This window comes from Novilysobacter viscosus, assembly GCF_046600715.1.
Taxonomy (GTDB): Bacteria; Pseudomonadota; Gammaproteobacteria; order Xanthomonadales; family Xanthomonadaceae; genus Lysobacter_C; species Lysobacter_C viscosus.
The window spans coordinates 57,672-100,316 of the sequence record NZ_JBJMAV010000009.1 but is presented as its reverse complement, the minus strand read 5'-3'; the positions used below and the strand labels follow the sequence as shown (position 1 = coordinate 100,316).

37 protein-coding genes and 2 pseudogenes (1 of these 39 cut by a window edge) are annotated in these 42,645 nt (G+C 70.6%); 18 read left to right on the top strand and 21 right to left on the bottom strand.

All coding sequences use genetic code 11. The features are described 5' to 3' along the window. The 5 genes and pseudogenes from ACJQWL_RS12485 to ung form a co-directional block, all read left to right on the top strand. Nucleotides 1–254: pseudogene (locus tag ACJQWL_RS12485) on the top strand (hypothetical protein); the annotation flags it as partial. Nucleotides 255–383: 129 nt separating this feature from the next. Further along, entirely contained in the window at nt 384–1,070 is a 687-nt protein-coding gene (gene ftsE / locus ACJQWL_RS12480; RefSeq protein WP_330969695.1) for a cell division ATP-binding protein FtsE, read from the top strand. Next, on the top strand, nt 1,067–2,035 hold the full coding sequence (ftsX, locus tag ACJQWL_RS12475; protein WP_330969694.1) for a permease-like cell division protein FtsX: 969 nt from the start codon (nt 1,067–1,069) through the stop codon (nt 2,033–2,035). The genes ftsE and ftsX overlap by 4 nt, the downstream gene beginning before the upstream one ends. Before the next feature lie 62 nt (nt 2,036–2,097). Beyond that, the gene (locus ACJQWL_RS12470; RefSeq protein WP_330969698.1) at nt 2,098–2,871 is read left to right on the top strand and encodes a response regulator; all 774 of its coding nucleotides are present in this window, start codon (nt 2,098–2,100) and stop codon (nt 2,869–2,871) included. A 156-nt stretch (nt 2,872–3,027) separates the two neighbouring features. Next, nucleotides 3,028–3,738 (top strand): uracil-DNA glycosylase, encoded by a 711-nt coding sequence (ung, locus tag ACJQWL_RS12465; RefSeq protein ID WP_330969693.1) that lies wholly within the window; start codon nt 3,028–3,030, stop codon nt 3,736–3,738. Between the two features lie 114 nt (nt 3,739–3,852). Here ung and ACJQWL_RS12460 read toward each other — a convergent pair whose 3' ends face one another. Continuing rightward, nucleotides 3,853–4,836 (bottom strand): glutathione S-transferase family protein, encoded by a 984-nt coding sequence (locus ACJQWL_RS12460; protein ID WP_330969692.1) that lies wholly within the window; start codon nt 4,834–4,836, stop codon nt 3,853–3,855. Between the two features lie 190 nt (nt 4,837–5,026). Here ACJQWL_RS12460 and rpoH point away from each other — a divergent pair, with 190 nt between their 5' ends. Then, entirely contained in the window at nt 5,027–5,905 is an 879-nt protein-coding gene (gene rpoH, locus ACJQWL_RS12455) for an RNA polymerase sigma factor RpoH (protein ID WP_330969691.1), read from the top strand. 80 nt (nt 5,906–5,985) lie between these two features. Here the strand turns inward: rpoH and ACJQWL_RS12450 are convergent, their stop codons facing one another. From ACJQWL_RS12450 to ACJQWL_RS12440, 3 genes and pseudogenes are all read right to left on the bottom strand, one after another. Beyond that, nucleotides 5,986–7,002 carry a 3-oxoacyl-ACP synthase III gene (locus ACJQWL_RS12450; protein WP_330969690.1) on the bottom strand — a complete coding sequence of 339 codons (1,017 nt, stop codon included), beginning with the start codon at nt 7,000–7,002 and terminating at the stop codon, nt 5,986–5,988. A 215-nt stretch (nt 7,003–7,217) separates the two neighbouring features. After that, nucleotides 7,218–7,526 (bottom strand): annotated as a pseudogene (locus tag ACJQWL_RS12445) (DUF4156 domain-containing protein); the annotation flags it as partial. A gap of 298 nt (nt 7,527–7,824) precedes the next feature. Next, nucleotides 7,825–10,710 carry a M16 family metallopeptidase gene (locus ACJQWL_RS12440; RefSeq protein WP_330969689.1) on the bottom strand — a complete coding sequence of 962 codons (2,886 nt, stop codon included), beginning with the start codon at nt 10,708–10,710 and terminating at the stop codon, nt 7,825–7,827. Between the two features lie 363 nt (nt 10,711–11,073). Between ACJQWL_RS12440 and ACJQWL_RS12435 the strand changes: the two genes are divergently transcribed. From ACJQWL_RS12435 to ACJQWL_RS12425, 3 genes are all read left to right on the top strand, one after another. Beyond that, a complete protein-coding gene (locus ACJQWL_RS12435) occupies nt 11,074–11,805 on the top strand; it encodes an SDR family oxidoreductase (RefSeq protein WP_330969688.1) in 732 nt (243 codons plus the stop codon). A 29-nt stretch (nt 11,806–11,834) separates the two neighbouring features. After that, nucleotides 11,835–12,299: a tRNA (cytidine(34)-2'-O)-methyltransferase gene (locus ACJQWL_RS12430; RefSeq protein ID WP_330969687.1), complete on the top strand. Its 465-nt coding sequence runs from the start codon at nt 11,835–11,837 to the stop codon at nt 12,297–12,299. A 210-nt stretch (nt 12,300–12,509) separates the two neighbouring features. Beyond that, complete coding sequence (locus ACJQWL_RS12425) at nt 12,510–13,109, top strand: OmpO family porin (protein WP_411300931.1); 600 nt, start codon at nt 12,510–12,512, stop codon at nt 13,107–13,109. Between the two features lie 240 nt (nt 13,110–13,349). On the opposite strand, the gene ACJQWL_RS12420 is transcribed toward ACJQWL_RS12425, so the two are convergent. The 5 genes from ACJQWL_RS12420 to ACJQWL_RS12400 form a co-directional block, all read right to left on the bottom strand. Further along, nucleotides 13,350–14,375: an NAD(P)H-dependent glycerol-3-phosphate dehydrogenase gene (locus ACJQWL_RS12420; protein WP_330969696.1), complete on the bottom strand. Its 1,026-nt coding sequence runs from the start codon at nt 14,373–14,375 to the stop codon at nt 13,350–13,352. Nucleotides 14,376–14,412: 37 nt separating this feature from the next. Continuing rightward, nucleotides 14,413–14,943 carry a protein-export chaperone SecB gene (secB, locus tag ACJQWL_RS12415; protein WP_330969686.1) on the bottom strand — a complete coding sequence of 177 codons (531 nt, stop codon included), beginning with the start codon at nt 14,941–14,943 and terminating at the stop codon, nt 14,413–14,415. 125 nt (nt 14,944–15,068) lie between these two features. Then, nucleotides 15,069–15,464 (bottom strand): rhodanese-like domain-containing protein, encoded by a 396-nt coding sequence (locus ACJQWL_RS12410; RefSeq protein WP_411300933.1) that lies wholly within the window; start codon nt 15,462–15,464, stop codon nt 15,069–15,071. A 108-nt stretch (nt 15,465–15,572) separates the two neighbouring features. Then, nucleotides 15,573–15,992: a hypothetical protein gene (locus tag ACJQWL_RS12405; protein ID WP_330969684.1), complete on the bottom strand. Its 420-nt coding sequence runs from the start codon at nt 15,990–15,992 to the stop codon at nt 15,573–15,575. 105 nt (nt 15,993–16,097) lie between these two features. Beyond that, a complete protein-coding gene (locus ACJQWL_RS12400) occupies nt 16,098–16,556 on the bottom strand; it encodes a YiiD C-terminal domain-containing protein (RefSeq protein ID WP_330969683.1) in 459 nt (152 codons plus the stop codon). Between the two features lie 135 nt (nt 16,557–16,691). On the opposite strand from ACJQWL_RS12400, the gene ACJQWL_RS12395 reads away from it, so the two are divergent. Genes ACJQWL_RS12395 through ACJQWL_RS12385 form a run of 3 tightly spaced genes read left to right on the top strand, consistent with a single transcriptional unit; the run spans nt 16,692 to nt 19,718 of the window. Next, nucleotides 16,692–17,456, top strand: a complete 765-nt coding sequence (locus ACJQWL_RS12395; protein WP_411300930.1) for a uroporphyrinogen-III synthase — start codon at nt 16,692–16,694, stop codon at nt 17,454–17,456. A 25-nt stretch (nt 17,457–17,481) separates the two neighbouring features. After that, nucleotides 17,482–18,471, top strand: coding sequence for a uroporphyrinogen-III C-methyltransferase (locus ACJQWL_RS12390; protein WP_330968911.1), 990 nt, complete (start codon nt 17,482–17,484; stop codon nt 18,469–18,471). Next, nucleotides 18,468–19,718, top strand: coding sequence for a heme biosynthesis protein HemY (locus ACJQWL_RS12385; protein ID WP_330968912.1), 1,251 nt, complete (start codon nt 18,468–18,470; stop codon nt 19,716–19,718). The genes ACJQWL_RS12390 and ACJQWL_RS12385 overlap by 4 nt, the downstream gene beginning before the upstream one ends. Nucleotides 19,719–19,897: 179 nt before the next feature. Here the strand turns inward: ACJQWL_RS12385 and ACJQWL_RS12380 are convergent, their stop codons facing one another. After that, a complete protein-coding gene (locus ACJQWL_RS12380) occupies nt 19,898–21,175 on the bottom strand; it encodes an acetyl-CoA C-acetyltransferase (RefSeq protein WP_330968913.1) in 1,278 nt (425 codons plus the stop codon). Between the two features lie 147 nt (nt 21,176–21,322). On the opposite strand from ACJQWL_RS12380, the gene ACJQWL_RS12375 reads away from it, so the two are divergent. Continuing rightward, the gene (locus tag ACJQWL_RS12375) at nt 21,323–22,228 is read left to right on the top strand and encodes a hypothetical protein (protein ID WP_330968914.1); all 906 of its coding nucleotides are present in this window, start codon (nt 21,323–21,325) and stop codon (nt 22,226–22,228) included. A 54-nt stretch (nt 22,229–22,282) separates the two neighbouring features. Here the strand turns inward: ACJQWL_RS12375 and ACJQWL_RS12370 are convergent, their stop codons facing one another. The 4 genes from ACJQWL_RS12370 to ACJQWL_RS12355 all read right to left on the bottom strand — a co-directional run bounded on the left by ACJQWL_RS12370 (nt 22,283) and on the right by ACJQWL_RS12355 (nt 26,008). Next, nucleotides 22,283–22,783: a GNAT family N-acetyltransferase gene (locus tag ACJQWL_RS12370; protein ID WP_330968915.1), complete on the bottom strand. Its 501-nt coding sequence runs from the start codon at nt 22,781–22,783 to the stop codon at nt 22,283–22,285. Nucleotides 22,784–22,791: 8 nt separating this feature from the next. After that, a complete protein-coding gene (locus ACJQWL_RS12365; RefSeq protein ID WP_330968916.1) occupies nt 22,792–23,358 on the bottom strand; it encodes a superoxide dismutase family protein in 567 nt (188 codons plus the stop codon). A gap of 120 nt (nt 23,359–23,478) precedes the next feature. Further along, a complete protein-coding gene (gene ntrC / locus ACJQWL_RS12360; protein ID WP_330968917.1) occupies nt 23,479–24,897 on the bottom strand; it encodes a nitrogen regulation protein NR(I) in 1,419 nt (472 codons plus the stop codon). A gap of 52 nt (nt 24,898–24,949) precedes the next feature. After that, nucleotides 24,950–26,008, bottom strand: coding sequence for a two-component system sensor histidine kinase NtrB (locus ACJQWL_RS12355; RefSeq protein WP_330968918.1), 1,059 nt, complete (start codon nt 26,006–26,008; stop codon nt 24,950–24,952). A 49-nt stretch (nt 26,009–26,057) separates the two neighbouring features. On the opposite strand from ACJQWL_RS12355, the gene ACJQWL_RS12350 reads away from it, so the two are divergent. Further along, nucleotides 26,058–27,806, top strand: coding sequence for an O-linked N-acetylglucosamine transferase, SPINDLY family protein (locus ACJQWL_RS12350; RefSeq protein ID WP_330968919.1), 1,749 nt, complete (start codon nt 26,058–26,060; stop codon nt 27,804–27,806). A gap of 3 nt (nt 27,807–27,809) precedes the next feature. Here ACJQWL_RS12350 and ACJQWL_RS12345 read toward each other — a convergent pair whose 3' ends face one another. The 4 genes from ACJQWL_RS12345 to glnA all read right to left on the bottom strand — a co-directional run bounded on the left by ACJQWL_RS12345 (nt 27,810) and on the right by glnA (nt 31,376). Beyond that, a complete protein-coding gene (locus ACJQWL_RS12345) occupies nt 27,810–28,709 on the bottom strand; it encodes a DUF4097 family beta strand repeat-containing protein (protein ID WP_330968920.1) in 900 nt (299 codons plus the stop codon). A 19-nt stretch (nt 28,710–28,728) separates the two neighbouring features. Beyond that, nucleotides 28,729–29,256: a hypothetical protein gene (locus ACJQWL_RS12340; RefSeq protein WP_330968921.1), complete on the bottom strand. Its 528-nt coding sequence runs from the start codon at nt 29,254–29,256 to the stop codon at nt 28,729–28,731. Continuing rightward, on the bottom strand, nt 29,253–29,831 hold the full coding sequence (locus tag ACJQWL_RS12335; protein ID WP_330968922.1) for an RNA polymerase sigma factor: 579 nt from the start codon (nt 29,829–29,831) through the stop codon (nt 29,253–29,255). The genes ACJQWL_RS12340 and ACJQWL_RS12335 overlap by 4 nt, the downstream gene beginning before the upstream one ends. Before the next feature lie 135 nt (nt 29,832–29,966). Then, nucleotides 29,967–31,376 carry a type I glutamate--ammonia ligase gene (gene glnA / locus ACJQWL_RS12330; protein WP_330968923.1) on the bottom strand — a complete coding sequence of 470 codons (1,410 nt, stop codon included), beginning with the start codon at nt 31,374–31,376 and terminating at the stop codon, nt 29,967–29,969. A gap of 225 nt (nt 31,377–31,601) precedes the next feature. Here glnA and ACJQWL_RS12325 point away from each other — a divergent pair, with 225 nt between their 5' ends. After that, nucleotides 31,602–32,630: a LacI family DNA-binding transcriptional regulator gene (locus ACJQWL_RS12325; RefSeq protein ID WP_330968924.1), complete on the top strand. Its 1,029-nt coding sequence runs from the start codon at nt 31,602–31,604 to the stop codon at nt 32,628–32,630. A gap of 188 nt (nt 32,631–32,818) precedes the next feature. On the opposite strand, the gene ACJQWL_RS12320 is transcribed toward ACJQWL_RS12325, so the two are convergent. After that, nucleotides 32,819–34,558, bottom strand: a complete 1,740-nt coding sequence (locus ACJQWL_RS12320; protein WP_330968925.1) for an alpha-amylase family glycosyl hydrolase — start codon at nt 34,556–34,558, stop codon at nt 32,819–32,821. Between the two features lie 47 nt (nt 34,559–34,605). After that, a complete protein-coding gene (locus tag ACJQWL_RS12315) occupies nt 34,606–36,126 on the bottom strand; it encodes an MFS transporter (protein ID WP_330968926.1) in 1,521 nt (506 codons plus the stop codon). A 197-nt stretch (nt 36,127–36,323) separates the two neighbouring features. On the opposite strand from ACJQWL_RS12315, the gene ACJQWL_RS12310 reads away from it, so the two are divergent. After that, on the top strand, nt 36,324–37,937 hold the full coding sequence (locus ACJQWL_RS12310; RefSeq protein ID WP_330968956.1) for an alpha-glucosidase family protein: 1,614 nt from the start codon (nt 36,324–36,326) through the stop codon (nt 37,935–37,937). Nucleotides 37,938–37,963: 26 nt separating this feature from the next. Here the strand turns inward: ACJQWL_RS12310 and ACJQWL_RS12305 are convergent, their stop codons facing one another. Further along, on the bottom strand, nt 37,964–39,487 hold the full coding sequence (locus tag ACJQWL_RS12305; RefSeq protein WP_330968957.1) for a tryptophan halogenase family protein: 1,524 nt from the start codon (nt 39,485–39,487) through the stop codon (nt 37,964–37,966). A 106-nt stretch (nt 39,488–39,593) separates the two neighbouring features. On the opposite strand from ACJQWL_RS12305, the gene ACJQWL_RS12300 reads away from it, so the two are divergent. Together ACJQWL_RS12300 and ACJQWL_RS12295 are read left to right on the top strand one after the other, a co-directional pair. Further along, nucleotides 39,594–42,353 (top strand): alpha-1,6-glucosidase domain-containing protein, encoded by a 2,760-nt coding sequence (locus ACJQWL_RS12300; RefSeq protein ID WP_330968927.1) that lies wholly within the window; start codon nt 39,594–39,596, stop codon nt 42,351–42,353. A 24-nt stretch (nt 42,354–42,377) separates the two neighbouring features. Next, a protein-coding gene (locus tag ACJQWL_RS12295; RefSeq protein WP_330968928.1) for a glycoside hydrolase family 97 protein crosses the window boundary here: on the top strand, nt 42,378–42,645 show its 5' end (the start). Its footprint extends 1,754 nt past the window's final position; only the first 268 of its 2,022 coding nucleotides appear in the window; it begins with the start codon at nt 42,378–42,380; the stop codon falls past the right edge of the window.

Sequence of the window (42,645 nt, the reverse complement as noted above, 5' to 3'; positions counted from 1 at the left end):
GCCGGGGCGGCCGCAAGCTGGCCGAAGGCGAGACAGCGCCGGCCACGGACGCCGGCACGCCCACCAGCCCCGGGCAGCCTGCCGCTGCGCCCCCGGCCGCGCGTCGCGCCGGGCCCACCCAGGTCAACGCGCGCAAGGCCGGGGCCGCTGCCACTGCGGCGCAACCCGGGTCGTCCGACAAGCCGGGCCTGCTGGGCCGGATCGGTCGGGGCCTGAAGTCGCTGGTCACGCGGGCGCCCCGCTCGCAGCACTGACCGGGCACCCGCCACGGCGGGTCGCCGCGGCGGGTGCCACCACGTACGGCCGGGCGATGGCGTGCCCGGCCGTACGTGCGTTGGCATCTGCGATACTCCCCTTCCCCGACACCGGACCGACGCCTGTCCATGCCCGTCCTGCGTTTTGACAACGTCAGCAAGCACTACGCCGGCGGTCGCCAGGCCCTGGGCGAGGTGACGTTCGAGGTCGATGCCGGCGAGATGCTGTTCGTTACCGGGCACTCCGGGGCTGGCAAGAGCACCCTGCTCAAGCTGATCCACCTGTCCGAGCGCCCCAGCCGCGGCGCGGTGCTGTTCAACGAACGCAACCTGCGCAACGTGCGCGGCCGCCAGGTCGCGATGCACCGGCGCGAGGTCGGCGTGGTGTTCCAGGACCATCGCCTGCTGGCCGACCGCAGCGTCGCCGACAACGTCGGGCTGCCGTTGCTGCTGCGCGGGACCGCCCGCGCCGAGATCGGCAAGCGCGTGCGCGTGGCGCTGGAGAAAGTCGCGCTGGCCGGCCGCATCGATGCGCTGCCGACCCAGTTGTCGGCCGGCGAGCAGCAGCGCGTGGGCATCGCCCGGGCGCTGGTGAGCGAACCCCGGCTGCTGGTGGCCGACGAGCCCACGGGCAACCTCGACCCCACCCTGTCGGCCGAGATCATGGCGTTGCTGGAAGCCCTGCCCGAGCGCGGCACCAGCGTGCTGGTGGCCAGCCACGACCTCGCCCTGGTCAAGCGCATGCGCAAGCGCGTGCTGGTGCTGGGCGAGGGGCGGCTGCTGGACGACATCCGTCCCGAGGACCTGGCCGAATGACCGCGCAGGCCGCCAGCGCCGGGCCCGCGCCCAAGGCACGCTCCCGCGTGGGCGCGTGGCTCGACCACCACGCCTACAGCTTCGTGGCCAGCATTGGCCGCATGTTCGGCAAGCCCACCTCGACCCTGCTGACGGTGGGGGTGATGGCGGTCGCGCTGGCGCTGCCGCTCGGCCTGTGGGGCGCGTTGGCGAATGTCGAACGACTGGCCGGCGACGTGCGCCAGTCGCGGCAGGTCGGGCTGTTCCTCAAGCAGTCGGTCGACCCGGTCAGGGCCGCCGAACTGGCCGAGGCACTGCGCCGGGACCCCGACGTGGCCGCGGTGGAAATGCGCACGCCGGAGCAGGGATTGGCCGAGCTCCACGAACGCGACGGGGTGGGCGAGGCCGCCGATGCACTGGACGCGCTGGGCCTGGACGAAAACCCGCTGCCGCACCTCTTGCTGGTGACGCCTTCGGGCGACGAGCGGCTGCTCGCCGGTCGCCTGCAAGGGCTGCCCGAGGCCGATGTCGTCCAGCACGATGCCGCTTGGCGGGAACGCCTCGACGGCTGGTTGCGCTTCGGGCTGCGGCTGGCGGCGGTGCTGGCGGCGTTGCTCGGCGTGGGCGCGGCACTGGTGGTCGGCAATACCGTCCGGCTGGACATCCAGCAGCGTCGCGAAGAAATCGGCGTGCTGCAGTTGCTCGGCGCGACCGACGGCTTCATCCGCCGCCCGTTCCTTTACCTGGGGGCCTGCTACGGCCTGGCCGCGGGACTGCTGGCGCTGGCGGTGTTGACCGCGACACAGTTGGCGCTGCACGCGCCGCTGGCCGAGCTGGCCGCCAGCTACGGCAGCGACTTCGCCCTGCGCGGGTTCGCGCCGCTGCACCTGCTGGCCATCGTGCTGGGCGCGGCGACCCTGGGGTGGCTCGGCGCCGGCCTGGTGGCCGGCCACTACCTGCGCCAGACCCGGCCCACGGATACCTGAGAGCACTCGTGACCGACGACTCCTCCTCCCTGCGCCACGTCGCCGCACCCGCCCCGCGGGTGATGGTGGTGGACGGCAGCAAGCTGGTGCGAAAGCTGATCGGCGACGTGCTGCAGCGGGAAGTCACCGATGTCGAGGTGGTGTCCTGCGGCAGCATCCGCGAGGCGCGCGAGGCGCTGGCGGCCGGCCCGGTCGACCTGGTCACCACGTCGCTCTCGCTGCCCGACGGCGACGGCATCGCGCTGGCGCGAAGCGTCCGTGAGGACGCCGCGCAGCGCTACGTGCCGGTCATCGTCATATCCGCCGATGCCCAGGCCCACCTGGAGTCGCGCCGCTTCACCGAGGACGTGACCGATTACTTCGACAAGGCGCTGGGGCACACCGCGCTGGCCGCCTTCATCCGCGGCTACGTGCAGCCCCAGCCCATCCCCGGCGCACGCGTGCTGTACGTCGAGGACAGCCGGGTGGTGGCACTGGCGACCAAGCGCATGCTCGAGCGCCAGCAGCTCACCGTGCTGCACTTCGTCGGCGTCGAGGAAGCACTGGAGTACCTGGAGCAGCACCGGGGCCAGGACGACATCGGCACCGACCTGGTACTCACCGACGTCTACCTGAAGGGCAAGCTCGAAGGCAGCGACCTGCTCGACCGCCTGCGCAAGGATTTCGGTTACGGCAAGCGCCGGCTGCCGGTGCTGGTCATGACCGGCGATGCCAACCCCGACAACCAGTCAGCCCTGCTGCGCGCCGGTGCCAACGACCTGGTCCTCAAGCCGATCGAAGAGCGGCTGCTGGTGACCAAGACCCTGTTCCAGCTGCGGCTGTCCAAGCTGCCTTGAAGGCACTCCGCCCCGGAGTGCACGCCGGGCACGAGCGCGCGCGAGGACCCCGCATTGCCCGTTGCCGGCGTGCCGGGATGGGAAGGCGACGCGGCCCGCCGGGGATCGGCGCCTCTGGCGTTGGTTCCCCGTACCCGGCGCGCGGGCCCGCAGCCCATGCCTGACACGTCCCGGATCCAGCTGCACCCATCGTGGAAAGCCCGCATCGGCGGCTACCTGCAGCGCGATGACATGCAGGCCCTGGCCGCCTACCTGCGTGATCGCAAGGCGGCCGGTGCCTCCATCTTCCCGCCGGGGCCGGAAATCTTCGCCGCCTTCGATGCCACGCCGTTCGAAGCGGTGAAAGTGGTCGTGCTGGGCCAGGACCCGTACCACGGTCCCGGCCAGGCCCACGGGCTGTGCTTTTCGGTCCGCCCCGGCGTCGCCGTGCCGCCGTCGCTGCTCAACGTCTACAAGGAGCTCGAGCGCGACACCGGGTTCGTACGCCCGGACCACGGCTACCTGATGGATTGGGCGCGGCGCGGCGTGTTGCTGCTCAACAGCGTGCTGACGGTTGAATCGGGACATGCCGGCAGCCACCAGCGACGCGGATGGGAGGGGTTCACCGACCACGTCGTCGATACGCTCAACCGCGAGCGCGAAGGGCTGGTGTTCCTGCTGTGGGGCAGCTACGCGCAGAAGAAGGGCGCGGTCATCGATGCAAACCGCCATCGGGTGCTCAAGGCCCCGCACCCGTCGCCACTGTCGGCACATCGCGGGTTCCTGGGATGCGGGCATTTCTCCAGGACCAACGCCTACCTCGCACGGAGTGGGCAGGCACCGGTCGACTGGTCGTTGCCGCCGAGGAGTGCGCTCGCGGTTGAATGACGGCGGGAGTGGCGGGAGCGACGCAAGTCTCGATCGCGCCGTCCGCGGAGAGGTTGCTCGCGCCTCACGTCGCTCCCGCAACTGCGACGCACGCCGTCGTGCACCGCTTGGTGTTTACCCCTCGAACGCCTCGCGCCCATGCGGCGCATCCAGGTCCTGCACCGGCCCTGCCGGCACGATCCGGCTCGGGTTGATCCAGTCATGGCTGCGATAGTAGTGGTTCTTGATGTGTTCGAAGTCCACGGTTTCGCGCACCCCGGGGTGCTGGTAAAGGTCGCGCACGTAGGCATGCAGCACCGGGTATTCGGCCAGCTTGCGCAGGTTGCACTTGAAGTGGCCGTGGTAGACCGGGTCGAACCGCAGCAGGGTGGTGAAGAGCCGCCAGTCGGCTTCCGTCAGGCGCCCGCCGAAGAGGTAGCGGCGCGTGGACAGGTGCGACTCCAGCCAGTCCAGGGTGTCGAACAAGGCAGCCACCGCGTGCTCGTACTTGTCCTGGGCGCTGGCAAAACCGGCTTTGTAGACGCCGTTGTTGACGGTCTCGTAGATGCGCGCGTTGAGGCCATCGATCTCCCCGCGCAGCTTCCTCGGGTAATAGTCGCCGGGCGCCGCGCCGACACCGTCGAAGGCGCTGTTGAACATGCGGATGATGTCGGCCGACTCGTTGCTGACGATGGTCGCGCTTTGGCTATCCCACAGGACGGGTACCGTCACCCGGCCGGTCGCGTGGGGGTCGGCACGGGTGTAGACCTCGTGCAGGCAGCGCGCGCCATTGAGCGTGTCGGGGCGGGTGCCGGGCGAATCGGCGAAGGTCCAGCCCTCCGCACCCATGAACCAGTGCACCACCGACAGCCCGACCATGCCTTCCAGGCCCTTGATCCGCCTGAAGATCAGCGTGCGGTGCGCCCAGGGGCAGGCCAGCGACACGTAGAGGTGGTAGCGCCCCGGCTCGGCCTTGAACCCGCCCTCGCCGGTCGGGCCCGGCGCCCCGTCGGCCGTCACCCAGTGGCGGAAGCGGCTGGTCTCGCGCTGGAAGGCGCCTCCACTGGCCTCGGTGTCATAGCCCTGCTGGGTCCAGGTGCCGTCGTTCAGTCGCCCCATCGTTGTCCTCGATCGCTGGCGGCACGCGGCAGTGGTCGGCGCTGCCGGAACCTGAAGCTTGAACCCTGCCCGGACCAAACATGGTGATGGTTTCACGTCCCTCCAACCGGGCCTGCTGTCCCATGAATGCAACACTGCGAAGCCCCCGGTCTTTTAGCAGTCCCCCCTGCCCACTGCTAAACTCGACCCCATGACCCAGATCGCGCTCTCCCAATCCCTGGTCGCCAACAACCTGCCCGTCCCCAGCCCCTTGGGCTCCCTGGACGCCTATATCAACGCGGTGCACCAGATCCCGGTGCTGACCGCCGAGAACGAGCAGGCCTTGGCGCGCCGCTTCCACGCCGATGAAGACCTCGATGCCGCCCGTGAGCTGGTGCATTCGCACCTGCGCTTCGTGGTGCACGTCGCCCGCGGCTACAACGGCTACGGCCTGCCGTTGGGCGACCTGATCCAGGAAGGCAACATCGGCCTGATGAAGGCGGTCAAGCGCTTCGACCCGGACCAGGGCGTCCGCCTGGTCAGCTTCGCGGTTCACTGGATCCGCGCGGAGATGCACGAGTTCATCCTCAAGAACTGGCGCATCGTCAAGGTTGCAACCACCAAGGCGCAGCGCAAGCTGTTCTTCAACCTGCGCCGGAGCAAGAAGCGCCTGGGGTGGATGAATGCCGAGGAAGTCCGCACCGTTGCGCGCGACCTCAACGTGTCCGAGCGCGAAGTGATGGAAATGGAGTCGCGACTGTCGGGCCGTGACATCGGCTTCGACGCGCCCGCGGGCGAGGACGACGACCGCGCCCCGCCGTCGCCTGCCGCCTACCTGCGCGCCGACGGCGAGGATCCCTCGCAGACCTACGAGCGCGAGGACGAGGAAGACAGCAAGCTGGCGCTGCTGCGGCAGGGCATGGCCGGCCTGGACGAGCGCTCGCGCGACATTGTCATGCGCCGCTGGCTGGACGACGGCAACAAGATCACCCTGCAGGACCTGGCCGACGAGTACGGCGTGTCGGCCGAGCGCATCCGCCAGATCGAGGCCAATGCACTGAAGAAGATGCGGGCGCTGTTCGCGGCCTGAGTCGCGTCCGGCCCTGCTGCGCGCAAGAAAAAGGCCCGGGATTCCCGGGCCTTTTCATATGGGCGGTGCGGCGCGCCGGGTTACCAGACCACCTCGGCCATCGAGCAGTTCAGCCCCGAGCCGATGCCCAGCAACGCCACCCGGTCGCCCTTCTTCAGGCGGCCCATTTCGCGCAGCTTGCTGAGCACGATCGGCACCGAGGCCGGGCCGATGTTGCCGTGCTCGCTGAAGATGGTCAGCACCTTCTTCGGATCGATCCCGAACGCCTTGATGAAGGCCTGGGTGTGCACCTGGCTGACCTGGTGGATGACGAACTCGTCCAGCTCCTCCACGACCCAGCCCAAGGCCTGCTTGGCGGCGATGAAGGTCTTCTGCGCCAGCCTCAGACCTTCCACCAGCAGCAGCCGGGTATCGGTGACCATGCGGTCCAGGTTGCCCCGGCACAGGCCGTTCCACTGGGTGGCCGCGCGGGTCACGCCGCCGCGGTAGCGCGGGGCGGACGGCACCAGCTCGGCGCGCGCCATCACCATCGCCGCCGCGCCACAGCCCAGGGTCAGGGTGGCCAGTTCGTTGCGGAACTGCTCCTCGGTGGCATCGGGCGACGACAGGCGCTCGAGGGTCTTCTCGTAGGCCAGGTCGGCGGTCTCGCCGTCGACCACCAGCGCGTATTCGATCTCGCCGCGCTCGATCATCCGCGCGGCGATGTCCATGCCGTTGATGAAGGCCAGGCATGCGTTGGCAACGTCGAAGTTCTGGCAGTACTCGGTCAGGCCCAGGTTGCCGCTGACGATGCTGGCGGTGGACGGCTCAAGGTAGTCCCGGCTCACCGAGGTATTGACCAGCAGGCCGACCTTCGATCCGTCGATGCCGGCGTCGTCCAAGGCCTTGCGCGCGGCCATCGTGGCCGCGTCCGACGCCAGCATCGGGCCGTCCCACAACCGGCGGGCGTGGATGCCGGCGATGTCCTTGAGCACGTCGGTGCGGATGCCCAGGCGGTCCAGCGTCGGCTGGAGCCGTGCATTGATGTCGTCCGAGCTCAGGCGGCGCGGCGCGTCGATATGGGCCAGGCCGGCGATGGCGACATGTTGGAACAGCATGGGAAGGGCACCGAATGCGGAAAACAGGCAAGGGTACCGCGTTGGCGGCCCCAGCGCATTAGCCGGGGTTGCCTGCATGGCCCCGGCCGTTGGCCGACGTTCACCGCAACTTGACCCGGCTGGCGGGGTGCCGGGCGTCAGCCCTGGATCGGAAATGTCGCCGCACCCTGCCCGGGAGCGGGTCGGACCGGGGTCAGCAGCGCGCTGCCGGCCCCGCAGCGGTACCCGGTGAATCGCTGCTCGCCCTGCACGGGCGGGCCCAGCGGTTGGATGGTGTCGGCGCCCAAGCCGGGGCCCTCGTTGCGCGCCAGGGTTTCCAGCTCCTCGCGCACGCGCAGATTGTTGCGCTCGTAGAAGGCGACGCTGTCCTTGACCGAGACGGCGATCTCGCCGCGCTTCTCGCATCCGGCTGGCGCGCTTCCAGCGGGGATCACCCGCACCGCGCTGGCGCCGGGCGCCATGTGCACCCAGGTGCAGGCGCTGGCGAGGACCATCGTGGCGGTGGCGATAACAAGCGGACGGATCATGGCGGTGCCCCGGGAACTGGATGGGCGATTGTCGCCGCATCCCGGCGGCTTGGGGCGGACGAGGGTGAATCAGGAGTGACTCGTTGCGGATGTGCCCGCTCCCGCTCGTCCGCCAGGAACGGCTTCGGCCGCGGGTCCGGATTCCGGGCGCAATGCAGGAGCGACGCAAGTGGCGGCCACGACGGCTCACCGGAGACGGCGATCGCGACTTACGTCGCTCCTGCAAAGGACCCCGTATTCCGTGTTCCGGGTGGGGACATCCCGCCGGGCGGCACCCACCCGGCGGGTGCCGCCCTTACTCGGCGTCGGCGCCGCTGGCAGGCGCCTTGACGGACGCCTCGACCGGGAGGCCATCGGCGTCGAGCACCTGCACGGTGCCCAGCTCGAGCGCGCGCACCGGTGCTTCGATCTGGTCGAGGTCACCCACCACCACCCAGGTCAGCGCGTCCGGGCTGATGGTGGTCGCGGCATCTGCCACCTGGGCGGGGGTCAGCGACTCGATCTCGGCCAGTCGGCGCTGCACGTAGTCGTCGGGACGGCCGTACCGGACCATGCCGCTGATCGTGCTGCGAACGGCACTGGCGGTCTCGTAGGCCCCCGGCAGGCTGCGCATCTCGTTGGCGCGGACCTTGGCCACCTCGTCCTCGGTCGGCGGCGTGGTGCCGGCAGCGTACTCGCTGATCTCGCGCTTGAGCTCGGCCATCGACTCGGCGGTCTTGTCGATCTGCACCGGCGCGAACGCCAGCCACGGCCGCTGGCCAAGGGCATCGGGCGAGAAGCTGTATGAGCCGTACGCCCAGTGCTTGTCTTCGCGCAGGTTCATGTTGAGGCGCGAGCTGAACTGGCCGCCCAGCACGGTGTTGGCGAACTCGAACTCGGTGGCCTGGTCGGACAGGGTCGAGGGCACCAGCTGGCCGACGATGATGTTGGCCTGCACCGCACCGGGCTGGTCGATCAGGAACACGCGAGGCGCCGCGGGCAGCGCCACGTCGGCGACCTCGCCGGTCGCCGCCGGGGTGCCTTGGCCACTCCAGTCGCCCAGGTGCTCTTCGAGCATCGGCACGATCTGGGCCAGGGTGGTGTCGCCGACCACGACCAGGGTCGCGTTCTCCGGCCTCACCCAGTTGCGGTGGTACTCGACCAGGTCCTCGCGCGTCAGCGATGCGATCGACGCCTCGGTGCCCGAACCGCTGAACGGCATGGCGTAGGCATGGCCTTCGCCGTACAGCAGCGGCGGCATCACCCGCAGGGCGGCGGAGTTGGGACGCGCCTTCTCCTGCTTGATGCCGGCGATCCAGGTGGCCTTGACGCGGTCGATCTCCGCCGGCGCGAACGCCGGCCGGCGCAGCATGTCGGCGAACAGAGCCAGCGACGGATCAAGTTGATCCTTGAGCGCCGACAGGAACGCATTGCCGCCATCCAGCGAGGCGCCTGCCCCGAGTTCCGCCCCGAGTGCTTCGGCCCGGCCGGCGAACTCCAGTGCGCTGTACCCGGCCGCACCTTCGTCCAGCATGCTCATCGCAAAGCTCGACGTACCCAGCTTGTGCCCGCCCAGCGCGTCGGCCTTGTAGCCGCCGTCCAGCAGCAGGCTCATCTGCACCACGGGCACGGTTTGGCGCTCGGCCAGGATCACCTTGGTACCGTTGGACAGGGTCGCGCGCTGCAATTCCGGGAACTTGAGTTCCGGGAATGCCTCGGGCATCGGCGGACCGTCGCTGCGGTCCACGACCGACGCGGTCGTGGTGTAGTCGGGGTCGATGGGCGGCAGGGCCAGCGGCGCCGGATCCACGGCCGGTGACTCGGCCAGCGGGGTGCGCTCGCCCGGCATCACCACCAGGGTGTGGTCGCCGTCGCCCAGCCACTCGCGGCCTACAGCCTGCAATTGCGCCGGATTCACCGCAGCGACGTTGTCCAGGGTCTCGCGGAAGCAGCCCGGGTCGCCGGCGTAGATTTCGCAGGCGGCCAGCGCGTCGGCCTTGCCACCGAAGCCCCCGATGCGTTCGATGCCGCGGATGAAGCCGGCGCGGATCACCGTCTTGGCCTGGGCGACTTCCTCGGCGGTCGGGCCTTCCGCCAGCAGCTTGGCGAGCTCCTCGTCAACGATAGCCTCGACCCTGGCCGGCTCCACGCCGTCCTTGACCGTGGCCACGACCAGGAAATTGGAACCCAGCTGGGACTCGCTGACCGCGGCGCTGACGCTGTCGACCAGCTTGTCCCCGTGCACCAGGCGCTTTTCCAGGCGCGAGGTATCGCTGCCCCCCAGCACCCGTGCCAGCACGTGCAGGCGATCGACGTCGACGGTATCGGTCGGCGCGATGTTCCATGCTCGGTAGATGCGCGCCTGCGGGACGGCATCGTTCATCACCTCGCGCGTGTCCGCGCTGCGGCGCGCGACGTCCACCTCGGGCTGTGCCATGTCGGGGCCGGCCGGGATGTGGCCGAAGTACTGCGCGACCTTGTCCTTCGCGGTTGCCACATCGATGTCGCCGGCCAGTACCAGCACCGCGTTGTTCGGGCCATACCAGGCGCGGAACCAGTTCTTGACGTCCTCCAGCGAGGCCGCGTTGAGGTCGGCCATCGAGCCGATCACGCTGTGGTGGTAGGGGTGGCCTTCCGGGTACAGGGCCTGGTTGAGCTTGGTCCACACCTGACCGTAGGGCTGGTTCTCGCCCTGTCGCTTCTCGTTCTGGACCACGCCGCGCTGCTCGTCCAGGGTCTTCTGGTCGATCGCGCCCAGCAGGTGGCCCATGCGGTCGGACTCCATCCACAGGGCCAGGTCGAGCGCGGTGGTGGGCACGTTCTGGAAGTAGTTGGTGCGGTCGGTATTGGTGGTGCCGTTCATGTCGGTCGCGCCGACCAGTTCGAACGGCGTGAAGTACTCGCCGCGGTAGTTCTCGGTGCCGTTGAACATGAGGTGCTCGAACAGGTGCGCAAAGCCCGTGCGGCCGCGCGGCTCGTCCTTGCTGCCGACGTGGTACCAGAGGTTGACCGCCACCACCGGCGCCTTGCGATCGGTGTGGACGATCACCTTCAGCCCGTTGGGCAGGGTGAACTGCTCATAGGCGATGTCGACTTCGGCCTGCTGCGCTTGCGCTGCGGCGGGAGTGAATGCCAGCGCGCCGGTGGCAGCGGCAATGGCAAGGGCGAGGATGGCGGCGCGGGGACGGGCAACGGGTGACATGTTCACTCCTGTGGCGGAACGTGCCGGCCTGCCTGGCCGGCTGGGGCGGCCCGACTCGGGGCGCATGGCCGATCACGGTAGCCAGTCCCGGCCCACCGCGCATGGGCCACAAGTCCGGGCCACTGCATCCGGCCTGCGGCCCGGCGCGTAGCTGTGTCCGGTTCCCGCTGGCGGGATCCGTGTGCCGAAGCGTTCCTGCGTGCTCCCGCCGGTCCCGGGCGCCGCCCGCGCCCCCGCCCATTCGGCGCTGCGGCGTCCAGGCCGAGGCACGCGTCCCGCCAGCGGGCACCTTCTCGCGATGGGTCGGCACCGCTGGGTAGACTCGCGCTGCGCTTGAACCGGGCGCGCAAGGAGTCCCCGGCCATGCCCCAGACCCGCCACTGCCTGGTCACCGGCGCAAACCGCGGCCTCGGCCTGGAGTTCGTTCGCCAACTGCTGGCCCGCGGCCACCACGTGGTCGCCACCTGCCGCCAGCCCGGACGCGCCACCACCCTCAATATGCTTACCGGTGAACACCCGGGCCGGTTGCACGTGCTGCCGCTGGACCTGGCGGCCCCGAGATCACACGCCGAACTGGTGCGGGAACTGCCGCTGGTGCTGGGCGGTGGCGATGGTCGGCTGGACCTGCTGGTCAACAATGCCGGGGTGCTGCATTCGGGCGAGCGCTTCGGGCAGGTCGAACCGGCGCAGCTTGAGGACAGCCTGCGGACCAATGCCGCCGGCCCGTTCCTGCTGACCCAGGCACTGGCACCACTGCTTGCCGACCGTAGTCCCGACCGCGCCGGCGCCGTGGTCGTGAACCTGTCCTCGCGCCTGGGTTCGATCGCCGGGGTGGAGGGATTCAGCACGCCCACCTACGCGGTTTCCAAGGCGGCACTGAACATGGCCACCGTGCTGCTGGCCCGGGCCCTGTCCGAGCGGGGCATCACGGTGCTGGCGGTGAGCCCGGGATGGGTCCGCACGGACATGGGCGGTGAGGACGCACCCCTCGAGGCACCCGAATCGGTTGCCGGCCTGCTGGACCGGGTGGAGGTGGCGACGCCCGACGAAAGCGGGCGATTCATCGACTATCGCGGCGAGGCCATCGACTGGTAGGGTCGCCCGCCGCCTACCGTGCCCGCGCCATGTTCCACGTGATCCTGTACCAGCCCGAGATCCCACCCAACACCGGCAACGTGATCCGGCTGTGCGCCAACACCGGCGCCCGCCTGCACCTGGTGCGCCCGCTGGGGTTCGAACTGGAGGACCGCCAGCTGCGGCGCGCGGGCCTGGACTACCACGAGTACGCCACCCTGGTGGTGCACGAAACGCTGGACTCGGCGATGTCGTCGATCGCACCGGGTCGGCTGTTCGCCCTCAGTACCCGCGGCCAGGTGCGCCATGACGCCCCGTCGTACGCCCCCGGCGACGCTTTCCTGTTCGGGCCCGAGACCCGCGGCCTGCCAGGGGCGGTGCTCGATTCGGTCCCCGAGGCCCGGCGCCTGCGCCTGCCCATGCGCCCGGGCAACCGCAGCCTCAACCTGTCCAACGCGGTGGCCGTGGTGGCGTTCGAAGCCTGGCGCCAACAGGACTTCGATGGCGCCGCCTGACGTCCCCCGGACGGCCCGCACGTCGACTCGCACGGGGACCATGAATGGCAGGTGTAACTTAGTGAACTGCAAAGTTCAATATTAAGGCGTGGTTGAAATTCGCTGCGGATACTGGCGCGACCGGTCCAGCCTGCCTTTTCGGCCTGCTGGCGACAGGGTCCGAAGAAGGCCCGTCCACCGGCCCCGTACCGACCACAAGAGAGGCCCCACATGAAGCGTTCCACCGCCATGACCAAGCTTGCCGCCCTGACCCTGCTGGCCGCCCTTCCGCTGGCCGCGACCGCCGCCGATGGCGTGTCGTACAACTACGTTGAGGCCGGCTACGCCACCACCAACACCGACGATGGCGACGCCGACGGCTGGGCCGTCAACGGCTCGGGCGCAATCGCGCCGAACTTCCACGTCTTCGGTGGCTACAGCAACCAGGAGATCGACAACACCAACATCGACTTCGACCAGTGGCGGGTCGGGGTGGGCTACAACCGCGAGATCAGCCCGCGCGCCGATCTGGTGACCCGGGCGGCCTACGAGAAGTTCGACGCCGGCCGCGATTTCCTGGGCAATGACCTGGATGCCGACGGCTGGAGCGTGGAGGCCGGTGTGCGCGGCGCCCTGGCGCCGGCGCTGGAAGGCTATGCGATGGCCGGCTTCGAGGACGGTGAGTCCATCGGCGGCGGAGAGCGCGATGGCGAGTTCTACGGTCGCCTTGGCGCACAGGTGAAGTTCAACCCGATGTGGGGCGTCAGCGGCGACGTGAAGTTCATCGACGGCGATACCCAGATCTTCGTCGGGCCGCGAATCACGTTCTGACCCCTCCTGCACCGCACCACCACCATCGCGATCTCTCTCCAGATCCTCGCGATGCGAAGCCCGGCTCCGGCCGGGCTTCGTCTTTTGGGGCATGACCGCTCGTCGCGGGCAGGGGCGCATCGCCGGGAGGACGCGGTTGAGCGTGGCACGGGTTTGCACGGCAGTACCGGCATTCCGGGAGGCTGGCTCAACGATGTCAGGGGCGGCTAGATGCCGGATCCTTGCTCGAGGCGGCCCTTCCTAGCTGAAAAGCCCCTGCGGGTATTCCGCCTTCTGCTCCCGAGCCAGCAGTTGGCGCAAGCCGTCGGTCGGGGTGATATCGCCATGCAGCACCGCCTGCACGGCGCTGGAAATCGGCAGCTCGACGTCGTGGCGTTGCGCCAGCCGCATGACTTCGTCGGCGGTCTGTACCGACTCGACCACCTGGCCGATGGCGCGTACCGCCTCCCCGATCGACTGCCCGCGACCCAAGGCCAGGCCCAGCCGCCGGTTGCGGGAGAGGTCGCCGGTGCACGTCAGCACCAGGTCACCCACTCCTGCCAGGCCCATCACGGTCTCGGCCTTGCCACCGATCGCCTGGTTCAGGCGCAGCATCTCGTTGAGGCCGCGGGTGATCAGCCCGGCACGGGCGTTGAGGCCCAGCTCCATGCCGTCGGCGACGCCGGTCGCCACCGCCAGCACGTTCTTCATGGCACCGCCCAGCTCCGCTCCCCGCATGTCCTGCCCGGTGTAGGCACGGAACGCCGGCCCGTGCAGCACATCGGCCACCTTCTGGGCGAATGCCGGGCTGTCCGAATGCACGGTCAGCGCGGTCGGCAGGCCCGCGGCCACCTCCTTTGCGAAGGACGGGCCGGTGACCACCGCCAGCGGTACGCCATCGCCAAGCACTTCCGCGGCGACTTCGTGCAGGAAGCGTCCGCTGCCGGGCTCGAACCCTTTCGTCGCCCACGCCACGCCCGCACCCGGCTGCCTGTGCGGCGCGAGCGCGCGCAGGGTGTCGGCGAAGGCATGGGACGGCACCACCACCAGCACCAGCTCCGCATCGGCCAGCGCCAACGCCAGGTCGGTGGTGGCGCGCAGCGTTTCCGGCAACGGCAGGTCGGGCAGGTAACGGGGGTTGCAGTGGTCGCGCTCGATCGCCGCAACGCTCTGCGCGTCGCGGCCCCAGATCACGGTGGGACACCCGTGGCGGGCGATCAATGCCGCCAGCGCGGTGCCCCACGAACCGGCACCCAGCACCGCCACCCGCGGTGGCGCGGCCGAGATCGCCCGGGGCGCCGTCGCGTTGGGCACGCTGGCCAAATCAGGCGTTGCCGGCGGCTTCGGTATCGGCCAGGCCGTTTTCCTGCCCGGCCTGCTGGGCGGCGCGCTGGCGCAAGCCTTCCGCGTACAGCGCATCGAAATTGATCGGCTGCAGCAGGAACGGCGGGAACCCGCCCGACTGCACCAGGGTGCTCACCAGGTTGCGCGCGTAGGGGTACAGCACGTTCGGGCAATGGGTGCCGAGCATGCCGTCGAGCGTGGCGTCGTCGAAACCCGCCATGCCGAACACGCCCGCCTGCTTGACCTCCACAAGGTACAGCGGCTTGTCGTCGGCCTTGCACGTCAGGGTGATGCCCAGCACCACCTCGAAGGCGTTCTCGCCCAGGCGCTGGACGTTCTGGCTGAGATTCATCTGCAGCTGCGGCTGCGCGGTCTCGTTGAACACTGCCGGCGCACCGGGGACCTCGAAGGACACGTCCTTGACGTAGATCTTCTCGACCGTGAACGCCGGGCCGGTCGGGGCGGCGGTGTCTGCGGGCGCTGCGGCGCCGTTGGCGTTTTCTTCGGACATGGCTCGGAACTCCAGCAAAAAATCGTTAAGTGGTCGATTATGGCACGCGGCTGCCGCGCGCCCGGGGCTCAGGCTGGGGGCGCGGCCGGGCGATACAAGGCCCCGGCCGGGTCAGTCGCGCCGCTTCAGCCGCGACCCTTCACCAGCGGAAGGTCGGCCTGCTGCCAGGCCTGGATGCCACCATCGAGCCAGTAGACGTGCTCGAACCCGGCCTTCTTCAGGCGCTTGGCCGCGGCTGCCGACGCCTGGCCGCTGCGGCACACCATCACCACCGGAAGTGCCTTGGCGTTGGCCAGCAGCTTGCTCTCCGGGTCGAACTGGCTGGACTGGACGGAGCGGCTGCCGGCGATGTGGCCCTTCTGGAAGTCGTTGCTGGCCGACAGGTCGACCACCAGCGCGTTGTCGCGGTTGACCAGGCCGGTCAGCTCGGCCGGGCGCAGCGCCTTGTAGCCGCGGAACAGCCGCGCGATTTCGGTGAGGATGATCGCGACCGTCAGGCCCACCAGCGCCAGCGAGAGCATGTAGTGGCGTTCGGCGAAGGCGAGCAGTTGGTCGAGGGTCACGGCATCACGGCGGTGGCGAGGGGGCGGCGATTGTCGCCCAGCGCCGGTGGCGGCGCAAAAGACCTGCTATTCGCCGTCCCACAGGTCCGGCATCGGCGAGGTCAGCCACCAGGTCTTGCTCGGCTCGTCCCAACGCCACTGCTCGCGGTAGCGCACGGTGCGTTCGGTCATCGTATGGCGGTTGACCACCCCGATCTCGATGTCGCGGGTGGCCGTGCCCGCCTCCATGTCCTGGCTGGCCCCCAGGTCGCGGTAGTGCGAGATCTGCACCTGCTTGTAGCGCGCCAGCTCGACCTCGCTCAGGGCATGCTCTTCGCGCTTGAGCGGATCGATCAGGTTGGCCGCACCCTCGAAGTCCCCCCAGCGGATGGCCCCGGACCAGGCGTACTGGTTGCGGTGGAGCAGGTCCTGCTGGTTGGACATGCTGGCGCAGGCGGCCAGCAGCGCGAAAAGGACGAGCAGCAGCAGCGACTGGATCCAACGCATCGGACTCTCCTGGGTGCGGGCTTGGGCCGAGACGGTAGCAGGCCGCGACGGTAGCAGGCTGGGCCCTGGTGGGCGCGGCCGGATCCCGGGCTGATGGTGATGGGCCTAGGGGCGTCGCAGGATGGCCACGTAACGCGCGGTGAACTCTGTGGCGATCCCGCCATCGGGCAGCGCGGCCCACGCGCGCAGCCCGATCCGGGCGCGACCGCGCTGGCGCAGGGTCTCGATGAAGCCGTCCCAGTCGGCACCGGCGTCGGCTTCGGTCACCACGTCCAGGTCGGCGAACAGCGGCGCCAGGTAGCGCACCTGGCAGTCGGCGACGAACACGTCCGCATCCAGTCCCGCCCGCTCGGTTCTCAGCGTGGCCAGGCCCCACGAGGCCAGCGTCATCATCGAGCCCAGGCTGCCACCGAAGGCGCAGCCCTTGTCATTGACGTGGGCGGCCAGCGGCGCGTGCAGGCGCAGGCGCTCGCCATCGAAGCCGACGATGCGAAGCTGCATGGCGGCCACCGGGGGCATGGACTGGAGGTGTCGGTCGAGGCGGAGCAGGGCGTCTTCGGTCATGGGCGGGTCACCGGTGGGGGACGGGCATTCTGGCAGCCCACCGGGTCCGGAGAGCTCCGGCATGCCGGCGACCCGCCCGCAACGGCGGCGCAAGCGGACTGTTCGCACCGCGTGGCGCATGGCACGCTGCCGTCGATGCCGCTGCCCGATCCCGGATGGATGCTTGTCTCGCTGCGGCCGCGCGGCGGCCACGGTGCCCTGCGTCGCGCCGCGGCGCGGCACGGCGGCGGCCTGGTCGCGCTGTCGCCGTGGACCTTGCAGGACTTAGACGACCCCGCCACGCGCACAGCGCTGCAACAGGCGCTGGCGGCCGACGCGGTCGTGTTCACCAGCCCTGCCGCCGTGCGCGCGGCGGCACGACTCCAGCGGCTGGGCGACATCGCCGCCTGCGCGGTGGGCAGCGGCACCGCCGCCGCACTGCGCCGGGCGGGCGTCAATGATGTCCAACGGCCTCGACGCATGGATTCCGAGGGCCTGCTGGCCCTGCCCCGCCTGGCCGCCGCCGGCGCGCGCCGCATCGGGCTGGTCACCGCGCCGGGTGGCCGCGGCGCGCTTCAACCCGCACTGGAAGGGCGCGGCATCGTGGTCGTGCGTGCCGATGTCTACGCACGCGTGCCGGTGCCGCTTGCCTCGCGCTCGATCCAGGCCCTCGAGGGCGAGACGCGCCCCACCGTGCTGGCACTGACCAGCGGGGAGGCCCTGCAGCGCGTGCTGGGCCACCTCCCGGAGCGGGCGCGCGACGCCCTGCTGCGCGCCGAGGTGGTGGCTGCCAGCGCGCGCCTGGCAGCCGCCGCCAGGCAAGCCGGATTCAGCGCCATCCGGGTCGCCCGGAGCCCTCGCCCCGCCGACCTCGTGGCCGCGGCATGCGAACGGGGCGGCGACCGCATTCCGGTAGCATGAGCGGTCCTCCCATCGCGTCCTGACCGTGTCCGCCACGCCCCCCGCCGCGCCACCTCCTCCCTCCCCCCCACGCCGCTCCGGCTGGCCGTGGCTGCTGCTGCTTGCGCTGCTGGCGCTGGGCGCATGGCGCGCCATGGCCTGGTGGGAGGCCCGCGTTGCACCCGGCCCGGCGCCCGACAGCGACGTGCGCATCGAAGCACTCAATGACAGGATCAGTGCGTTGCGGGGCGACCTGCGTGCGCAGGCGCAACGCATCCAGCAGGCGGATGCGACCAACCGCGTGCTGCGCGACGAACTGCTGGGCATGGGCCAGCGCGCAGCGCTGATCGAGGACAGCATCGCGCGATTCTCGGACCCGGACCGGCATGGCGCGCAGGCGTTGCGGCTGGACGAGGCCGAACTGCTGCTGGGCATGGGCCAGCAACGGTTGCTGGTTGCAGGTGACCTCGATGGCGCCCAGCGTGCATACGCGCTGGCGGCTGGCGTACTGGCCGGGGTCGACGATCCCGCTTACATCGGGCTGCGCCAGGTGCTGGTGCAGGAGCGCACCGCGCTGGACGCGCTGGGCGACGATCCGCGCGTCAAGGCACTCGCGCAACTGCAGGCATTCACCGCGGCGCTTGAGTCACCGGTCGAAGCGGCTCCCGCCTCGGCGCCGGCCGCCGGCGCGCCATGGTGGCGCCGCGCGTTTTCCAATGTCTTTGACATCCAGCCTCGCCACCGCAGCCTGGCCGTACGCCCCGCCGACCGAGGCGACGCCATGGCGGGGCTGCAACTCGAGTTGACCCTGGCGCGCGCGGCCGCCGAGCGCCGGGACCGCGATGCCTGGCGCCAGGCGCTGGCCCGCGCCGATGCATGGCTGCAACGTTTGTGGGCGCCTTCGGCTGCACTGCAGTCGCGACGGGATGCGCTGAAGGCGCTCGCGGCGCTTCCGCTTTCACCGGAGCTTGCGACGCTGGGCAGCACACTCGAGCAACTACGTCAGTTGCGCAGCGTGCGCCCGGAGACCCGATGAACCTGTTCCGCAGCCTGTTGTTCTGGATCGTGCTGGCGCTGGTGGGCGCGCTGGTGGCGCAGCTCCTGGCGCAGGACCCCGGCCTGGTGGTGGTCAGCTACAACGACTGGACCTACGAGAAGTCGCTGGCCTACAGCCTGGTGCTGGCGGTGGCCGCCGTGCTGGTGGTGTGGCTGCTGTGGAAGCTGTTGACCGCACCGTTCGTGATGCTTCGTCGTCGACGCAAGAAGGCAGCGCGCGCCCGCCTGATCGAGGGCATGGAAGCGTCGCACCTGGGCCATTGGAGCCGCGCGGAGAAGTCGCTGGCGCAGACCGATGACGCCGAGGTCGGTTCGGTGGGCCATGTTGCCGCCGCGCAGGCAGCGGCCGCCCGCGGCGATGCCGCCTTGGCCCAGCAACACCTGGATGCGCTGGCGGTATCCCATCCCACGGCCCGCGCGGTCGCCCTGGCCGACCTTGCCTTGGACGACGATCGCCCGGCCGATGCGCTCAGCGCGCTGGACGCGCCCAACGCCCAACCGCTGCCGCCACGCGGGCTGGCCCTGCGGGCGGACGCACTGGCCAGGCTGGGCCGGGCCGGCGAGGCGTACGGATTGCTGGGCGCGTTGCGGCAGCAGGAAGCGATGCCGCAATCGCGCCTGGACAGCGCCGAAGCCACCTGGGCGGAAGCGGGCCTGCGCGAGTCGACCGATGCCAACGTGCTGGCCGACCGCTGGGAAGCGTTACCCACCCCGCTGCGTTCGCACCCGGCCACCGTCGCGGCCTACGCCGAACGCGCGGCCGCGCTGCGCTGGGAAGAGGCCGCCGCCAGCAGCATCGAGCATGCGCTGGACAAGAACTGGGACGAGGACCTGGCCGGGCTCTATGGCCGCCTGCCGATCGGACGGCTGGAATCGCGCCGCGAGCACGCCGAGCGCTGGTTGCAGTCGCATCCGGCCAGCCCCGGCCTGCTGGTGACGCTGGCGCGGCTGGCACGGGCCCAGGGCCAGTGGTCGCAAGCCGAAACGTACCTGCACCGCGCACTGGCGCAGGGCGCCAACAGCGACGCCTGGGAAGAACTGGGCCACGGCTTCGCCCAGCACGGCGACGAGGCCCTGGCGCGCCACAGCTACGCCAACGCGCTGCGCGCCACGCGCGGGGAGCCCATCACCGAACTCCCCGGCCGCGACGTGCGCGCGCGCATCTACGACGAGGCGGTGGTCGAGGAACGCGACGGCCACGGCGTTCCGCGGCTGCGCGATTCGTAACCGGTCGCAACCGGCGCGCTGGTTTGCTGGTTCGTATCGGTAATCGGCACCCGGGGCTGGAACCCCGGACCCGGGGTTCGAAACCCGCGTATCGGATTGGTATCGAGCCGCACCGGCGCCTCACGACCTCAAGGCAAGGCGCGCCAGAGGCCGGCCCCACGGAAGGTCGCGCCGGTCGCCTAGCGCTCGAGCATCGCCACCACGCCCATGCCGCCAGCGGTGCAGATCGACACCAGGCAGCGGCCACCCCCGCGGTCCTTCAGCGCCTTCGCGGCCGCGGCGACGATGCGCGCGCCGGTGGCTGCGAACGGGTGCCCGGTGGCCAGCGAGGAGCCGTTCGGATTGATCTTCGCCGGGTCGATGCGCCCCAGCGGGGCCGACAGGCCGAGCCGGTTGCGGCAGTACTCCTCGCTCTCCCAGGCGCGCAGGGTGCACAGCACCTGCGCGGCGAAGGCTTCGTGGATCTCGTAGATGTCGAAGTCCTGCAGGGTCAGTCCGTTGCGCGCCAGCATCTCCGGCACCGCAACGGTCGGCGCCATCAGCAGGCCCTCGCCATGGACGAAATCGACCGCCGCTACCTGCGCGTCGCGCAGGTAGCACAGCACTTCGTGGTCGTGTTTCTCCGCCCACTCCTTTGATGCCAGCAGGCAGGCCGAAGCGCCGTCCGTCAGTGGCGTCGAGTTGGCCGCGGTCAGGGTGCCGCGCCCCGAGGTCCGGTCGAACGCCGGCTTCAGCGAAGCCAGTTTTTCCAGGGTCGAATCCGGTCGCAGCACGTTGTCGCGCGCCACGCCGCGGAAGCTGACCACCAGGTCGTCGAGGAAGCCGCGCTCGTAGGCGGCGGCCAGCTTCTGGTGCGAGGCCAGTGCCCACTCGTCCTGGGAGTCGCGCGAGATGTTCCACTCCTTGGCCATGTCCTCGCAGTGCTGGCCCATGCTCTTGCCGGTGCGCGGCTCGGCCACGCCGGGGAACTCGGGCTTGAGCTCGCGCGGCGAAAACCCGCGGAACGCGCCCAGCCGGTCGCGCGTGGACTTGCCCGCCGCGGCCTGCAGCAACCGCCGTCGCAGCGACTGGCCGTAGACGATCGGCACGTCCGAGGTGCTGTCGCTGCCACCGCCGATGCCCGAGTCGATCTGGCCGACGGCGATCTTGTTGGCCACGGTGATGATCGAGTCCAGCGAGGTCCCGCAGGCACGCTGCAGGGTGATGCCCGGCGTCAGTGGCGACAGGCCCGACGACAACGCCGCCTCGCGCCCCAGGTTCCAGTCGCTGCTGTGCTTGATCACCGCGCCCATCGCGACTTCGCCCAGTTGCTGGCCGTGCAGTCCGAAGCGCTCGACCAGCGCGCCCAGCGTGCGTACCGACATGCCCAGGTTGCCGACGTCCGCGTAGGCGGTGTTCTGGCGGCAGAAGGGAATGCGAACGCCGCCAAGCACGGCGACGGGACGGGAAGGACGCATCGGATCACCTCGGGGGAGTGGGCGGGCAGCATGCCCGCAACCGCGTCGGGGCATAATGAGGACGAGTGTAGCGCTGGCCCCTTGCACGACCAAACGCCGGCGTATGCAACACCCCGCCGTACCCTCCTCGACCCCCGCCCCAGGCCGATGACCGCGACCCTTGCCGCTGCCAACGACACCGATGCCGTGCACGTGCTGGGTGCCCTTGCACTGGAGCTGCGCGGCGATGCGCAGGTCACGCGCGACACGCTGGCCTCCGGCGAGGTCGAATCCCTCGGCGCGCTGGTCGCCCGCGACCTGGCCTCGCTGGTTCCGGAAGCCGCGCAGCTCGACCTGGTGATGGTGGGCGCGCACTACGACCCGGTGGAACTGCTCCGCCCCGGTTGGCCGCTCCATCGCGAACTCGACCAGCTGTCGGCGCGCGCACCGGGCGTGGCCGGCGGGCGGGTGATCGCTTTCGGCGCGCACGAAGGCCGTTTGCCGGGCGTACTTTCACCGTCCCACGACCACGCCGGCGGCCCGCTGCGGCTGGTGCCTTTCATGCTGGGCGGGCAAGCCGCGCTGGCGGCAAGGGTGGGCCAGGCGTTCGAACTGCAGCTGCTTGAGCGGGGCATGGCAGCGGCCGACACCGCGCTGGCGGCGCAGGCGACCTTTGGCCTGCAGGTCGAGCATGCGCGCTACCTCACCGTGCACGACCTGGCGGCCATGACCGCCATGCAGTACGACCACGCGGGACTGGCGCCGTTGTGGCCGCTGCTGGAAGCCGCACTGCTGGAGCCGGCGTCGGAGGCGTGGCTGGACGCCCCGCCCGAGCCGCTGCTGCGTTACGTGGACGGCGAGGCGCGCATGGCGCTGTTCGCGCCGAATGCGTGGCAGGCGCGCTACGCGCCGCGTGAACCGTGCGATACCGACGACGCCCGCGCCCGCCTCCATCGCCGCCACCAGCATTTCGAGGCGCGCCAGCGGCAGATCGCCGCGGTGTTGCGGGCACACGCCGTGCCGGTGACGTTCGTGCATTGCGACCGCGACGCCGATTGCCGGCTGGCGCTGTAGGGCGCCGGCGCGGCTTCCGTTACGCCTACGCCGGTCCCATCACGTCCGTTCCGATCAGGTCCGTTCGAATGCCTCGGCCAGCAACCGGTAGCCGGCATCGTGCATCCCCAACGCGGCGTAGGTGCGCAGCGCCGCCTCGTTGTCCTGCTCCACGTACAGGCGCAGGCCCAACACGTCCGGCTCGGCCAGCGCCGCCTCGCGTACGTGCCGGTACAGCCCGCGGAAAACGCCTTGTCGGCGGTGGCCCGGATCGACATGCACGCTCTGTATCCACCACCACCAGCCGTTGCGCCAGTCGCTCCACTCGGTGGTCAGCATCAGCATGCCGACGGCCTGGCCGACCGTCTCGCGCCCACCCAGCACCGCTTCGCGCACGGCGACGAAATAGCGCGCCTTGAGCGGGTCGGCGATGCCCGCCGCGACCCCGCGCAGGACCGTGTCCGGATCCAGCCGCTTGTGTTCGGTTTCCCACGCCATGTCGGCGGCCCACCGGGCCAGCAGTGGCGCGTCGTCGGTCACCGCAGGCCGCACCCGCAGGGCACTGGCGTCGTTCACCGGCGGCCTCAGCCGGTGATATCGATGATGCCGCAGGCCACGCGGTCGCCGGCATTGCCGGACGGCTGGCTGCTGTAGTCGTCCGCGCGGGCGTGGACGACGACCGCGCGACCCCCCACGTCGTTGGCGGCGCCGCCGCCCAGCGTCACCCCGCGCGCCTCGACCCGGGCCTGGGCCACGCCCTGGCCGTTGGCCGCGATGTTGTCCATGTCGCCGCCGTGGTGGGTGGCCACGCCGACGCGCCCATGCGGGTGTCCGGCGGGGTTGAAGTGGCCACCGGCGCTGCTGGCGTCGGCGGCGGAGCAGTCGCCCCGCTCATGGATGTGGATGGCGTGGGTGCCGCCTGCGGTCAGGCCGCCAACTTCGCCGGCGATGCGCACGCCGTACGCGGTCGGCACCAGGTTGAGGGTGCCACTGACCAGGCTTCCCGACGCCGGCGTCAGCACCACGCGCGCGGATTTCGCGGTGGACACGGCGGGAGCCGGGGGCGGCGATACCCTGGACGAGGTGGAGGGGACGGCGGCGCAGCCGGCCATGGCAACGGTGCAGGCGGCGGCAAGCAGGGCGGTCTTCATGGCGACTCCGTCGTTCCAGGGTGGGCGGCGTACGCTAGCGGACGGCGGGTTCAGTGCCGGTGAATCCGACGCGACGCAACACCCGCCGTGCAAGCCGATGCAGCCGCTGCGGTGCTCCGGCTAATCGGACGTGCGTCGCCCGCGGCCGGCCGGCTTGAGTTTGCGCGTCAGCGTGTTGCGGCCCAGCCCGAGCCGCGCCGCGGCTTCGGCGCGACGGCCGCCGGTATGCGCCAGCGCCGCTTCCAGCAGGATGCGTTCGACGCGCCCGACCACGGTGCCGTGCAGGTCACCCGCGCCCTCCGACAGCTGCGACCGCACCCAGGCATCCAGCCCCGAGGCCCAGTCGCCAGTGGCCCGTGCTGGCGGCGCGGAACCCAGCGCGGCCTCCACGTCGTCGGCATCGAGCCGATCGCCCGGCGCCAGCGCGGCCATTCGCCAGCACAGGTTCTCCAACTCGCGCACGTTCCCCGGCCACGGGTGCGCGCGCAGCCGCGCGACGGCGTCGGGTCCAAGCTGCTTGGCCGGCGCGTCGAAGCGCCGCGCGGCCAGCGCCAGGAACCGCTCGGCAAGGCGCTGGATATCATCGCCGCGCTCGCGCAGCGGCGGCACGTGCAGACGCACCACGTCCAGCCGGTGCAGCAGGTCCTCGCGGAAGCGGCCGTCCGCCACGCGCACCTGCAGGTCCTGGTGGGTCGCGGCGATCACGCGCACGTCGACGCGTATCAATTCGCGCCCGCCGACCCGGAAGAACTCCCCTTCCGCGAGCACCCGCAGCAGCCGCGTCTGCAGCGGCAACGGCATGTCGCCGATCTCGTCCAGGAACAGCGTGCCGCCATCGGCCTGCTCGAAGCGGCCGACGTGGCGACGCTGGGCGCCGGTGAATGCACCGGCCTCGTGGCCGAACAGCTCCGACTCCAGCAGTTCGGCGGGGACCGCGGCGGTATTGAGCGCCACGAACGGGCGTTGCGCGCGCGGCGATTCGCGGTGCAATGCGCGCGCGACCAGTTCCTTGCCGGTGCCGGTCTCCCCGGTGACCAGCACCGACAACGGCGCCTGCGCCAGCCGGCCGATCGCGCGGAACAGCTGGCGCATCGCCGGCGTGTCCCCGACCAGGCGGTCGGCTTCGACGTCGCCGCCTTCGCTGCTGGCGGTGTCGGCCACCGCGTCCCCGGCGGGACGCTGCAACGTGCGCTCCGCCAGCGCCACCGCCTCGTCCAGGTCGAATGGCTTGGACAGGAATTCGTGCGCACCGCCACGGAACGCACCGGCGGTACTGGCGACATCGGTGTAGGCACTCATCACCACCACCGGCAACGCGGGCAGGCGCTGCTTGAGCTTGTCCAGCAGCACCAGTCCGTTGTCGCCCGGCATGCGGACATCGGTGAACAGCAACGCCGGCGCCCCGCGTGAATCCAACGCGTCGAGCGCATCGCCGGCACTCTCGAATGCTTCCACCGCGTAGCCGGCCTGGCGCAAGGCGGCGCTGAGCACGAAACGGATGCTGCGGTCGTCATCGACGATCCAGATGCACGGTGTCATTCGAGCGTCTCCTGGCGTGCACCGGGCGTGCTTGCGGCGAACGTCGTGCGGTTCATCCGGCCTGCCCCGGTGCCTGCATCGGCAGCAACAGCGTGAACACGGTGTGGCCCGGCCGCGATCGATAGGCCAGCGACCCGCGGTGCTCGCGTGCCACCTGTTGCGCCAGCGCCAGGCCCAGGCCGCTGCCCTCGGCGCGACCCGACACCAGCGGCAGGAACACCCGCTCGGCCAGCTCGTCGGGCACCCCGTGGCCGTCGTCGATGATGTCCAGGCGCAAGGCGACCGGGTGGGCGACGTCGCCGATGCGCAGGCCGTGCTCGGCGCGGGTGCGCAGGGTCACGGTGCCGGCGCCGGCCTCGATCGCGTTGCGCGCCAGGTTCCAGACCGCCTGCACCAGGCGGTCGGCGTCGCCGGTGAACTCCGGCAGGCTGGGGTCGTAGTCGCGCACCAGCCGCACCGCCCAGCCGGTGTCGTTCTCGGCCAGGCGCAGCACCCGCTCCAGCACCGCATGGATGTTCAGCGCGGCATGCGGCCGCGGCGGCGACGGCACCAGCAGCTGGTCCAGCAGGGCGCCCAGCCGCGCGACCTCCTCGTCGATCAGCGCCACCAGCTCGCGCGATTCGGCATCGTCGATCCGCCGGCCCAACAGCTGCGCCGCGCCCTTCAACCCGGCCAGCGGGTTGCGCAACTCATGCGCGAGCCCCTTGAGCGACGCCGACAGCGCGGCGGGCAGCAACAGCGCGGGGTCGTCGCCGGGGAACTCGTCCACGGGATGGGCTTCCAGCAGCCAGCCCTCCTGCGTCGCGGCCAGCCAGAGGTCGGCGAAGCGCTCGCCGGCATCGGGGTACTGCAACCGCACGCGGCGGATGCGCACGGGTGCGCTGTCGATGCCGGTCCTCGCCAGTGCCGTCACCAGCCGCGCATCACCGCCGCCCAGTTCGGCCAGCGGCCAGCCCGCCAGCCGCCGCGCACTCACGCCCAGCCAACGGGAGAACGCCTGGTTGCCCCCCGCGAGGCGCCCGTCCAGCCCGGCCCAGGCCAGCGGCGTGGCCAGGCCATCCAGGTCCGGTGCGGACGGGGCGGCTGCGGGCGGGGCGGGGTCAGGCGGCATTGCACCATGTTAGTGCAGCCGGCCGCGGCCGCATTGCTAGACTTTTCCGATGGACCAGACCCTGCTTGCGCGCGCCCGGCAATTCCTCCCACGCGGGCGCATCGACCTGGCCCTGCAGGCGCTGGCGCCCGCCCTCCAGGCGGTGCCGGTGCCCGCCGAATCGCTGAAGCTGCTGGCCCGTCTGGCCCTGCACCAGCAGCTCATGCCGCTGGCCAAGCAAGCCCTGCAGCGCGCCATGGCCGAACTGCCCGACGACCCCGAGACCCATGCGCTGGTCGCCGCGGCGGCGCGCATCCAGGGGCAACCCGACGCGCTGGAGGCCGCCGCCCGCCGCGCGCTGGCGCTGGACCCGGGCCACCCCGTCGCCGCCGCGCTGCTGAGCGAACACCTGCGCGATCGCCTGCGCCTGGGGGAGGCCCGTGAGGTCACCGACGCATGCCTGGCCGTCCGCCCGGATGACTACGGAACCCGCCTGGCGCGCGCCGGCCTGCAGATGTTCTCTGGTGACGCCGCTGCCGCGATGGCCGATGCCGATGTCGCCCGCCAGCAATCGCCCTCGCTCCAGGCGCGGCAGGTGGCGTGCATGGCATCGCTTTATGTCGACCGCCTCGACGCGCGGCAGGTGATGGCGCGGCACCTCGAGGTGGGCGCCTCGATCCCGCCGCTCACGCTCCCCCTCGCGCCGCGGCGCCCGTATGCGCCGGGGCACCGCCCATTGAGGATCGGACTGCTTTCGCCCGACCTGCGCCGGCATCCGGTGGGCAGTTTCATCGCGCCGCTGCTCGCCGGTCTGCCGCGCCCGCGCACGCACGCGATCTGCTTCAGCGATGCCGCCCCCGACGATGCCAGCCGCCGCCTGCAGGGCTTTGCGGATACGTGGCACGACACCCGCGCGCTGGACGACACGCGCGTGTTCCGGTTGATCCAGTCCGAAGCGATCGACGTGCTGGTCGACCTGGCCGGCCACACCCATGGAAGCCGTCCCGCGCTGCTGGCCAGCCGCACCGCGCCGCTGCAGGTGGTCTACCTGGGCTACCTGCACGACACCGGCATGGCCGGTTGCGATGGCGTGGTCGGGGACGCGCTGACGCTGCCTTCCGGCACGGCCAGCGCGCGCGCGCCGCTCCGGCTGCCGGGTTGCTTCCTGTGCTTCGAACCCGCGCCGGACGCGCCCCCGGTTTGCGAGCGGCCCGCGGCCGGGGAGGTGGTGTTCGGCAGTTTCAACCACCTGGCCAAGCTCTCGCCCGACACGGTGTCGCTGTGGTCGGCGCTGGTGCAACGAGTGCCCGGGTCCCGCCTGGTGCTGTGCGCGCTGGGCCTGCAGGACGAGAGCGTCCGGCGCGGGGTGCGGGCGCGCTTTGCCGCCCACGGCGTCGGCGACGGGCGGCTGGAGCTGCGGGCGCCGGTGACGGACCCCGCCGCGTTCCTGCGCCAGTACGACGACATCGACATCGCGCTGGACCCGCTGCCATTCAACGGTGGCACCACCACGCTCCAGGCCTTGTGGCAGGGCGTTCCGGTGCTGAGCTGCCCGCGGGACACGATGGCCTCGCGCAGCGGCGCCTCGATCCTGCATGCGGCCGGCCTCGGCGACTGGGTGGCAAGTGGCGGCGCGGATTTCATCGCCCGTGGGGAACGCCTCGCCTCGGACGCCGGCCTGCGCGCCACCCTGCGCGCCACCCTGCGCGCGAGCATGCGCGAGCGGATCCAGGCGGCCGGCCTGACCGATGGCCCCCGGTTCGCGCAGGGCTTCGTGGCGCTGCTGGAGTCGACACTGCTGGCCCGCAACGCGGGTTGAGCATCACTCCATGCGCAAGGTCGCATCGCCCGAGAACGTCTCGATCTCGATGCTCGCATCGCCGCTGCCGTAGCGGTGGCGCAGGCTGGACCCGGGGCCGTGGCGCGGGCGCTCCACGTTCGCGCCGGGCGCATCGATCGAGCCGCTGAAACTCTCGGCGCTGACGCGGGCCGAGGTGTCGCGCGGCAGGCGCAGTTCCAGGTCGCCGCTGACGCTTTCCATCCTGACCTCGGCGCCTGTGGCCAGTGCCGTGGAGACCTGGACGTCGCCTGACACGGTGGCGCCGGAGAACTCCCGCAGGCGGCTTTCGAGCACGTCCACCCGGGCATCGCCGGACACGGTCTCCACGTCGACTTCGCCGTCCATCCGGCCGGCCAGCCGGATGTCGCCGCTGACGGTGTCGAGCGCGACATCGGGGCTGTTGAGGGTGAGCTGCTGGTCGCCGCTGACGGTCTCGATGCCGGCCTTGCGCGGCGCGCCCACCACCGTGACATCGCCGCTGACGCTGTCGATGGACAACTCGCGCGAGGCCACGCCCCGGACGTCGATGCGCGCGGCGACGCCGTCGATGTCCAGCGCTGCCTGCAGCGGCACCATCAGGCGCAGCTCGGTGGGTTCGCTGCGGTCACGCCCGCCCCACCCGCCGACCCGGTTGGGGTACTTGACCCGCACCTGCAGCGAACGGCGGTCGCCGTCGATCGAAAGCCGCTCCGCGCCCGCGCCGAGCTGCCCCTGGATCCGCACCTCCGGGCGGTCCCAGGCGCGCACTTCGATCAGGCCCTTGAGGTTGTCCACCTGCAGCCGGCCGTCGGCATCCAGCGGGCGGGTTTCGTCGATGGGGGTGGCGGCCAGCGCCGGCCATGCGGCCACCAGGGCCAGAGAGAACAATGCGGTGCGGATCATGGAGGAATCTCCGGTCAGGTCAGGTCAGGGCGGCGCGCCGTGACAGCGCGAGGCGGCGTGCGTAGGTGCGGCGCAACTGCTGCAGCAGCAGTGCCGAGTCGGGGTCGCGCTGCAGGGCGGCCAAGATCTGCGCGGCGTTGCGATCCAGCTCGGCCAGCCCGGGTTGCAGCGCGGGGGTGACGCGCGCGCCACCCACTTCCGACAGCGCGGCCCGGTACTCGCGGACCAGGCCCCCGGCCTGCATCCGCACATCCCCCGGCGTACTCGCGCCCGCGGTGGTCTCGGGCGCCGGGGGGGGCGCGAGCACCTGCCAGACGCCAATCGCGAGCACGCCGGCCAGGGACGCGGCCAGCGCCAGTGGCAGCATCCAGCGGGCGGTCGCCCGGCGCCGGCGGGCGGGCACGGCGACGTGCCCGGGGGCGGCGATGCGGCCGGCGATGCGGTCCCACGTCGCCGCGGGCGGTGCCACGTCGCGGCACAGCGTACGCAGGGACGCGCGCAGTGAATCGGAGAGCAGGGGGGTGTCGTCGGGTGTCTTGCAGGTCATTCTCGTGCTCCCAGCCGGTCGCGCAGCAGGCGCCGCGCGCGGTGCAACTGCGCCTTTGAACTGCCCACCGCCATGTCCAGCTCGGCGGCGATCTCCTCGTGGGTCCAGCCTTCCACGTCGAACAGCACCAGCACCGCACGGGCGCGTGGCGGCAGCGTCGCCACCGCACGCTCCAGGTCCATCGCCAGCGCGGTGCCGTGGCCGGCCGAGTCCGGCGTGCCCAGCACGTCGAACGCGCTGTCGTCGTCCTCGCCCGGGCGGCTGCGCTGGCGACGCAGGTCCATCAGCGCGGTGTTGACCGCCAGCCGGTGCAGCCAGGTCGAGAACGCGGACTCGAACCGGAACCCGGGCAACGCCTGCCATGCACGGACGAACGCGTCCTGGGTCAGGTCCTCGGCGCGGGCGCCATGGCCGCCCACCAGCCGGCCGATGACGCCATGCACCCGTCCGGCATGCCGTCGGTACAAGGCTTCGAACGCCGCGACCTCGCCGCGGGCGGCCGCGCCCACCAGTGCCCGATCCTCGGCGTCGGCCGGCAGGGTCTGGGGTGCGTAGTCGGCCACGGCGGTGAGCATAGCCAGTCCGATGCAGCGGTGGCGCGGAAGGTTTAAGCCCGGCGACGCTCGCGCCGCGCACGCACCCGTTTCGCAAACGGAACAGGCCCGGATCGCTCCGGGCCTGCGGGTCGTGCCTGTGGCGGGCGGTACGCCTCAGATCGCGTAGTACATCTGGTACTCGAGCGGGTGGGTCGCGGCGCGGAACGCGGTGACTTCCTTCATCTTCAGGCCGATGTAGGCGTCGATCATGTCGTCGGTGAACACGCCGCCGGCCTTGAGGAACTCGCGGTCCTTGTCGAGTGCTTCCAGCGCCTGGTCCAGCGAGTGGCACACGGTGGGGATGTTCTTTTCCTCCTCCGGCGGCAGGTCGTAGAGGTCCTTGTCGGACGGCGCGCCCGGGTCGATCTGGTTCTTGATGCCGTCCAGGCCCGCCATCATCAGCGCGGCGAAGGTCAGGTAGCCCGACTGCATCGGGTCCGGGAAGCGGAACTCGACCCGGCGCGCCTTGGGGTTGGACACGTACGGGATGCGGCAGCTGGCCGAGCGGTTGCTGGCCGAGTACGCCAGCATCACCGGCGCCTCGTAACCGGGCACCAGGCGCTTGTAGCTGTTGGTGGTGGAATTGGTGAAGGCGTTGAGCGCGCGCGCGTGCTTGAACACGCCGCCGATGTACCACAGCGCCATCTGGCTCAGGCCGCCGTAGCCGTCACCGGAAAACAGGTTGGTGCCGCCCTTGGCCAGGCTCTGGTGCACGTGCATGCCGCTGCCGTTGTCGCCGACGATGGGCTTGGGCATGAAGGTCGCGGTCTTGCCGTTGCGATGGGCCACGTTCTTGATGATGTACTTCATCATCATCAACTCGTCGGCCTTGCGCACCAGCGAGTTGAACTTGGTGCCGATCTCGCATTGGCCGGCGTTGGCGACCTCGTGGTGGTGGACTTCGACTTCGATGCCGACCGCCTCCAGCGTCTTGCACATCTCGGCGCGGATGTCGTGCAGCGTGTCCAGCGGGGCGACCGGGAAGTAACCACCCTTGACCCCCGGGCGATAGCCGGTGTTGCCACCCTCGTACTCGCGACCGGAGTTCCACGCGGCCTCTTCGGAGTCGACGTGGAAGAAGGTGTGCCCCATGTCGTTGGCGTAGCGCACCGAGTCGAAGATGAAGAACTCCGGCTCCGGCCCGAAGAACGCCTGCTCGGCGATGCCGCTGGCCTTGAGGTACGCCTCGGCGCGCTTGGCCACGCCGCGCGGATCACGCGAATAGGCCTGCATGGTCGAGGGGTCGAGGATGTCGCAGCCCAGCACCAGGGTCGGGTCGGCGGTGAACGGGTCCAGGAATGCGGTCGAGGCGTCGGGCAGCAGCACCATGTCCGACTCGTTGATGCCCTTCCAGCCGCTGATGGAGGAGCCGTCGAACATCCGGCCGTCTTCGAACAGCGTGTCGTCGACGATCGACGCCGGGTAGGTGACGTGGTGCTGGACGCCCCGCATGTCGGCAAAACGCAGGTCGACGAACTCGACCTTGTGGTCCTTGATCAGCTTCTCGATGGTCTCGCTGGACATGCAGGCAACTCCGCGGGGTGATGGGATGCAGTAGAGCAACGCAAGCATCGTGCCAGCCAGACCCCCACTGCAACCGGTTGATTCTTATGAAGTGCTTCTCCGCACCGTTGCGAAAGCGCACCAACATGGCGCATGCCCTGACCCGGACGCACCCGGGTGGTGCGCACCGGAACGTCTACACTCGCAACCGGCCCGCGCCGGCGGCCGCCACCCGTGCAACCGCGCATGCGCAGGAAGTCCAAGGCCACTTCGATCGATATCGCCCACCGGGCCGGGGTGTCCCAGGCCACGGTTTCACGGGTCCTGAGTGGCAGCCCGCTGGTCAACGCCCAGACCCGCGAGCGGGTCGAGGCGGCGGTGCGGGAGCTGAACTACAAGGTCGACCGGCACGCCTCCAGCCTGCGTACCCAGCGCGCCGGCACGCTGGCGCTGCTGCTGTTCGAGGACCCCACGCCGGACGACTCGCACATCAACCCGTTCTTCCTGTCGATGCTCGGCTCGATCACCCGCGCCTGTGCGCGCCACGGCCACGACCTGCTGGTGTCGTTCCAGCAGCTGTCGGACGACTGGCACGCCGACTACGAGGACAGCATGAAGGCCGACGGCCTGATCCTGCTCGGCTACGGCGACTACCTGGCCTACCGCGGCAAGCTGGAAACGCTGGTCGAGCAGGGCACGCGTTTCGTGCGCTGGGGCGCGGTGCTGGAGGGCCAGCCCGGTGTCTCGATCGGCTGCGACAACCTGCTGGGCGGGCGCCTGGTGGGCGAACACCTGGCCGCGCTCGGCCACCGTCGCATTGCATTCCTCGGGGATGCCTCCAGCCACTACCCCGAGTTCTACGACCGCTACCGGGGCTGCGATGCGGCCCTGCAGGCCGTCGGCGCCGCCATGGACCCGGCGCTGCAGGTGGACGCGGAGAGCTCGGAGGAAGCCGGCTTCGCAGCCGCGCGCACGCTGCTCGCGCGCAAGGTCCCCTTCGACGCGGTGTTCGCCGCCAGCGACCTGATCGCCATCGGCGCCATGCGCGCGCTGTCGCAGCACGGCCTGCGCGTACCCGATGACGTTGCCGTGGCTGGCTTCGATGACATCCCCATGGCCCGCTTCGCCCAGCCCGCGCTGACCACCGTGTTCCAGGACACCTCGCGTGCCGGCGAACTGCTGGTGGAGTCGCTGGTGCGGCAGGTCCGCGGCGAACCCGCCGAGAGCACCACCCTGCCGGCCACCCTGGTGGTGCGGCGCTCGACCGGGGCGTAGCGGCCGCGATCTCCAGGACCTTTGTAGGAGCGACGTGAGTCGCGACCCCCGGCATCCGGCGTGTAACGCGACTCGCCGACTGCTGGTCGCGACTCACCTCGCTCCTACAGGCGTGTGACGAGGGACCACCTGGCTCCCGTCGGAGCGGCTTCAGCCGCGATCACCAACCGGTGGCCGATACGGCGTTCTCAATCCCTGCCCGTCACCGCCTCCAATGCCGCCACCAGCGCCGGCTCCGTTACTGGTCCGTCCCGCACCCACACCTCGACGCCGTGCGCCGGCACCGTCGCCGTCAGCGTGCCGCCGGTCGCCACCTGTCGTGTGACACCCGACAGCGCCGCCCGCCACGTGCCCGCCTGCAGCATCGCGTCGATCGCGAACGCAGCGGGCGCATCGCCCTTGTTGAGCAACACCAGCGCGACCTGCGCGGTGTCGCCGTCCTGAAGCACGCGGTAGAAGGCCGCGCGGTCGCCGGCCAGCTCCACGTTGAGCTGCACGCCGCGCTGCAACGCCGGCGTGGTGCGACGCACGCTGGCGATACGGGTCAGTGCCTGGTGGATCGGATGGTCGGCCGCCGCGTCCACGCGCGCCTGGCCGAAGTAGTTGCGGTTGCCGGCGTGTTCGGCACGGCCGCGCATGAAGCCGGTCTCCGAGCCGTAGTAGACGACCGGGATGCCGCGCGCGGTGAACAGCCAGTGGTGGGCGTCGATGAAGCCTTCGTCCGAGGCATCCATCCGTGCCATGTCGTGGTTGTCGTAGAACGTCGCCAGCGCGTAGGGGTTGGCATACGGCCCGTCGACCAGGTGCAGGGTGGGGGCGAGGCGCTCGAAGCCGACGCGCTTGCGGCCGAACACCTCGTCCATCGCCTGCTTCATCGGGAAGTCGAGCACGCTGACCCCGCCGTTGGCCGGCAACGTGTGCGCGGCGATCGCGGCCGCGTCGTAGTCGAAGGCCTCGCCGAACATGAAGAAGCCCGGGTGCCGGCTACGGATGCGCTGGGTGAAAGCCTTCCAGAACGCGTGCGGCATCCAGGCGATGGTGTCGATGCGGAACGCGTCCGCGCCCTGGTCGATCCATTGCTCGTACGCGCCCGCCAGGTACTCCAGCACCGCCGGATTGGCGGCATCGAAGTCGCCCAGCTGCGCCAGGTTGCCGTCGAAAATCGACCCGGTCGCACCGTCCACCGGACCGGTGGCGTTGAAGAACGCATGAAGCGGATTGCCGGCGGGGTCCAGTTGCGTGGGGTGCAGGTTCTGGTGGTCGGCGATGACACTGCCATCGGGTCCATGGACCTCGCCGAACTTGGGCTGGTCGTGCGTCATGGAATACGCCGGCGAACCGTGGTTGCCGACGATATCCAGCACCAGCTTCATGTCGCGCGCGTGCACCGCGTCGGCCAGGCCGCGGAAGTCCAGTCCGGCGCTGGGCAGGTGCTCGTCCAGCCGGAAGAAATCGACGCCCCAGTACCCGTGGTAGCCGGTCTTGCCGCGGTCGCTCAGCATGGTGCCGCAGCCGGGCTCGCTGCCGCCGGTGAACGCCTCGTCCGGGTTGTCGACCACCGGGGTGATCCACACGGCGCCAAAACCCATGCCGCGGATGTAGTCGAGGTTGTCGACGATGCCGCGGAAATCCCCGCCCAGGTAGCCGACGTTGCCGGCCACGCCGTCGCAGGGCTCCAGCGGGCGGTCGAAGGTGCGGTGCCGCCCGCCCTGGTCACGCTGGTCATTGGACGCATCGCCGTTGACGAAGCGGTCGGTCACCACGAAGTACACCGCGTGCGCGGCGAACGGCTCGTCGGTGCCGACGTAACGCGCCTGGGTGGGCGGGGCCGTGCCCGCGCTGGAGGGTGCATGCGCACATGCGCCCAGCGCGGATGCAAGGACCACTGCGACGACGACGGGCAGGAGGCGGGGGCGGCGGAGGGACATGGGCGGTTCCAGGGGCGGAAGTCGGGCGTAGTGGCGGAGCCGGTTTCTCAGCGGGTTGACAGGCCATGCCCCGGGCCATTCGCGGCAGGCACTGCCACCGGGGCATCGGCAGGCTCGCGAACGCGCAGCACGCACAGCCCCGCCACGACCAGGCTGATGCCGCCGATCGCCAGCGCGTTGACCGGCGCACCGTCCAGGAACGTCTTGAGCAGGAACCCGAGCAGGCTGGCGGCGACCAGCTGCGGGATCACGATGAAGAAGTTGAAGATGCCCATGTACACGCCCATCTTGCGTGCCGGCAGGCTGTCCGACAGCAGCGCGTACGGCAGCGACAGGATCGACGCCCAGGCAAAGCCCACCCCCACCATGGACAGCAACAGCCACGCCGGCTCGCGGATCCACAGGAACGACAGCAGCCCGATCCCGCCCAGGGTGACGTTGACCAGATGGCTGATGCGCAGGCCCAACCGGCGCACCATCCACGGGATCGCGATCGCCGCCAGCGCGGCGAACCCGTTGTAGGCGGCAAACAGCACGCCGACCCAGTTCGCGCCGGCGTTGTAGGCCGCCGACGTGGTGTCGGTGCTGCCGTAGTGCACTTCCGTCACCGCGCCGGTGGTGTAGATCCACATCGAGAACAGTGCGAACCAGCTGAAGAACTGCACCACCGCCAGTTGCCGCATCGCCTGCGGCATGTCCTGCAGGTCGTCGAGGATGGAGGTGAACGCATTGCCGCCGGAGAACGCGGTGCGCAGCAGCAGCGCGATGCCGTAGGCCGCGATGAGGCCGGCCAGGATGTACAGCTGCCGGTCCAGCGCGAACACCGCGATCAAGGCCGCGCCGGCGCCGCCGGCCAACAGCCACGCCGATCCCGTGCGCCGCGCGCGTGACGGGTCCAGCGCACGGTGCACCAGCGGCGGGGCTTCGTCCCAGGCATGCAGTTGGGCCGGGGTGTATTCGCGCGTACGCAGCACCGTCCAGCCCACCGCCAACACCAGCACCGCACCGCCGAAATAGAACGCATAGCGCACGGTGTCGGGCACCTCGCCGGGCCCGGCGGTGTTGGGCACGCCCAGGCGCTCCAGGATGAAGGGCAGCATCGAGGCGATCACCGAGCCCACGCCGATGAAGAAGCTCTGCATCGCGTAGCCGCTGGGGCGCTGGCGCACCGGCAGCTGGTCGCCGACGAACGCGCGGAACGGCTCCATCGCGATGTTGATGGAGGCGTCCAGGACCCACAGCGTGCCGGCCGCGATCCACAGCGCCGGCGAGTTGGGCATCACCAGCAGCGCCAGCGTCGCCAGCACCGCGCCGACCAGGAAGTACGGCCGCCGCCGGCCCAGCCCGGTCCAGGTGCGGTCCGACATGTAGCCCACGATCGGCTGCACGATCAGCCCGGTGAGCGGGGCGGCGATCCACAGCAGCGGGATCTGGTCCATGTCCGCGCCCAGCGTCTGGAAGATCCGGCTGACGTTGGCATTCTGCAGCGCGAAGCCGAACTGGATGCCGAGGAAGCCGAAGCACATGTTCCAGATCTGCCAGAACGACAGCTGCGGTTTGCGGGTCATGCGGGGGTCCTTTGCGGGGTGCGGCGCCGGCGCGGACGGGCGGGCGCGGCCGGGGATGGCGGCCATCCTAGTGAGCCATCGCACTGCACCATGGCCGGTGCAAACGTATTCACCGCTTGCCGGGCCCGGCCATGCGCGTGTGCACCTGCACACCGTGGAATAGTCCGCGTTCGAACGGACCGGGTCGCGCAATGGCAATGACGACACACTGGTGGCACGGCGCGGTGATCTACCAGATCTACCCGCGCAGCTTCCTGGACACCAACGGCGACGGCGTGGGCGACCTGCCCGGCATCGTCGAGAAGCTCGACCACGTGGCCAGCCTCGGGGTGGACGCGATCTGGATCTCGCCGTTCTTCAAGTCGCCGATGGCCGACTTCGGCTACGACATCGCCGACTACCGCGCGGTCGATCCGCTGTTCGGCACGCTGGAGGACTTCGATCGGTTGCTGGACAAGGCGCACGGGCTGGGCATCAAGGTGATGATCGACCAGGTGCTGAGCCACACCTCCAGCCAGCACGCGTGGTTCCTGGAAAGCCGCGAGAGCCGCGACAACCCCAAGGCCGACTGGTACGTGTGGGCCGACCCCCGGCCCGATGGCACCCCGCCCAACAACTGGCTGTCGATCTTCGGCGGCGTTGCGTGGAAATGGGAGCCGCGGCGCGAGCAGTACTACCTGCACAACTTCCTGGCCACCCAGCCCGACCTCAACTTCCACTGCCCCGAGGTGCGGCAGGCCACGCTCGACAACGTCGACTTCTGGCTGTCACGCGGGGTGGACGGGCTGCGGCTGGACGCGATCAACTTCTGCTTCCACGACGCGCAGCTGCGCGACAACCCGCCCAAGCCCGCGCACCTGCGGGTGGGCCGCGGCTTCAGCGCCGACAACCCGTATGCGTACCAGTACCACCACTTCAACAACACCCGCCCGGAAACGCTGGTGTTCATGGAGCAGCTGCGCGCACTGATGGACCGCCACCCCGGCTCGGCGGCGCTGGGGGAGTTCTCCTCGGAGGATTCGCTGGCGACGATGGCCGAGTACGTGGGCGACACCCGGCTGCACATGGGTTACAGCTTCGAGCTGCTCACCGACGACTTCACCGTCGGCTACATCCGCGACACCGTGGAGAAACTGGAAGCGCGGATGCCGCACGGCTGGCCGTGCTGGGCGATCTCCAACCACGACGTGCGTCGCGCGGTCACCCGCTGGGGCGGCGAGGACCCCTCCGACGACCTGGCCCGGCAGCTGGTGGCGCTGGTGTGTTCGCTGCGCGGATCGGTGTGCCTGTACCAGGGCGAGGAGCTGGGGCTGGACGAGGCCGAGGTGCCGTTCGAATCGCTGCAGGACCCGTACGGGGTTTCGTTCTGGCCCAAGTTCAAGGGCCGCGACGGCTGCCGCACCCCGATGCCGTGGGCCAGCGACGGGCAGGCCGGCTTCAGCCCCGCGCCGCCGTGGCTGCCGATACCGGCTGGGCATCGCGCACGCAGCGTGCAGGCGCAGGAGGCCGACGCCGGCTCGGTTCTGAACACCACGCGGCGCTTCCTGCGCTGGCGCAAGCACCACCCCGCGCTGGTCCACGGCGACATCGCGTTCGTTGACACGCCCGAACCGGTGCTGGCCTTCACCCGCTCGCACGGTGCGCAACGCCTGCTGGTCGCGTTCAACCTGTCGGCCGAGGCGGCCGGGTGCGACCTGCGCGGCCTGGCGCCCGCCGCCCCGCTGGAGGACCACGGCCTGCCCGCCGGCCATCTCGAGGGCGACCGGTTGCACCTGCCGCCGCGCGGCGTGTTCTACGCCTCGCTGGGGTGATCGCGGCCGGGCCGACGCCGACCTGCTCAGGCCATGCCGGCCGCGCAATGGCGGGCGATGAACTCCCCGTGCGATGGCATCTGGCCGGCACAGGCCTCCAGTACCTTGCGCACCCCCGCCAGCATCGCCTCGGCCTCGCTGTCGTCCAGCAGGTCGACCATCGGGTGGTAGCCCGCCGGCAGCACGCCCTGCCCGATCAACACCTGGATCCAGCTGCTTTCGGTGAACAGCTCCTCGTGCTCGCGGAACACGCGTCCGTTGCGTCGGAACAGTTCGATCTTGTGGGCCAGCGTGTCGGGGATCGACATCGCCCGGCAGTCACGCCAGAACGGTTCGTCGCGCCGGTTGGCCCAGTAGTGCAGCACCAGGAAATCGCGCGAGCGGATGTACTCGAACTGCACCTGGCGGTTGTACTCGTCGATCTCCACCGGGTCGAAACCGGCACGGGGGAAGAAGCTCACCAGCTTGGACAGGCTGGCCTGGATGAAATGGATGCTGGTCGACTCCAGCGGCTCCATGAAGCCGCTGGCCAGGCCCAGCGCGACGCAGTTGCGGTGCCAGAAGCGCTTGCGCATGCCGGTGGTGAAACGCAGCGCGCGCGGATCGGCCTGTGGAGCGCCGTCCAGGTTGCCCAGCAACGTGCGCGCGGCCTCGTCGTCGTCGATGTGCGCGCTGCTGTAGACCATGCCGTTGCCGGTGCGGTGCTGCAGCGGGATGCGCCACTGCCAGCCGGCGCTGCGCGCCGTCGACCGCGTGTAGGGCGTGAGCGGGCCCGCCGGTTCGCACGGCACCGCCATGGCGCGGTCGCACGGCAGCCAGTGGGTCCAGTCCTCGTAGCCGGCGTGCAGCGCCTGCTCGATCAGCAGGCCGCGGAAGCCCGAACAGTCCAGGAACAGCTCCCCCTCGACCACGCGGCCGTCGTCCAGCACCACCGATTCGATGAAGCCGTCCTCGCCGCGCAGGCGCACGTCGCCGATGGTGCCTTCCACGCGTGTCACGCCGCGCGCCTCGGCCAGGCCGCGCAGGTACCTGGCGTACAGCCCGGCATCGAAGTGGAAGGCGTGGGCGACGTTGCCGAGGGGCGAGTTGGCGATGTCGGCGCCGCGCATGAACCGGTTCTGCCAGCCGGCAACGGCGTTGAACACGTAGCGATCCAGCTCCGCCGCGCGTCCGGCCTGGCGCGACTTGAGCCAGTACTGGTGGAACGGCACCGCGCCCAGCGGGCGACCCCCGATCGCGCCGAAGGCGTGCATGTAGCGGTGGCCCGGCCGCAGCCAGTCGACGAATTCGATGCCGAGCTTGAACGTGCCCTGCGTCTTGCGCATGAACTCGTTCTCGTCGATGCCCAGGGTGGCATTGAACAGGCGGATCTGCGGGATCGTCGCCTCACCCACGCCGACCGTACCGATCAGCTCGGATTCCACCAGGGTGATCTCCAGCGCGCCCCCCATCAGCCTGGACAGCATCGCCGCAGCCATCCAGCCGGCAGTCCCGCCACCGACGATCACGACCCTGCTGATCCGACCGGCTGCGCCCCGTCCCTCGTCCATCGTCCCTCCCCGTGCCACGCCAGGATCCGGCGCGGGCGCCAGCCTAGGGCAAAACACCCGCCGTGCGCGCGAGGCGTGCACCGCCTCCAGCCAGGAATTCGTATTCATGCCCGCTGACCCTCGCCTGTTCCGATTCGCCACCTCGACCTGGCTGCTGGCCGCCCTGCTGGCCGCGCCGCCGGTCCACGCCGGCGACGCCCATGCAGCGCTCGCCGACTGCGATAGCGACGAGGTCGGCCGGGTACTGGCCCCGGCCGCCGCCACCGACACCGCGGCGCGCGGGTACTGGCTGGACCGCCACCGGATCGCCTGGCCCGGTGCCCCGATGCACGGGAACTTCGTGCTGCACCACTCCGCCCACGCAAGCGTGGTCGCCACGCCCGGCCTGCCGGTGAGGGGAAGCGACGCGCGCTGGCCGCTGGTGCGCGACGCCGCCCCGCTGCCCGAAGCGCTGCGCCGGCGCTTCGCCTTCATCGGCGACGGACCCCGGCTGCGCCTGCAACTGGCCGACGACGCGATCCGCACGCTCCTGCGTGGCGAGCTGGTACTGACGCAGGAGGACGAACGGGGCCGCGTTGTACGGAGCACCCGGCTGCAACACCCGGGCGCGCTCGACGACCTGTATGCGGCCGCGGCGGCCGGGCACGCGCCCCCGCTGGGCCCGCTGCTCGGCGAGCACGCGTCATCCCTGCGCGTGTGGGCGCCAACGGCGCGCGAGGTGTCGGTGTGCCTGTACGACACTGTCGATGGGCCCGCGACCGCGCGCCTGCCGCTGGTGCGCGAATCCGCCACCGGCGCCTGGACGAGGCATGTCGATGACGATCTTTCCGGACGCGCGTACACCTACCTGGTCGACGTGGTGGTACCGGGCACCGGCGTGGTGCGTAACCGCGTGACCGATCCCTATTCTGTGGCGCTGACTGCCAACAGCATGCGCAGCGTGTTCTTCGACCTCGACGCTGACGACCTCAAGCCCGCGGGCTGGGACGGCCACGACCGCCCCGCGCCGCTGGCATCGATGGTCGACATGGCGATCTACGAGCTGCACGTGCGCGACTTCTCGCGCGACGACGCCAGCGTGCCGGCCACGCATCGCGGGACCTACACCGCGTTCACGCAGGCGGATAGCCACGGCGTGCGCCACCTGCGCGCCCTGCGCCAGGCGGGCATCACCGACATCCACCTGCTGCCGGTGTTCGACCTGGCCACCGTTCCGGAGTCGGTCTGCATCGAACCGGACGTGCCCGCGGCCGCGGCCGACAGCGAGGCGCAGCAGGCCGCGGTGATGGCCGTCGCTGCCGACGACTGCTTCAACTGGGGCTACGACCCGTACCACTTCAATGCGCCCGAGGGCAGCTTCGCCACCGACGCGACCGATCCCGCCGTCCGCATCCGCGAGTTCCGCGCCATGGTGCAGTCGCTGCACGCACACGGCCTGCGCGTGGGCATGGACGTGGTCTACAACCACACCACCGCATCCGGGCAGTCGCCGCGCTCGGTGCTGGACCGCGTCGTCCCCGGCTACTACCACCGCCTCGATGCGAACGGCGCGGTCGAACGCTCGACCTGTTGCGACAACACCGCGACCGAGCACGCGATGATGGCGCGGCTGATGATCGACTCGGCCGGGCTGTGGGTCCGCCACTACGGCATCGACTCGTTCCGCTTCGACCTGATGGGCCACCAGCCGCGCGAGGCGATGCAGCGCCTGCAGGCGCGGGTGGATGCCGCGGCAGGCCGCCGCGTCGAGCTCATCGGCGAGGGCTGGGACTTCGGCGAGGTGGCCGGCGGCAGGCGCTTCGTGCAGGCCTCGCAGGGCTCGCTGCAGGGCTCGGGCATCGCCACCTTCAGCGACCGTGCACGCGATGCGATCCGCGGCGGCGGCCCTGCCGACAGTGGCAGCGCCCTGTTCGTGCAGGGCTACGCCAACGGCCTGCACTACGCCGACAACGGCCGCGGCACCGGGGCCACCCGCAGCGACCTGCTGCACGCGGCCGACCTGGTCCGGGCGGGGCTGGCCGGCACGCTGGCCGGTTACCGCATGGTGGCCGCCGACGGCACGGACACGCCGCTGTCGGGGCTGGACTACAAGGGCCAGCCGGCCGGGTACGCCGCGCAGCCGGCCGAGGTCGTGAACTACGTCGAGAACCATGACAACCAGACCCTGTTCGACATCAACGTGTTCAAGCTGCCTGCCGGTACGTCCGCGGCCGAGCGTGCGCGCGTGCAGGTGCTGGCGCTGGCACTGAACGCCTTCAGCCAGGGCATCGCCTACTTCCACGCCGGCGGCGAGCTGTTGCGCTCCAAGTCGCTGGACCGCAACAGCTTCGATTCCGGCGACTGGTTCAACCGCATCGACTGGACCGGCCGGACCAACCACGTGGGCACCGGCCTGCCGCCGGCGAACACCAACGAGAAAGACTGGGACCTGATGCGCCCCCTGATGCGCGATGCCGCCATCTCGCCGACGCCGGCGGACATCGCCTTCACCCGCGACGCGTTCCTGGACCTGCTGCGCATCCGCGCCAGCAGCACCTTGTTGCGGCTGCGCAACGCCGAAGACGTGGCCCGGCGGTTGCGATTCCACAACACCGGCCCCGACCAGAATCCGGTGGTCATCGTCGGCGAGATCGACGGCCGCGGTTACGAAGGCGCGAACTTCCAGGCGCTGCTGTACCTGGTGAACGTGTCGCCGGATGCACAGACGGTGGTGATCCCCGCACTGGCCGGGCGCGACTGGTCGTTGCACCCGGTGCATCGGGAGCCCGGTTCCGCCGACGACCGGCCGTACGACACCCGCTACGACATCGACTCCGGCCAGTTCGACGTGGCGGCGCGCACCGCGGTCGTCCTCGTCATCGACTGACAAGCCACCACGGGAACCCAGCGCATGCGCTTGCCTGCCCTTAGCCTCCTCGCCCTCGCCCTGGCCTCGCCGGTGGCCCAGGCCGAAACCGTTGCCACGGTGACATCGCCCAACGAGGTGCTCAGCGTCGAGCTGGACCTCAGCGAGGGTCGCCTGGCCTACCGTGTACTGCGCTTCGGCGAGCCGGTGATCGAGGATTCGCGCATGGGTTTCCGGCTGCGTGGAAGCGGCACCATCGAGCGCAACCTGGCGCTCGCCGGTACCGCCACGGCGACGCACGACGAAACCTGGG

Excerpts from the sequence above, each read along its gene's own strand:
- ftsE (WP_330969695.1), top strand. The coding sequence starts at position 384 with ATGCCCGTCCTGCGTTTTGACAACGTCAGCAAGCACTACGCCGGCGGT.
- ftsX (WP_330969694.1), top strand. The coding sequence starts at position 1,067 with ATGACCGCGCAGGCCGCCAGCGCCGGGCCCGCGCCCAAGGCACGCTCC.
- ACJQWL_RS12470 (WP_330969698.1), top strand. The coding sequence starts at position 2,098 with ATGGTGGTGGACGGCAGCAAGCTGGTGCGAAAGCTGATCGGCGACGTG.
- ung (WP_330969693.1), top strand. The coding sequence starts at position 3,028 with ATGCCTGACACGTCCCGGATCCAGCTGCACCCATCGTGGAAAGCCCGC.
- ACJQWL_RS12460 (WP_330969692.1), bottom strand. The coding sequence starts at position 4,836 with ATGGGGCGACTGAACGACGGCACCTGGACCCAGCAGGGCTATGACACC.
- rpoH (WP_330969691.1), top strand. The coding sequence starts at position 5,027 with ATGACCCAGATCGCGCTCTCCCAATCCCTGGTCGCCAACAACCTGCCC.
- ACJQWL_RS12450 (WP_330969690.1), bottom strand. The coding sequence starts at position 7,002 with ATGCTGTTCCAACATGTCGCCATCGCCGGCCTGGCCCATATCGACGCG.
- ACJQWL_RS12440 (WP_330969689.1), bottom strand. The coding sequence starts at position 10,710 with ATGTCACCCGTTGCCCGTCCCCGCGCCGCCATCCTCGCCCTTGCCATT.
- ACJQWL_RS12435 (WP_330969688.1), top strand. The coding sequence starts at position 11,074 with ATGCCCCAGACCCGCCACTGCCTGGTCACCGGCGCAAACCGCGGCCTC.
- ACJQWL_RS12430 (WP_330969687.1), top strand. The coding sequence starts at position 11,835 with ATGTTCCACGTGATCCTGTACCAGCCCGAGATCCCACCCAACACCGGC.
- ACJQWL_RS12425 (WP_411300931.1), top strand. The coding sequence starts at position 12,510 with ATGAAGCGTTCCACCGCCATGACCAAGCTTGCCGCCCTGACCCTGCTG.
- secB (WP_330969686.1), bottom strand. The coding sequence starts at position 14,943 with ATGTCCGAAGAAAACGCCAACGGCGCCGCAGCGCCCGCAGACACCGCC.
- ACJQWL_RS12410 (WP_411300933.1), bottom strand. The coding sequence starts at position 15,464 with ATGCTCTCGCTGGCGCTGGTGGGCCTGACGGTCGCGATCATCCTCACC.
- ACJQWL_RS12405 (WP_330969684.1), bottom strand. The coding sequence starts at position 15,992 with ATGCGTTGGATCCAGTCGCTGCTGCTGCTCGTCCTTTTCGCGCTGCTG.
- ACJQWL_RS12400 (WP_330969683.1), bottom strand. The coding sequence starts at position 16,556 with ATGACCGAAGACGCCCTGCTCCGCCTCGACCGACACCTCCAGTCCATG.
- ACJQWL_RS12395 (WP_411300930.1), top strand. The coding sequence starts at position 16,692 with ATGCCGCTGCCCGATCCCGGATGGATGCTTGTCTCGCTGCGGCCGCGC.
- ACJQWL_RS12385 (WP_330968912.1), top strand. The coding sequence starts at position 18,468 with ATGAACCTGTTCCGCAGCCTGTTGTTCTGGATCGTGCTGGCGCTGGTG.
- ACJQWL_RS12380 (WP_330968913.1), bottom strand. The coding sequence starts at position 21,175 with ATGCGTCCTTCCCGTCCCGTCGCCGTGCTTGGCGGCGTTCGCATTCCC.
- ACJQWL_RS12375 (WP_330968914.1), top strand. The coding sequence starts at position 21,323 with ATGACCGCGACCCTTGCCGCTGCCAACGACACCGATGCCGTGCACGTG.
- ACJQWL_RS12365 (WP_330968916.1), bottom strand. The coding sequence starts at position 23,358 with ATGAAGACCGCCCTGCTTGCCGCCGCCTGCACCGTTGCCATGGCCGGC.
- ntrC (WP_330968917.1), bottom strand. The coding sequence starts at position 24,897 with ATGACACCGTGCATCTGGATCGTCGATGACGACCGCAGCATCCGTTTC.
- ACJQWL_RS12355 (WP_330968918.1), bottom strand. The coding sequence starts at position 26,008 with ATGCCGCCTGACCCCGCCCCGCCCGCAGCCGCCCCGTCCGCACCGGAC.
- ACJQWL_RS12350 (WP_330968919.1), top strand. The coding sequence starts at position 26,058 with ATGGACCAGACCCTGCTTGCGCGCGCCCGGCAATTCCTCCCACGCGGG.
- ACJQWL_RS12345 (WP_330968920.1), bottom strand. The coding sequence starts at position 28,709 with ATGATCCGCACCGCATTGTTCTCTCTGGCCCTGGTGGCCGCATGGCCG.
- ACJQWL_RS12340 (WP_330968921.1), bottom strand. The coding sequence starts at position 29,256 with ATGACCTGCAAGACACCCGACGACACCCCCCTGCTCTCCGATTCACTG.
- ACJQWL_RS12335 (WP_330968922.1), bottom strand. The coding sequence starts at position 29,831 with ATGCTCACCGCCGTGGCCGACTACGCACCCCAGACCCTGCCGGCCGAC.
- glnA (WP_330968923.1), bottom strand. The coding sequence starts at position 31,376 with ATGTCCAGCGAGACCATCGAGAAGCTGATCAAGGACCACAAGGTCGAG.
- ACJQWL_RS12325 (WP_330968924.1), top strand. The coding sequence starts at position 31,602 with ATGCGCAGGAAGTCCAAGGCCACTTCGATCGATATCGCCCACCGGGCC.
- ACJQWL_RS12320 (WP_330968925.1), bottom strand. The coding sequence starts at position 34,558 with ATGTCCCTCCGCCGCCCCCGCCTCCTGCCCGTCGTCGTCGCAGTGGTC.
- ACJQWL_RS12315 (WP_330968926.1), bottom strand. The coding sequence starts at position 36,126 with ATGACCCGCAAACCGCAGCTGTCGTTCTGGCAGATCTGGAACATGTGC.
- ACJQWL_RS12310 (WP_330968956.1), top strand. The coding sequence starts at position 36,324 with ATGACGACACACTGGTGGCACGGCGCGGTGATCTACCAGATCTACCCG.
- ACJQWL_RS12305 (WP_330968957.1), bottom strand. The coding sequence starts at position 39,487 with ATGGACGAGGGACGGGGCGCAGCCGGTCGGATCAGCAGGGTCGTGATC.
- ACJQWL_RS12300 (WP_330968927.1), top strand. The coding sequence starts at position 39,594 with ATGCCCGCTGACCCTCGCCTGTTCCGATTCGCCACCTCGACCTGGCTG.